This window comes from Alkalibacterium psychrotolerans, from assembly GCF_054784355.1.
This window is the reverse complement of record NZ_BAAGPH010000045.1, coordinates 1-57,671: the sequence shown is the minus strand read 5'-3', so window position 1 is coordinate 57,671 and position 57,671 is coordinate 1. Positions and strand designations below refer to the sequence as shown.

The 57,671-nt window shown below is 42.1% G+C and carries 49 protein-coding genes, 1 pseudogene and 1 riboswitch (1 of these 51 running past the window's edge); of the genes and pseudogenes, 35 read left to right on the top strand and 15 right to left on the bottom strand.

From position 1 onward, the window contains the following. Positions 1 to 229: the final stretch of a Mur ligase family protein gene (locus ACYVLS_RS08150; protein WP_460323412.1), read on the top strand. The gene continues 1,355 nt to the left of window position 1, outside the view; the window shows 229 of its 1,584 coding nt (coding positions 1,356–1,584); its start codon lies off the left edge, out of view; it ends in the stop codon at positions 227 to 229. A gap of 78 nt (positions 230 to 307) precedes the next feature. Then, positions 308 to 1,816 carry a DUF1846 domain-containing protein gene (locus tag ACYVLS_RS08145; RefSeq protein WP_460323410.1) on the top strand — a complete coding sequence of 503 codons (1,509 nt, stop codon included), beginning with the start codon at positions 308 to 310 and terminating at the stop codon, positions 1,814 to 1,816. 124 nt (positions 1,817 to 1,940) lie between these two features. Here the strand turns inward: ACYVLS_RS08145 and ACYVLS_RS08140 are convergent, their stop codons facing one another. Both ACYVLS_RS08140 and ACYVLS_RS08135 read right to left on the bottom strand, forming a co-directional pair. Next, positions 1,941 to 2,345, bottom strand: a complete 405-nt coding sequence (locus tag ACYVLS_RS08140; RefSeq protein ID WP_460323408.1) for a ribonuclease HI family protein — start codon at positions 2,343 to 2,345, stop codon at positions 1,941 to 1,943. 95 nt (positions 2,346 to 2,440) lie between these two features. After that, positions 2,441 to 2,656, bottom strand: coding sequence for a cold-shock protein (locus tag ACYVLS_RS08135; protein WP_228586724.1), 216 nt, complete (start codon positions 2,654 to 2,656; stop codon positions 2,441 to 2,443). Positions 2,657 to 2,824: 168 nt separating this feature from the next. Between ACYVLS_RS08135 and ACYVLS_RS08130 the strand changes: the two genes are divergently transcribed. The 3 genes from ACYVLS_RS08130 to ACYVLS_RS08120 all read left to right on the top strand — a co-directional run bounded on the left by ACYVLS_RS08130 (position 2,825) and on the right by ACYVLS_RS08120 (position 6,222). Then, a complete protein-coding gene (locus ACYVLS_RS08130; RefSeq protein WP_460323406.1) occupies positions 2,825 to 4,708 on the top strand; it encodes an ABC-F family ATP-binding cassette domain-containing protein in 1,884 nt (627 codons plus the stop codon). Between the two features lie 12 nt (positions 4,709 to 4,720). Then, positions 4,721 to 5,665, top strand: coding sequence for a thymidylate synthase (locus tag ACYVLS_RS08125; protein WP_460323404.1), 945 nt, complete (start codon positions 4,721 to 4,723; stop codon positions 5,663 to 5,665). Positions 5,666 to 5,730: 65 nt separating this feature from the next. Continuing rightward, a complete protein-coding gene (locus ACYVLS_RS08120; protein WP_460323402.1) occupies positions 5,731 to 6,222 on the top strand; it encodes a dihydrofolate reductase in 492 nt (163 codons plus the stop codon). Positions 6,223 to 6,354: 132 nt separating this feature from the next. Here ACYVLS_RS08120 and trhA read toward each other — a convergent pair whose 3' ends face one another. Further along, positions 6,355 to 7,011 carry a PAQR family membrane homeostasis protein TrhA gene (gene trhA / locus ACYVLS_RS08115; protein ID WP_460323400.1) on the bottom strand — a complete coding sequence of 219 codons (657 nt, stop codon included), beginning with the start codon at positions 7,009 to 7,011 and terminating at the stop codon, positions 6,355 to 6,357. Between the two features lie 169 nt (positions 7,012 to 7,180). Between trhA and ACYVLS_RS08110 the strand changes: the two genes are divergently transcribed. From ACYVLS_RS08110 to ACYVLS_RS08045, 14 genes are all read left to right on the top strand, one after another. Next, positions 7,181 to 7,804 (top strand): YpmS family protein, encoded by a 624-nt coding sequence (locus tag ACYVLS_RS08110; protein ID WP_460323398.1) that lies wholly within the window; start codon positions 7,181 to 7,183, stop codon positions 7,802 to 7,804. Positions 7,805 to 7,852: 48 nt separating this feature from the next. Then, entirely contained in the window at positions 7,853 to 8,374 is a 522-nt protein-coding gene (gene msrA / locus ACYVLS_RS08105; protein ID WP_460323396.1) for a peptide-methionine (S)-S-oxide reductase MsrA, read from the top strand. Then, positions 8,371 to 8,592, top strand: a complete 222-nt coding sequence (locus tag ACYVLS_RS08100) for a YozE family protein (RefSeq protein WP_460323394.1) — start codon at positions 8,371 to 8,373, stop codon at positions 8,590 to 8,592. The genes msrA and ACYVLS_RS08100 overlap by 4 nt, the downstream gene beginning before the upstream one ends. 21 nt (positions 8,593 to 8,613) lie before the next feature. Beyond that, positions 8,614 to 9,333, top strand: a complete 720-nt coding sequence (gene deoD, locus ACYVLS_RS08095) for a purine-nucleoside phosphorylase (protein ID WP_460323392.1) — start codon at positions 8,614 to 8,616, stop codon at positions 9,331 to 9,333. A gap of 33 nt (positions 9,334 to 9,366) precedes the next feature. Continuing rightward, complete coding sequence (locus ACYVLS_RS08090; RefSeq protein ID WP_460323390.1) at positions 9,367 to 10,869, top strand: S41 family peptidase; 1,503 nt, start codon at positions 9,367 to 9,369, stop codon at positions 10,867 to 10,869. Between the two features lie 129 nt (positions 10,870 to 10,998). Next, positions 10,999 to 11,616 (top strand): signal peptidase I, encoded by a 618-nt coding sequence (gene lepB / locus ACYVLS_RS08085; RefSeq protein WP_460323389.1) that lies wholly within the window; start codon positions 10,999 to 11,001, stop codon positions 11,614 to 11,616. Between the two features lie 31 nt (positions 11,617 to 11,647). Continuing rightward, positions 11,648 to 12,514, top strand: a complete 867-nt coding sequence (ylqF, locus tag ACYVLS_RS08080; protein ID WP_460323387.1) for a ribosome biogenesis GTPase YlqF — start codon at positions 11,648 to 11,650, stop codon at positions 12,512 to 12,514. Continuing rightward, the gene (locus tag ACYVLS_RS08075) at positions 12,471 to 13,265 is read left to right on the top strand and encodes a ribonuclease HII (RefSeq protein ID WP_460323385.1); all 795 of its coding nucleotides are present in this window, start codon (positions 12,471 to 12,473) and stop codon (positions 13,263 to 13,265) included. The genes ylqF and ACYVLS_RS08075 overlap by 44 nt, the downstream gene beginning before the upstream one ends. Positions 13,266 to 13,349: 84 nt before the next feature. Next, positions 13,350 to 14,213 (top strand): DNA-processing protein DprA, encoded by an 864-nt coding sequence (gene dprA, locus ACYVLS_RS08070; RefSeq protein WP_460323383.1) that lies wholly within the window; start codon positions 13,350 to 13,352, stop codon positions 14,211 to 14,213. A gap of 152 nt (positions 14,214 to 14,365) precedes the next feature. Continuing rightward, entirely contained in the window at positions 14,366 to 16,435 is a 2,070-nt protein-coding gene (topA, locus tag ACYVLS_RS08065; RefSeq protein WP_460323381.1) for a type I DNA topoisomerase, read from the top strand. A 214-nt stretch (positions 16,436 to 16,649) separates the two neighbouring features. Continuing rightward, positions 16,650 to 17,531 (top strand): tyrosine recombinase XerC, encoded by an 882-nt coding sequence (gene xerC / locus ACYVLS_RS08060; protein WP_460323426.1) that lies wholly within the window; start codon positions 16,650 to 16,652, stop codon positions 17,529 to 17,531. Between the two features lie 136 nt (positions 17,532 to 17,667). Next, complete coding sequence (hslV, locus tag ACYVLS_RS08055) at positions 17,668 to 18,207, top strand: ATP-dependent protease subunit HslV (protein ID WP_228586739.1); 540 nt, start codon at positions 17,668 to 17,670, stop codon at positions 18,205 to 18,207. 12 nt (positions 18,208 to 18,219) lie between these two features. Then, positions 18,220 to 19,647: an ATP-dependent protease ATPase subunit HslU gene (gene hslU, locus ACYVLS_RS08050; RefSeq protein ID WP_460323379.1), complete on the top strand. Its 1,428-nt coding sequence runs from the start codon at positions 18,220 to 18,222 to the stop codon at positions 19,645 to 19,647. 29 nt (positions 19,648 to 19,676) lie between these two features. After that, entirely contained in the window at positions 19,677 to 20,669 is a 993-nt protein-coding gene (locus ACYVLS_RS08045; protein WP_460323377.1) for a sensor domain-containing diguanylate cyclase, read from the top strand. A 93-nt stretch (positions 20,670 to 20,762) separates the two neighbouring features. Here the strand turns inward: ACYVLS_RS08045 and plsY are convergent, their stop codons facing one another. Beyond that, positions 20,763 to 21,365 (bottom strand): glycerol-3-phosphate 1-O-acyltransferase PlsY, encoded by a 603-nt coding sequence (plsY, locus tag ACYVLS_RS08040; RefSeq protein WP_460323375.1) that lies wholly within the window; start codon positions 21,363 to 21,365, stop codon positions 20,763 to 20,765. 209 nt (positions 21,366 to 21,574) lie between these two features. Between plsY and ACYVLS_RS08035 the strand changes: the two genes are divergently transcribed. The 5 genes from ACYVLS_RS08035 (at position 21,575) to parC (ending at position 30,449) form a co-directional block, all read left to right on the top strand. Then, positions 21,575 to 22,636, top strand: a complete 1,062-nt coding sequence (locus ACYVLS_RS08035; RefSeq protein WP_460323373.1) for an ABC transporter ATP-binding protein — start codon at positions 21,575 to 21,577, stop codon at positions 22,634 to 22,636. 115 nt (positions 22,637 to 22,751) lie between these two features. Next, positions 22,752 to 23,798 carry an extracellular solute-binding protein gene (locus ACYVLS_RS08030; RefSeq protein ID WP_460323371.1) on the top strand — a complete coding sequence of 349 codons (1,047 nt, stop codon included), beginning with the start codon at positions 22,752 to 22,754 and terminating at the stop codon, positions 23,796 to 23,798. Between the two features lie 39 nt (positions 23,799 to 23,837). Continuing rightward, positions 23,838 to 25,481 carry an ABC transporter permease gene (locus ACYVLS_RS08025; protein WP_460323369.1) on the top strand — a complete coding sequence of 548 codons (1,644 nt, stop codon included), beginning with the start codon at positions 23,838 to 23,840 and terminating at the stop codon, positions 25,479 to 25,481. Positions 25,482 to 25,971: 490 nt separating this feature from the next. Continuing rightward, positions 25,972 to 27,945, top strand: a complete 1,974-nt coding sequence (gene parE, locus ACYVLS_RS08020) for a DNA topoisomerase IV subunit B (protein ID WP_460323367.1) — start codon at positions 25,972 to 25,974, stop codon at positions 27,943 to 27,945. A gap of 23 nt (positions 27,946 to 27,968) precedes the next feature. Continuing rightward, positions 27,969 to 30,449 (top strand): DNA topoisomerase IV subunit A, encoded by a 2,481-nt coding sequence (gene parC, locus ACYVLS_RS08015; protein ID WP_460323365.1) that lies wholly within the window; start codon positions 27,969 to 27,971, stop codon positions 30,447 to 30,449. A 75-nt stretch (positions 30,450 to 30,524) separates the two neighbouring features. On the opposite strand, the gene ACYVLS_RS08010 is transcribed toward parC, so the two are convergent. The 3 genes and pseudogenes from ACYVLS_RS08010 to adhE form a co-directional block, all read right to left on the bottom strand. Then, the gene (locus tag ACYVLS_RS08010) at positions 30,525 to 31,193 is read right to left on the bottom strand and encodes a potassium channel family protein (protein WP_460323363.1); all 669 of its coding nucleotides are present in this window, start codon (positions 31,191 to 31,193) and stop codon (positions 30,525 to 30,527) included. Between the two features lie 95 nt (positions 31,194 to 31,288). Next, a pseudogene (locus tag ACYVLS_RS08005) lies at positions 31,289 to 31,501 on the bottom strand (ion channel); the annotation flags it as partial. Positions 31,502 to 31,751: 250 nt separating this feature from the next. Then, entirely contained in the window at positions 31,752 to 34,349 is a 2,598-nt protein-coding gene (gene adhE / locus ACYVLS_RS08000; protein WP_460323361.1) for a bifunctional acetaldehyde-CoA/alcohol dehydrogenase, read from the bottom strand. Positions 34,350 to 34,685: 336 nt separating this feature from the next. On the opposite strand from adhE, the gene pflB reads away from it, so the two are divergent. The 3 genes from pflB to ACYVLS_RS07985 all read left to right on the top strand — a co-directional run bounded on the left by pflB (position 34,686) and on the right by ACYVLS_RS07985 (position 39,125). Continuing rightward, complete coding sequence (gene pflB, locus ACYVLS_RS07995) at positions 34,686 to 36,947, top strand: formate C-acetyltransferase (RefSeq protein ID WP_460323360.1); 2,262 nt, start codon at positions 34,686 to 34,688, stop codon at positions 36,945 to 36,947. 44 nt (positions 36,948 to 36,991) lie between these two features. Then, a complete protein-coding gene (pflA, locus tag ACYVLS_RS07990; protein WP_460323358.1) occupies positions 36,992 to 37,750 on the top strand; it encodes a pyruvate formate-lyase-activating protein in 759 nt (252 codons plus the stop codon). A gap of 448 nt (positions 37,751 to 38,198) precedes the next feature. Then, on the top strand, positions 38,199 to 39,125 hold the full coding sequence (locus ACYVLS_RS07985) for a manganese-dependent inorganic pyrophosphatase (RefSeq protein WP_460323356.1): 927 nt from the start codon (positions 38,199 to 38,201) through the stop codon (positions 39,123 to 39,125). Between the two features lie 65 nt (positions 39,126 to 39,190). On the opposite strand, the gene ACYVLS_RS07980 is transcribed toward ACYVLS_RS07985, so the two are convergent. The 8 genes from ACYVLS_RS07980 to ACYVLS_RS07945 form a co-directional block, all read right to left on the bottom strand. Further along, the gene (locus tag ACYVLS_RS07980; RefSeq protein ID WP_460323354.1) at positions 39,191 to 40,168 is read right to left on the bottom strand and encodes a hypothetical protein; all 978 of its coding nucleotides are present in this window, start codon (positions 40,166 to 40,168) and stop codon (positions 39,191 to 39,193) included. Between the two features lie 330 nt (positions 40,169 to 40,498). Further along, a complete protein-coding gene (locus tag ACYVLS_RS07975; protein WP_460323352.1) occupies positions 40,499 to 41,551 on the bottom strand; it encodes an alanine racemase in 1,053 nt (350 codons plus the stop codon). After that, positions 41,548 to 42,708, bottom strand: coding sequence for a M20 metallopeptidase family protein (locus ACYVLS_RS07970; protein ID WP_460323350.1), 1,161 nt, complete (start codon positions 42,706 to 42,708; stop codon positions 41,548 to 41,550). Before ACYVLS_RS07970 ends, ACYVLS_RS07975 begins: the two co-directional genes overlap by 4 nt. A 33-nt stretch (positions 42,709 to 42,741) precedes the next feature. Further along, positions 42,742 to 43,458: a 2,3,4,5-tetrahydropyridine-2,6-dicarboxylate N-acetyltransferase gene (dapD, locus tag ACYVLS_RS07965; RefSeq protein ID WP_460323348.1), complete on the bottom strand. Its 717-nt coding sequence runs from the start codon at positions 43,456 to 43,458 to the stop codon at positions 42,742 to 42,744. Between the two features lie 2 nt (positions 43,459 to 43,460). Then, positions 43,461 to 44,192 carry a 4-hydroxy-tetrahydrodipicolinate reductase gene (gene dapB, locus ACYVLS_RS07960; protein ID WP_460323346.1) on the bottom strand — a complete coding sequence of 244 codons (732 nt, stop codon included), beginning with the start codon at positions 44,190 to 44,192 and terminating at the stop codon, positions 43,461 to 43,463. A gap of 1 nt (position 44,193) precedes the next feature. After that, positions 44,194 to 45,075 carry a 4-hydroxy-tetrahydrodipicolinate synthase gene (dapA, locus tag ACYVLS_RS07955; RefSeq protein ID WP_460323344.1) on the bottom strand — a complete coding sequence of 294 codons (882 nt, stop codon included), beginning with the start codon at positions 45,073 to 45,075 and terminating at the stop codon, positions 44,194 to 44,196. A gap of 1 nt (position 45,076) precedes the next feature. Next, on the bottom strand, positions 45,077 to 46,069 hold the full coding sequence (locus ACYVLS_RS07950) for an aspartate-semialdehyde dehydrogenase (RefSeq protein ID WP_460323342.1): 993 nt from the start codon (positions 46,067 to 46,069) through the stop codon (positions 45,077 to 45,079). Between the two features lie 36 nt (positions 46,070 to 46,105). Then, entirely contained in the window at positions 46,106 to 47,308 is a 1,203-nt protein-coding gene (locus tag ACYVLS_RS07945) for an aspartate kinase (RefSeq protein ID WP_460323340.1), read from the bottom strand. A gap of 104 nt (positions 47,309 to 47,412) precedes the next feature. Further along, a riboswitch (Lysine riboswitch) is annotated at positions 47,413 to 47,591 on the bottom strand. A gap of 357 nt (positions 47,592 to 47,948) precedes the next feature. Between ACYVLS_RS07945 and arcA the strand changes: the two genes are divergently transcribed. From arcA to ACYVLS_RS07905, 8 genes are all read left to right on the top strand, one after another. After that, positions 47,949 to 49,235 carry an arginine deiminase gene (gene arcA, locus ACYVLS_RS07940; RefSeq protein ID WP_460323338.1) on the top strand — a complete coding sequence of 429 codons (1,287 nt, stop codon included), beginning with the start codon at positions 47,949 to 47,951 and terminating at the stop codon, positions 49,233 to 49,235. Positions 49,236 to 49,292: 57 nt separating this feature from the next. Further along, complete coding sequence (gene argF / locus ACYVLS_RS07935) at positions 49,293 to 50,306, top strand: ornithine carbamoyltransferase (protein ID WP_460323337.1); 1,014 nt, start codon at positions 49,293 to 49,295, stop codon at positions 50,304 to 50,306. Between the two features lie 67 nt (positions 50,307 to 50,373). After that, the gene (gene arcC, locus ACYVLS_RS07930) at positions 50,374 to 51,321 is read left to right on the top strand and encodes a carbamate kinase (protein ID WP_460323424.1); all 948 of its coding nucleotides are present in this window, start codon (positions 50,374 to 50,376) and stop codon (positions 51,319 to 51,321) included. A gap of 26 nt (positions 51,322 to 51,347) precedes the next feature. Continuing rightward, positions 51,348 to 52,853 (top strand): YfcC family protein, encoded by a 1,506-nt coding sequence (locus ACYVLS_RS07925; RefSeq protein WP_460323336.1) that lies wholly within the window; start codon positions 51,348 to 51,350, stop codon positions 52,851 to 52,853. A gap of 159 nt (positions 52,854 to 53,012) precedes the next feature. Then, the gene (locus ACYVLS_RS07920) at positions 53,013 to 53,762 is read left to right on the top strand and encodes a DeoR/GlpR family DNA-binding transcription regulator (protein WP_460323335.1); all 750 of its coding nucleotides are present in this window, start codon (positions 53,013 to 53,015) and stop codon (positions 53,760 to 53,762) included. Next, complete coding sequence (gene pfkB / locus ACYVLS_RS07915) at positions 53,759 to 54,682, top strand: 1-phosphofructokinase (RefSeq protein WP_460323334.1); 924 nt, start codon at positions 53,759 to 53,761, stop codon at positions 54,680 to 54,682. Before ACYVLS_RS07920 ends, pfkB begins: the two co-directional genes overlap by 4 nt. After that, on the top strand, positions 54,683 to 56,584 hold the full coding sequence (locus ACYVLS_RS07910) for a PTS fructose transporter subunit IIABC (RefSeq protein WP_460323333.1): 1,902 nt from the start codon (positions 54,683 to 54,685) through the stop codon (positions 56,582 to 56,584). Positions 56,585 to 56,865: 281 nt separating this feature from the next. After that, positions 56,866 to 57,594, top strand: coding sequence for a 1-phosphofructokinase (locus tag ACYVLS_RS07905; protein ID WP_460323332.1), 729 nt, complete (start codon positions 56,866 to 56,868; stop codon positions 57,592 to 57,594). Positions 57,595 to 57,671: the final 77 nt, after the last annotated feature.

Here is a 57,671-nt window from a genome sequence, read left to right as displayed (position 1 = left end):
GGAATACCATGATGATCTTGAGCAAGCCCTTTCTTCGAGTCTCAATCAGATTGAACAAGGTGATCTTATGCTTATTACTGGAGCTAGAGGAATGGATTATGGCGCAAAAACCTTACTTGAACTCTTGAAGAAAAACAAGCCGGAAAGTAGCCAGAAAATCATTCAGGAAGTGCTGAACAAGAAAATGGTTGGCATGGATGAACTGCAGTTAAACGACTCATCTGCTTAAAATTTTATAATAGTAACAGCTAATCAACAGATTAATGCTATAATTAATCTGTTGATTTTTAGTTTTTAGGAGGACATTATGAAAAAAGTTGGATTTGATACAGATAAATACCTTAAAGAACAGTCTGCCTATATTTTGGAGAGGGTGGAGAACAGCGAGAAGCTTTACCTCGAATTTGGGGGAAAGCTGATAGGAGATAAGCACGCCAAACGTGTACTGCCGGGTTTTGATGAAGATGCTAAGATGAAACTTCTGGCTTCACTGAAAGACCAGTCAGAAATCATCATTTGTGTCTTTGCAGGTGATATTGAACGTAACAAGGTTAGAGGAGACTACGGCATCACCTATGACCGAGATGTTCTTAGATTGATTGATGAGTACCGGGCATACGGCATACCTGTTAACAGTGTGCTCATAACCCGTTACCATGAACAACCTAATGTAAAAATATTTATGTCAAAACTGGAACGCAGCGGAATTGTCGTACACACTCACAAGGAAATAGAAGGCTATCCGACTAACGTAGAAGCGATTGTAGGGGATAATGGATTTGCTTCCAATGCCTTTATTCAAACGACGAAACCGCTGGTAGTAGTAACAGCCCCAGGCGCAGGCAGCGGCAAACTGGCGACTTGTCTGAACCAGTTGTATCACGAATACGCTAACGGAAACGAAGCGTCATACGCAAAGTTTGAGACCTTTCCAGTGTGGAACATGCCACTTAAGCATCCAGTTAATAGTGCCTACGAGGCGGCCACAGTTGATTTGAAAGATGTTAATATGCTGGACAACTACCATTTTGAAGCATACGGTGAAGTGGCCGTCAATTACAATCGTGATATGGAAATGTTTCCGGTCATCAGACGAATTATTGAAAAAATTACCGGGAAAGCGTCTGTTTACCAGTCGCCAACCGATATGGGCGTTAATCGTCTGAAGTCCGGTATCGTAGATGATGAACTCGTCTGCGAGGCGTCAAAACAAGAGATTATTCGTCGAGCTTTTGCCATTGAAAATGATTATATTAAAGGAACCGCAGATGATGAAACCTTGCGTCATATGCAGCTGATTCTGGAAGAAAATGGGCTTAAGAAAGAACACAGAACAACAGTCACTGTGGCTAGAGAGTATGCTGAAAAAGTCCAGACTAGACTCAACAGTACAAATCAGCAGGCTGTAATGGCGATTGAACTCCCGAATGGAAAAATCATCACTGGCAGAACAACATCTCTTATGGATGCGTCTGCTGCGGCGATTGTCAATAGTCTAAAATCACTGGCGAATATATCGGATGAAATTGATTTACTGGCACCTATGATTCTGGAAACGATCAAGCAGCTGAAAACGAATGAACTCAAAAGTAAAGTCCCTACTTTATCTGCGAACGAACTGCTAATAGCACTGGCCATTAGTGCCGTTACAAATCCAACCGCTTCACTGGCTTACAAACAGATTGAACATTTAAAAGAAGCACAGGCGCACTCAACTGTGATGCTCAACAATGAAAATGCTCAGACTATTCGAATGCTGGGTATCGATATTACTAATGACCCGATTTATCCGACAGATAATCTCTTTTATAATTAATAGTTAAAACGCACCGCTGTTTCCCATCATCGTTATGTTGTAGGGAGAGGGGTGCGTTTTTAAAAAAACAGGAAATAGAACCGAGAATCGTTTTCTCTCGTCTGTTTCCATTATTAGAGACAGGCTATTTTTTCATTTGACTAGCGATGGCCTGTTTGGCAAGATTATCTGCTCCTTTATTACTCTTTTCCGGAATCCAAGTGACCTCGTAGAGGTTGAGCTTACCCAGTAAGAATTGTATGTCTTTGAAAACAGGCTGGTAGTCCGAATTTTTTATGTATTGTTTCTTGAGTGACTGAGCGACCAGCTGACTATCTGTGTGAAAAATGGTCCATTCGTTTAACCGGTCATTGTCGACGACCCATTTTACAGCCTGGTAAAAAGCCTGAAGTTCAGCAAGGTGATTATCTAATGTATCAGTCAGTGGAAAGTTCAGCTGCTCATGTAAACCGTCGCCCACTATAAGCAGTCCTATGCCTGCCAGTTTCTCTTTTTGTGAAACAGCTCCATCACTATATATTTTAAGCATGCTAATTCTCCTTATATCAATAGTAAATCTGAGACTGTTAAAATAGAAAAAAGACCAGACTTTATGTCATCTGATCTTTATCTATGTAATTTATCTTATTCATCATCTTCATCTTTAACAACGACATTAGTAGCTTGAGGACCACGTGACCCTTCAACGATATCAAACTCTACTTTCTGGCCTTCATTTAATGCTTTGTACCCTTCCATATCAATACCGGTAAAGTGTACGAAAACATCATCTTCATCATTATATTGAATAAAGCCATAACCTTTCTGGTTATTGAACCATTTAACAGTGCCTATAGTCATCGTTTTCCCCCTAAGATATCTTAAGTATAGTCGCCTATTGAGTTTAGTATAAAGTATTCGCTTTCTCGAGTCAATCCATCTTGATGTTCAAGAAGGTTTCTTCACGGTAGTGAAACCTCATTAAAACTATGCTAGAATTAAAAAGAACAAAAGGTGAGGAGATAACATATGAAAGAATGGAAAATTGAAGATTTAAGGCATTCTTACGGCATAAAGACATTATTCAAAGGCATTAATTTTTCCATTAAAGAGAATCAGCGTATTGGTCTGATAGGCGTTAATGGAACTGGCAAAACGAGTCTGCTGAGAATAGTTGCCGGTAATTTAAAGCCGGACGAAGGAACCATTTCCCGTCCCGGAGATTATGCTATAGGTTATTTGAGTCAGAAAAATGAATTAGATGAAACAAAGACAGTATTTGAAACAGTATTTGACGGGGACTCTCCAATGGTCAAAGCGGCCAGATATTACGAGGAAGTCTTAAACCGTCTGTCTGACAATCCTATGGATGAAACCATACAAAATGAATTTACCCAAGCCGAGAAACGGATGAATCAGGAAGATGCCTGGAATGTTTCAGCCCGATCTAAAGCAGTATTGACTCGTCTGGGACTTGCAGACAGTGGTCAGAAAGTTATGAACTTATCAGGTGGACAGAAAAAAAGAGCCGCATTGGCTCAAGTCCTCATACAGGAACCGGACCTTCTGATTTTAGATGAGCCGACAAACCATCTGGATTTTCAAATGATAAAGTGGCTGGAAGATTATCTGGCGGGATACAGAGGGGCCTTACTAATGGTAACCCACGACCGTTACTTCCTAGATAGAGTATCTAACGAAATAGTAGAACTGGAAAATGGTCTTTTACACTCTTATCCCGGAAACTATCAAAAGTACCTTGAACTGAAAGCAGAAAGAGAAGAGACAGAACAGAGACTGCAGCACAAGCAGAAACAGATGTACAAACAGGAACTGGACTGGATGCGGGCAGGGGTCAAGGCACGTGGAACGAAGCAGGAAGCGCGGAAAGAACGCTTCTCACAACTGGAAAGTAAAGTGAAAAGTCAGGAAACGAAGTCTGACCTCGAACTGAATTTATCTGGATCCAGATTAGGAAAAAAAGTCATGGAGCTGGAAGCTGCTTCAAAAAATATAGAAGACATTGTCATCCTTGACCAATTTAATCTGCTGATTCAGCAGACTGATAGAATAGGTGTAACGGGCGTAAATGGTGCTGGGAAAACAACCTTCTTAAATATTTTGGCTAATGAAGAACCACTGGACAATGGTGTTTTAACTATTGGCGAAACAGTGAAAATCGGCTTTTACAAGCAGATTAACGAGGAATTTGATGAAGACAAGCGAGTAATTACTTACTTGAGAGAAATTGCCGAAGAAGTGAAACTGGCTGATGGTTCCTCGGTGAGTGTTTCCCAGCTTTTGGAACGCTTTTTGTTTAACCGTTCAATGCATGGTTCCCCCATCAACAAGCTGTCGGGCGGTGAAAAGAGAAGACTGTACTTGCTGAAGATACTGATGCAGCAGCCGAACGTTCTTATTCTCGACGAACCGACAAATGACTTGGATGTACAGACCTTAACTATTTTAGAAGACTATATCGCTTCTTTCTCTGGCGCGGTCATAGCTGTTTCTCATGACCGGTATTTCCTTGATAAGGTGGCAGACAAGCTGCTTATATTTAAAGGGGAGGGACAAATTGAAGAAAGTTATTCTTCCTTATCTGATTATCTTCAGCAAAGTGAAGAAATGAAGCCGGAGAAGACGTTAGAAAAGAAAGTTAAAGAACAGCCGAAAAAAGACAAAGAAGTCAAAGAAAAAACAGCCCTTTCTTATATGGAGAAAAAAGAATGGGAAACAATAGAAAAAGATATTGAAACACTTGAGAATAAACTGCAAGAGATAGAAGTGGACATGGAAAAAAATGTGTCTGATCATGTAAAACTAGCGGAATTAACCAGAGAACAATCTAATTTGAATGAGAAACTGGAAGAGAAATATGCGAGATGGGAATATCTGGCACAATATAGTTAAGGGGTGCAAAAAATGGAACAAGAATATCTAGATTTAGCCAAACGAATTATAAATGAAGGAACAAAAAGAGAGGACAGAACCGGTACAGGAACCAAATCTGTCTTTGGACATCAAATGCGTTTTGACTTACAAAAAGGATTTCCATTACTAACAACGAAACGAGTCTTCTTTAAATTAATCAAAAGTGAATTGCTATGGTTCTTAAAAGGAGATACCAACATTCGATTTCTACTCGAGAACAATAACCATATTTGGGACGAGTGGGCATTTGAACGTTATATCAAGAGCGAAGACTACAAGGGGCCGGATATGACAAATTTTGGTCTGCGTGTTCAGGAAGATAAAGACTTTAAAAAACTGTATGAAGCTGAAATGAATGTTTTTAGAGAAAAAGTATTATCTGATGATGATTTTTCAGAAAAATATGGTTCTTTAGGAAACGTATATGGGGCACAGTGGCGTGCTTGGGAGACAAAAGAGGGTGGCTTCATCGATCAGATTCAGAATGTGATAGACTCTATTAAAACAAATCCTTATTCAAGACGACACATCGTTTCTGCCTGGAATCCAGAAGAAGTGCCAACTATGGCTCTTCCACCTTGTCATACTCTGTTTCAATTCTATGTAGATGGAAATAAATTAAGTTGCCAGCTTTATCAGAGAAGTGCCGATGTGTTTTTAGGTGTACCTTTCAATATAGCCAGTTATGCATTATTGACGCATTTAATAGCACAAGAAACAGGACTGGAAGTGGGAGAATTTGTTCATACTCTCGGAGATGCTCATCTCTACCTCAATCACATGGACCAGATCAATGAGCAATTAACCCGAGATATTCGAGACTTTCCTCAATTGGAATTAAACCCGGAAAAAAGTATATTTGATTTTGAAATGGACGATATTAAGATCAAAAACTATAACCCACACAAGTCAATAAAAGCACCAATTGCGGTATAAAACTAACTAATTTGCATAATACAAATATGTAGTTGTTCAGAGCAACTAACAAGGAGAAGATTGATTTGATAACCTTTGTTTGGGCTGAAGATGAAAATGGAGTAATCGGGAAAGATGGCCAGCTTCCTTGGTCACTTCCCGCTGATATGGCATTTTTCAAGAAAGTTACATTAACAGGAAATGTTGCTATGGGCAGGAAAACACTTGAAAGCATTCCAAACCCTCCTTTGAAAAACAGAAAGAATTTTGTAATGACTCGAAATGAATCATATGAATCTCCTGGAGTTGTAGTCTGTCACAGTAAGGAAGAGTTGATGGAAGCGGCTAAAGACGAGGACAAACCCTTACACGTTATTGGTGGAGTTTCTTTGTTTGAAGAATTCTTAGATGAGGTTGATATGCTTTACCGCACTGTCATTCACGATACGTTTGAAGGTGATACGGTTATCCCTGAGATAGATTACGAGAAATTTGAACTGGTTGAAGAGGTAGAAGGAACAGTGGATGAGCAAAACAGACACCCACATACCTTCCTGATTTATAAGAGAAAAAAATAAGGATAACAGACTATTTTTCCGATAAACGAAAACCGCCCAGCTGTCTTGAATAGTAAGACAGCTGGGCGGTTTATATTTTTTTAGTTGCTTAAATATTCTGTATATCTAAATCAGCCTATAGCTTGGTCCTGTTTAGGTATACAGGTATATGGAGAAAAACATGCAGACTGTTCCAGTGAGAACGAACAAATGCCATACGACATGCATGAATCTTACGTGCTTTAATCTGTAAAATAAGGCACCTACAGTGAAGGATAGCCCACCGGCAATCAGCCAAATAAAGCCGCGAGTGCCTAGTCCCTGATAAAGGTAATGGATGAAGAATAAGGAGATCCATCCCATAGCGATGTACAGCCAGACGGATAATCCTTGGAACTTTTTGAACCAGACTGTTTTATAGATGACTCCAAACAGGGCAATAGTCCAAATCAGCAAAGTCAAAATGATGCCAAGCCGACCACCAATTGTAATTAAAGTGTAGGGCGTATAGGTACCAGCTATCAAAAGAAAAATACTACAATGATCAATGACCCGGAAAACCCGCCTTGCTTTTGTAAAAGTCAGACTATGATACAATGTACTGGAAAGATAGAGAAGAATTAATGTTACACCATATACCGTATACGAGGTAACTTCCAACAATCCTCCATAATCAAGTCCCTTCTGCACTAAATATATCAAGGCAACAATACTTAATATGACTCCAATTCCATGTGTCACTGCATTTAATACTTCATTAATAATTAAGTATTTTCTGGTAAACAGCGAGTCGTTATTCGAATTTCCCATGTGGACCTCCTTTGTCTCTCACATTCTGTACGACCATATAAAAATTTGGTATACTACTTTAGAAAGACTCATTCTTTTAACTTTCGTATAGTATAACATAGAATGAGTGAAGCGTTAAATCGAATAAACAGATTGAAGACCTTAAATATTGTAGAAAGGAGCATGATAATTGTCTGAAACTAGAGGAAACCGATCAAGAAAATCCAGCGGATGGATGTGGGCCTTTTTCATTATCTTCGCATTAAATATAACTTTTGTCATCTGGCTGGTCATTAACCTTCAGGGTACCACGTCAGATAGTAATCAATCGACAACTGGTGAACCTGTCAGTGTTGACAATCCCGTAACGTTTGAACTGCTGACAAACAGAAGTCAGATGAATCAGGTGGTAAATTTATATCTTGAAGAAGAAATGGAAGAGGAAGATCCAGAGTTCCACTTTGAGCTAACTGACCAGGCTGAACTGCACGGCGTCCTTCAAGTGCTTGGATTCGATGTTGATTTCACATTGCTCACAGATCCTTACGTCATGGAAGACGGCAATTTACAACTTCGTGCGCAGTCTATTCAATTGGGGTCATTTGAGCTGCCAATCAGCATGGCGATGAATGTGATTAGTCAGCAGATTGACTTGCCTGAATGGGTACGAGTGGACAGTGAACAGCAGATTATATTAGTAGCACTCAATGAATTCCAGCTTGAAAACGGTACGACTTTCGAAATGCAGCATATTGATCTGGAAGCAGATGATATTCGCATTGGTATTGTTTTGCCTGAAGAAGCCATTAGATGATATACTTTTAATTCAGTAAAAATGTTACTTTAGAAAGGGTTCTGATTTATGGAGAAAGCATTATTTGCCGGAGGCTGTTTCTGGTGTATGGTTCAGCCATTCGAAGAAACGGATGGCATAAAAAAGGTGGTTTCCGGTTATACTGGAGGCTGGATGGAGAACCCGACATATGAAGAAGTGAAAAAACAGAAAACGGGCCATACCGAAGCAGTCTATATCGAGTACGACGAGAGTAAGCTGTCTTTTGAAAAGCTATTGTCAATCTACTGGCAGCAGACAGACCCAACGGATGCAATGGGCCAGTTTATGGATAGAGGAGATAGCTACCGACCGGTCATCTTTTACTATAACGAAGAACAGAAACAGACTGCCTTGGAATCAAAGAAAAGGCTTGAGCTGAGTGGAAAGTATACCGATCCGGTTGTCACTACTATAGAGAAAGCCTCCGAGTTTTATCCTGCTGAAGAAGAGCATCAGCAGTTTTACAAGAAAAACCCGCGGCTGTACGCCAAAGAAAAAGAAGAAAGAAAAACGTGGGCAGAGCAAAACAAGCAGGTGATTGATGAATGAGGCGTTCTTTCTATCATTACGTTAAAACACTCAGAGATCCGTACAAAAAAGATGAAGTGACCCTCTTCGCCAATGCGGTGGATATGGACGGGTCCTTTCCTAAACACTCAGAGAGTTACGATGAAATTTCGCGCTATCTTGAAATAGACGCAGATTACATTGACTCCATGAGTGTATTTGATGAAGTGTTTCAGGATTATCTTAATGACAATAAATAAAAATTAAAAGGAGAGACAATAATGAGTACACATATCGAAGCAAAAAAAGGTGAAATTGCCAAAACAGTTCTAATGCCAGGAGATCCCCTGCGCGCGAAGTATATTGCAGAAACCTTCTTAGAGGATGTTAAGCAGTACAACACAGTCAGAAATGCATTCGGCTATACCGGAACATACAAAGGACAGGAAATTTCTGTACAAGGTACTGGAATGGGTATTCCCTCTGTCATGATTTATGGAGAAGAACTGATTCAGGAATACGGCGTTGAAAACCTTATTCGTGTAGGGTCAGCCGGTGCATTGAAAAACGAAATCAAGATACGTGATGTGGTACTGGCTCAGGCAGCTACAACGGATTCTAGCCTTCACCGTCATATTTTCAACAATCAGGTTGATTTTGCGCCTATAGCTGACTTTGATTTGCTGCGACACGCTTATGACATAGGAATGGATAAAGGCATGAGCATTCGAGTAGGAAACGTGTTAAGTGCAGACCGCTTTTACAATCAGGAACTGGACAAGCAAAAGCTAGCTGATTATGGCGTGCTGGCTGTCGAAATGGAAGCAGCTGGTCTGTATTCATTAGCGGCTAAACACAACAAACAGGCATTGGCACTTCTGACAATTAGTGATCACCTCTTGACTGGTGAAGAAACGACTGCAGAAGAGAGACAGACAACATTCAATGATATGATGATTATTGCCCTGGAAGCTGCCTTGAGAATGGAAGCCCAGGCATAAGATGACTGTTTCAAGATAGAAAAGAGGAATGGCATGCAGCACGAACCGGATAAACAAAATGAAAAAAAGAAAGTGAGTCTGTCCTTTTACGTAGCCTCACTACTGGCCGTTTTAATTATCGGCATAGGCGGCACAGCTCTGTCCATGACGGTAATGGATCAGACTGACAGCAATGACTTACCGATGACTGAACTGACTGACGAGACAGAAAATGGTGAGGGTAACGGTGATGAATCACAGTTTTCCAGTTTTCAGCCCCTTGAAGAAATGTACACGATACTGATGACACGTTACCTTGAAGAAATTGACTCAGAAATACTCATTGAAGGAGCACTTGAAGGCATGGCCGCTTCAATTGATGATCCCTATACGGAGTTTTTAGACAAAGCTGAGTCTACTTCAATGGATGAAGATATTCAAGGGTCGTTTGAAGGTATTGGTGCTGAAGTGATGAAAGAAGGAGAATACGTCAGAATCGTTTCACCCATTGCCGGTTCTCCTGCAGAAGAAGCTGGGCTGATGCCAAATGACTTGATTGCCGAAGTTGACGGGGAATCGGTTGCTGATTTAAATATTAATGAAGCTGTTGCTTTAATCAGAGGGCCCCAGGGAACTGAAGTGGACCTGCTTATCCTGAGAGGGGATACTGAGTTTACAGTAACCATTACTCGTGATTCAATTCCGGTTGAATCGGTCCGCTTTGAGCTGGATGACGAACATCCTACAATTGGCTATGTTCACATAACTAATTTCAACCTGCCGACTTATGAGGAATTTGTCGATGCAATTACTGAGCTTCAGGATCAGGGTGCTGAGCAATTTATCTTTGATGTACGTGGGAATCCCGGAGGACTATTAAACTCTGCACTGGAAATTTCCAATATTTTTGTTGAAGACGGCGAGCCTTTGATGCAGTCTCAAGGAAGAGACGAAGAACCCTTTATCTATTATGCCGATTCAGAAGAATATGGTGATTTTAAGTTTATGGACTCAAGTGTCCTTTTGATTGATGGGGGAAGTGCCAGTGCATCTGAAATTTTAGCTGGTGCGATGAATCAGTCTGCGGGCATTACGCTCGTTGGAACATCTACTTTTGGTAAAGGAACCATACAGAATATTCAGGAGTTATCCAGAAATGGTGAATTGAAGTTCACTGCTGGCCGCTGGCTGACCGCTGACGGAGACTGGGTTAATGAAGAAGGGATTCAGCCGGATATTGAGGTAGAAATGCCTGAGTATCAGAACTTCCTGATAATTAATCCGGAAGAAAGCTATGAAGAAGGCGATGTATCAGAAGCCGTCCAGAATATCAATGGCATTTTAGACGCATTAGGTTATGACATCGGAGAAGTTGATAATTCATTCGATGAAGAGACTCAGTCAGCTGTTGAAGCATTCCAGGAGGAAAATGATTTAACTTCTGACGGAATCGTGTCAGGGGAAACCGCACGTGCATTGGTTGATGCACTGAGAGAGTTGCTAGAAGAAAATGATACGCAGTATAATAGAGCAGTAGACTACCTACTGAATAATTAAAGTGTAGTGGAGGAGAAAGGAATGTTTAGAGGGTAAAACCTGTTTCCTTTCTCTTTCGTTACTTTTATATAAATTTAAAGACTATATTATATATTACATAGTGAACATTAAAAGAGAGCAGGGATGGCTGTGAGCGATTCTCAATATACACCACGCAGAGAAGTTTATGGAAAGAAAAAGCAGAAAAAAACCGAAAATAAAAAGACATTTGCACAGGAACTGGTTAGTACCCTTTTATACATTATTGTCATAACTGGAATTTTTGTCGCAATTCGTACCTTTCTGTTTGCACCAGTAAGTGTTGAGGGCGATTCAATGAATCCGACTTTAGAACATGAAGACCGTCTGCTCCTCAATAAGATTGCATCTATTGAACGCTTTGATATCGTTGTGTTTCCGGCTCCTGAAGAACCGGACAAGCAGTTTATTAAACGAGTCATAGGCTTACCTGGCGATGAAATAACTTATCAGGATCAGGTCCTCTACATTGATGGAGAGCCTGTAATGGAAGCCTATGTTGATTTGACACAGGAAAGTGAAGAAATTACTGAATATTATAACGGTGATTTCACCCTGGCATCTCTTCAAGGCGTTGAGACCGTTCCTGAAAATATGTTATTTGTGTTAGGAGATAACCGGGCCAATTCCAAAGACAGTCGGTCTTTTGGTTTCATTCCAGAAGACTCAGTCATTGGCGAAACCAGTTTTCGTATTTGGCCAATTGACCGTATTGGTATAGTAGAATGATGATTTAAAAAGAAGAAAGAGGACTGATAGTGTGACGATACAATGGTATCCAGGCCACATGGCAAAGGCCAAAAGACAATTTAAGGAAAAACTGAATCTGGTTGACGTCGTTTATGAACTAGTAGATGCTAGAATACCTTATTCGAGTAAGAATCCGGATATTGAAGAAATGATTGGCAATAAACCACACATTGTGGTGCTGATGAAAAATGATTTGGCAGATCCAAAACAGACAAAAGAGTGGATTGCCTATTATAAGTCAAAAGACATTCCTGCTATTTCAATTAATGCAAAGCTGGGGCAGGGGCTCAAAGAAGTGCTGAAACTCACCAAAGAGGTTCTCGAACCATTGAATCAGAAACGCCGGGACAAAGGCATGAAACCAAGAGCTGTCCGTGCCGTCTGTGTAGGTATACCCAACGTAGGTAAATCGACGTTGATTAACCGCTTTGCAGGTAAGAATATTGCGCAGACCGGGAATAAACCAGGTGTGACAAAAGCGCAGCAATGGATTAAGTACGGCAAGGAATTGGAACTTCTTGATACACCTGGAATATTATGGCCGAAGTTTGAAGACCAGGAAGTTGGGAAGCGATTGGCTGTTACAGGTGCTATTAAAGACACTTTACTGCACATTGACGATATTACGCTTTATGCAATGGAGTATTTGGTAGAAGAGTATCCAGGGGCACTGGCGAAACGGTATAATTTAGCAATTGAAGACGAAACGAATCAGACTTTACCCGAGTTGATGATGCAGATTTCTCACAAACGCGGCTTTCGAGATGATTATGACCGTGCAGCTGAAATGATTTTACATGAAATAAGAAATGGACAGTTAGGACGATTAACTTTTGAAAAACCAGGACACAGCAATTCAGAAGACACAGACGATTAAAGACATAAAATCACTCTTAAACAGTGAAGACACCCTTTCTAAAGCAGTTTTGGATCAGCTCAGTCAAGATGAGCGGAAGGGTGTTCAGGCTGCCCTGAAAAGTTGGCACAATCGCCAGAAGAAACGGCAACTTCAGGAAGAAAAATTCCAGCAGATGATGCAGTATGAGAATCAGGCCCGAACGGCCGGCTATGAGTACATTGCCGGCATCGATGAAGTCGGCAGAGGTCCCTTGGCAGGTCCTGTAGTGACAGCTGCCGTCATTTTGCCGGAAGGTATTCAGCTACAGGGGATTAATGATTCCAAGCAGCTGAATGAGCAGGAAAAAGATTACTGGTTTGACCGGATTCATAATGAAGCCTTATCCGTCAGTACCTCTGTTTTATCCGCTGAAGTCATTGACAAAGTGAATATATATGAAGCCACCCGCCTGTCAATGAAAGAAGCAGTAGAGAATTTGAGTGTAAAACCGGATGTGCTCTTAATTGATGCCATGCAGATAGACAGCTCTCTTCCTCAGAAAAAAATTATCAAAGGAGACGCAAAAAGCATTTCGATTGCTGCAGCATCGATTATTGCGAAGGTGACCCGTGACCGCTTAATGACCCAGTATGATGAAGTGTATCCAGGATACGGTTTTGCACAAAATGCCGGCTACGGAACGAAACAGCATCTTGAAGGACTGGATAAGCACGGTCCGTCACCTATTCACAGACGTTCTTTTAAGCCAGTCAGCAATTTTTTTAACTAATTCCAAACTTTTTTCGTGAGTTTTACTTTATTTCAGCAATGATATAAAGTAGAACTTATTTTTTTTGGAGGAAGGACTAAACTGATGGACAATACTGAAGAAAAATTATTTAAAATTGCTCACTGTCCCTTTTTAAGTTACAAGGAGAAGTGGGCGCTGGCTACCGAATGGGTAAATGAACTGGCTGAACTGACTCAGGCAGACGGATCTATAAGACGATTAAGCGAGAAGAAGAAGGCTTCTTTTTTGCGTTATGAAAGTAAACTCCCTATAATGCAACTAAATGAAGCCTGCCATGCAAAAGGCATTCGTTATCATTCTATATTGTCACCTGCCTATCCAGAACAGTTGAAGCACATCTATGCACCACCCCTTTTTTTATTCCTGAAAGGTAACGAAGATAATATGACTTTACCGATGGTAGGCGTTGTAGGCGCCCGCGAGTGCTCATCCTATTCTAAACAAGTGCTGTCCGCTATACTGCCGGTATTAATAGAAGAAAGAGTCTGTATTGTCAGCGGTCTTGCTAAAGGAGTAGACGGACTGGCTCATCGGAATACCATAAATTTGAGCGGCAGAACCATAGGCGTTACTGGAACAGGACTGGACTATTATTATCCGTCACAAAACAAAGAGCTTCAGTTAGAGATGGAAAAAACGCAATTGCTCTTATCGGAATACCCGCCGGGAACACCACCTAGGCGTCATCAATTTCCGGAACGGAACCGAATCATTGCCGGCCTGTCAAAAAGCATAGTAGTAATTGAAGCAAAGCAGCGAAGCGGTAGCCTGATAACCGCACGAATAGCACTGGAAGAAGGACGTGATGTCTTTGCTGTACCAGGTCCGATTACGAATCCATTATCGGCTGGATGCAACGAATTACTAAAGGATGGGGCGCTGGTCTGTACGGACGGAAACAGTATCCTGAACGAATGGGTTCTCTAGACAGAGACGAATATTTTTAAAAATGAAAGTTGACAAAGCCAATTCATATGGCATATGATGGTAAACGATTCTTACATTCGTGAGTTTTAACGTATAAATTAATAAGTATTTAAGTAAATAAGTACGGTAGTATTGAGGGAGGAGCCTGTGACTTGGCATATAAATATCTTGTGATTGTCGAATCACCTGCCAAAGCAAAAACAATTGAAAAGTACCTGGGAAGAAATTATAAAGTTGTTGCCAGTCTCGGCCATATTCGTGACTTGCCAAAGAGTCGTATGGGTATAGATTTTGAAAATGACTATGAGCCGGATTACATTACGATTCGAGGAAAAGGCCCGGTTATCAAAGATTTAAAGAAACACGCTAAAAAAGCTGAGAAAATTTTTCTCGCAGCCGACCCGGATAGAGAAGGGGAAGCCATTGCCTGGCATTTAAGTTTTCTGCTGGGGCTGGATAAAGATGACAAAAATCGTGTAGTCTTTAATGAGATTACTAAAGATGCCGTCAAGAACGCATTAAAAAATCCAAGACAATTGAACGAAGATTTAATTGACTCACAGCAGGCAAGACGTGTGCTGGACCGTATAGTTGGTTATCAGATTAGTCCGTTACTATGGAAGAAAGTGAAAAGAGGCTTAAGTGCCGGTCGTGTCCAGTCAGTAGCTCTGAAAATGATCTGCGACCGCGAAGAAGAAATTAGAAATTTCGAGCCTGAAGAATACTGGTCACTGGAAGCGAACTTTGCCAAAAAGAAAAAGAAATTTAAAGCTAATTTTTATGGATTGAATGGCAAAAAATCTGCTTTACCCAATAATGACTCTGTTCAGAATGTCCTCAAGCAACTGGATCAGTCGGCTAACTTTGATGTAAAGAAAGTTATCAAGAAAGAACGCAAGCGTAACCCGCAGGCTTCCTTTACAACAAGTAGTCTTCAGCAGGAAGCGGCAGGAAAACTGAATTACCGTACGCGTAAAACAATGATGGTTGCTCAGCAGCTTTACGAGGGGATTTCACTTGGAAAAGGTGGAGCAGTCGGCTTAATCACGTATATGCGTACCGATTCCACGCGTCTGTCTGAAACAGCTAAAACAGAAGCCAATCAAGTTATAGTCGACAATTATGGCAAGGAATATGTTGCAACGAGCCCGAAAAAGCAGAAGAACAAGTCTTCCGCTCAGGATGCTCACGAAGCAATCCGACCAACCAGTGCATTCCGTAAACCTGAAGACATCAAGCAGTACTTGAGCAAGGATCAGTACAAGCTCTATAGTCTTATCTGGTCCCGTTTTATTGCGAGTCAGATGAAACCGGCTATTTATGATACCGTACGTGTAGACATTGAGCAGAATGATGTCATGTTCCGTGCAAATGGCTCTCAGATTAAATTTAAAGGGTACCAGATGGTGTATGCAGAGTCCAAGAAAGAAAAGGACAACATGCTGCCTGATTTGGAAGAAGGAGATGCAGTCAAACTTGACTCTCTGGAACCGAATCAGCATTTCACTCAGCCTCCAGCCCGTTACAGCGAAGCAACATTGATTAAATCGCTTGAAGAAAACGGAGTAGGTCGTCCATCAACCTATGCGCCAACACTGGAAACTATCCAGCGACGCTACTACGTTACCTTGAAAAATAAACGCTTTGAGCCTACAGAACTGGGAGATATCGTTAACGAAATCATTGGAGAGTTCTTTCCCAATATTGTTGACATCAATTTTACAGCCGATCTGGAAAAAGATCTGGATTCTGTTGAAGAAGGCAAGCGCGAATGGATTGAAATCATCGACCAGTTTTATAAGCCGTTTAAAGTGGAAGTCGATAAGGCTGAAAAAGAACTGGAAGAAGTGGAGATTGAAGACGAACCGGCAGGATTTGACTGTGAGAAGTGTGGGTCGGCCATGGTTATTAAAATGGGCCGATACGGCAAGTTCTATGCGTGCTCAAACTTCCCGGATTGCCGCAATACCAAACCGATTGTCAAGAAGATAGGCGTTACCTGCCCGCTATGTAAAAAAGGCGAGGTAGTTGAGCGTAAATCCAAGAAGAACCGAATCTTCTACGGTTGTGAACATTATCCTGAATGTGAATTTACATCATGGGATAAACCAATTGGACGCGACTGTCCTAAGTGCGAACATTACCTTGTTGAAAAGAAAACCAAGAAGCAGTCACAGGTCAAATGTTCAAATTGTGATTACGAAGAAGAACCGCAGAAATAAGTCTTGAAGCGACTGTTAATATGTCATCGAAAGCCTGTATCTCTCTTTGAGGGATGCAGGCTTTTTTCACAACGTGATAAGAGGGAACAGATTAAGCTGATTAGCTTTGCTCAGTAATGAATAAAGTGTGTAAATAAATGATTTAGAATAGGCTAGAGCGAGCCGCTATGGTAAAATAGAGGGTAAGGATGTGAAAAGAGTGACAGATAAGTGGATGACTTTATTCGAAGATTATTTGACTAATGAACGACACTACTCACCGTTAACTAACCAGGCATACACCGAAGACATAAAAAATTTCCAGGAGTTCCTGAAAGAAACAGGAGACATGGACTTTCTAACCGTCTCTCTTTCGGATGCACGCATCTATTTGAGCTATCTGACAGATAAAGAATACGCTCGGGCATCGATATCACGAAAAATTTCCAGTTTACGTGCCTTTTATCAGTTTCTGTTAAACAACGATATCATTTCCGATAACCCTTTTTCTTATCTCCACATTAAGAAAAAAGGGCGACGACTGCCGAGTTTCTTTTATGAAAAAGAAATGACGGCACTATTTGAAGCGGCTGAAGGGACCAGTCCTCTGGATTACCGTAATCAGGCCTTACTTGAACTGCTTTACGGTACCGGTATTCGTGTGAGTGAATGCCAGGGAATCAGGCTGGAAGATGTAGACTTTACTATGGGGATGCTGTTTGTTAAAGGAAAAGGCAATAGAGAGCGCTATATTCCTTTTGGCCACTATGCCAGTGAAGCGATTAAAGCCTACCTTTCACAGGGCCGGGAAGTATTGATGAGTAAATACCACAAAGAGCATTCGTTTTTGTTTATCAATCATCACGGCGATCAGATTACCCAGAACGGCATCCAGTATGTCCTGAGTGAACTGATTAAGAAGAGCAGTCTGACTAACAATATTTCCCCGCACATGCTGCGGCACACATTTGCCACGCATCTTCTGAATAACGGGGCAGATATACGAACGGTGCAAGAACTGCTGGGGCACAAGAGCCTCTCTTCTACGCAGGTTTACACACATGTAACGACGGAACACCTTCAGAAAAATTATAATGCCTTTCATCCAAGAGCCTGAACTATTTTCAGGAAAGAACCCATTTTTTGAAACGAGAGGAAAACAGTAGTATAGTGGATAGGGGTACTATGGCCAAGTGAGTTCGGTATAGGTAACCCTGATAATTCAACACTGAATCAAATGGAGGATTTTTAAAATGACAGAATTTCATGCAACCACAATTTTAGCTATTCATCATAAAGGTGAATGCGCCATGGCCGGAGATGGCCAGGTTACTATGGGTGAGCAAGTCGTAATGAAAAGCAAAGCCCGTAAAGTCAGAAAAATATATAACAATGAAGTACTCGTTGGCTTTGCCGGCAGTGTTGCTGATGCCTTTACACTAGAAGAAAAATTCGAAGGCTACTTGAACCAGTACAATGGTCACCTGATGCGTGCGGCCGTTGAACTCGCACAGGAGTGGCGTACAGATAAAATGATGAAAAATCTGGAAGCCCTGCTGATTGTGATGAATAAAGAGCAGATGCTCTTGATTTCCGGAAATGGAGAAGTCATTCAGCCGGATGACGGCATACTCGGAATAGGATCAGGCGGAAACTTTGCCCTTTCAGCTGCGAGAGCGCTGAAGAAACACGGCGAAAACCTGACGGCAGAACAGATTGCCAAAGACAGTCTGACTGTTGCAGCCGACATTTGTGTCTACACGAACCATAATATTATTAGTGAAAAACTGTAAGGAGAATGATTAATGAGAGTGAGAAATGATTTAACACCAAGAGAAATCGTCAGCCGTCTGGATAATTATATTGTCGGACAGACTGAAGCGAAAAAAGCCGTAGCGGTAGCCTTGAGAAACAGATACCGTCGACTGAAACTGGATACTGAAATGCAAAAGGAAATTACGCCGAAAAATATCCTGATGATCGGGGCGACCGGTATCGGTAAAACTGAAATTGCCCGCCGCCTGGCTGCCATTGTTGATGCCCCTTTCTTGAAAGTGGAAGCAACTAAATTCACAGAAGTCGGCTACATTGGTCGTGACGTTGAATCAATGGTAAGAGATTTAACGGAAGCATCTGTTCAGCTCGTTAAAGATGAGTACCGCAAAAATGTCAGAGGCCGTGCAGAAAAAAGAGCCATTGAACGCGTGGCCAAAGCCCTGGCACCTGGTATTAAAAAAGAAAAAAGCACATACGATAACAACCCTCTGGCAGGCATGTTTAAAGGAATGGGCATGGATCCGAATCAGTTTGCTCAGGCAAATGAAGAGGAAGAAGAGGAAACTGTTACTTCAGAAATTTCATCCAAGCGTGATGAACTGAAAGATCAGATCGCTAAAGGGATGCTGGACAGCAGAGAAGTTGAAATCAAAGTAGTTGAGAAGAAACAGACACCAAACAACCCAATGAGTGCGCCAATGGAATCCATGGGCATCGATTTATCTGAAACCCTTGGTGCTTTAACTCCATCTAAAAAGGTCAAGCGTAAGGTTACAGTCAAAGAAGCGGTTGAAATCTTTACTGAAGAAGAAGCAGATAAACTGATTAATCAGGAAGACATCAATGCGGATGCGGTTAACTTGACTGAAAATGCCGGTATTATCTTTATTGATGAGATTGACAAGATTACATCTAAAGGCCAGCAGAACAGCGGTCAGGTTTCTAGAGAAGGTGTTCAAAGAGATATTCTTCCAATCGTTGAAGGGTCAAGTGTTAAGACGAAATACGGAACCGTTCATACCGACCATATCCTGTTTATTGGTTCAGGAGCCTTCCACTTGTCCAAGCCAAGTGATCTGATTCCGGAACTGCAGGGACGATTCCCTATTCGCGTTGAACTGAATGATCTGACAAACGAAGACTTTGTCAAGATTCTGACAGAACCAGAAAATGCTTTAATTAAACAATACCGTGCTTTACTGGGCACTGAAAATATTGATGTCGTCTTCACTATGGAAGCTATCGAGAAAATTGCTGAGATTGCTTTTGACGTCAATGAATCAACCGACAATATCGGGGCTCGACGACTGCACACCATTCTCGAACGACTGCTGGAGGATCTTCTGTTTGAATCACCGGATATGAGCATGGGCGAAGTGAAGATTACGCAGAAATATGTCGAAGACAAGATTGGTCATATTGTAGAAAACAAAGACCTGACGCGTTACATTTTATAAAAAAATTATGAGATCAATGAGGTGTCCAGATGCAAAATCAGACGAATACAGATTTATCCAGACAAGAATTAATGGAAAAAATCGAAGCCCAGGAATTACTGATTAATGAACTCCTGGCTGAAAAAGAGGCCGAGGTCAAACTCGATTATCCATGGAAAGGCAATCTGGGACACTGGTACTGGAATATTCAATCAAACGATGTCGTCTTCAACCCTTTAAAGGTAACGGCCTTGGGCTACTCGAAAGATGAAATTCCTGAAAAAGTACCGTACGAATTTTTCACTGATAAATTGCATCCGGATGATTACGTTACTGCAATGGACAAGATGATGCAGCACCTCAAAGGTGAAACACCTGTATATGAAATTGAATACCGAATAAAAGCAAAAGATGACAAATGGAAATGGTTTTATGACAGGGGTAAAGTAACACAAAGAAAAGCAGACGGCACGCCGCTATTTGCTTCGGGCATTGTGTTTGATGTGACGAGTCAAAAAGAAAAAGAAGAAAATCTGGAAGAACTGACGTCCAGTCTGATTGAAATAGTTGAAAAAGACGAGCTGACCGAAATCAGAAATCGGCGATCTATTTTCAAGGAACTGAAAGCGAAAATGATGAAAAGCTCAATTGAGAAAGATCAGCTGATCATTGCCATGCTCGACATAGACGATTTCAAAAAGATTAATGACACGAAAGGTCATGTATTTGGCGATTACGTTCTGAAAGAAGTGGCGAAATCGCTGAATCAGGTACTAGCTGGTAAAGGCTGTGTCGGCCGGTATGGTGGAGAAGAATTTTTAGTTGTTCTGCCCAACAAAAATCGGGAAGAGGCTGAACGTATTCTGAACCGCTGCCGGGAAGCAATAATTGCCAATGAGTTTCTGGTGAATGAATCGGTTACAATCAGTGGTGGCTTTACACTCTTTGATCAGCACGACTCGCATGAAGAGTTTATTACCGAAGCAGATAATAACCTTTATCAAGCTAAACGGTCAGGTAAGAATAAAATTGTCGGACCTTAACAGTAAAATCACCAAAAAAAAATAGGATTATCTCAAAAAGTTGAGATAATCCTATTTTTCTGCTTTTAACCCAGTAAAACAGGTTAAATAAAATTAGTCTTTTTTGGAACTTCTTCTCCCAAAAGGCACTCTGTTTTCTTCACCTTTTCTGATACGCTCAATATTTGAACGATGACGTACAATCACAATAATCATTGCTACCCAGACGATGACTGCAAAAATTATATCACCGATAAAGAGCGAGACGACAGCAGCGACTAGCACTGTAACAATGCTCGCTAAGCTGACCATACTCGACCATAGTAGAACCGCTATCCAAATGGCGAGCAAAAAAGGGGCTAGTATCGGCTGAGCACCTAAAGCGATACCGGCACTCGTGGCTACCGCTTTTCCGCCTTTAAAGCGGGCAAATATTGGAAACACATGACCTATTACGGCAAATATTCCGACAACCATCGGGTGTATCGTTAATCCCAGCCAGACCGGCAACAAAGCAGCAACCGTTCCTTTTGCAATATCCAGTATCAGTACGATGGTCCCTGCATTTTTACCAAGCACTCTATACGTATTTGTAGTACCTGAATTACCACTTCCATGTTCTCTTATATCTGTCTGAAAAAATAATTGACCAACCCAGACCCCTGAAGGTATGGATCCTAATAAATACGCCACAACTATCACAACGATTTCAACCAACTGAATTCCTCCTTGCTTATCTTGACGCTAGGTATTATTTTAACACGTTTTTTTCTCCATCGGTATCTTTTTTACAGGTTACTAGACGAGAGAAGGCCATAAAACCGACAAAATATGTGATGTTATCACTAAGCGAATTGTGATATACTGCATTTAATTGATAATCATTCTCAATAATTCCGGACAGAATTGAGAAAAGGAGAATCTGTATGTCATTTATATCTATATCCAATTTAACTAAACAATTTTCAGATGCCGCTCTGCCCGCAGTGAATGATATTAGCTTCAGTATAGGAAAAGGGGAAATAGTATCCCTTTTAGGACCGAGTGGTTGTGGTAAAACGACAGCATTGCGAATGATTGCGGGCTTTGAAAACCCCACTAAAGGACTGATTAAAGTAGGCAGCCAGCTTGTTGTATCAGATTCTGCAGTTGTCCCTCCTGAGAAAAGAGGGATAGGCATGGTCTTTCAGGAACACGCTTTGTTCCCGCATATGAGTGTAGCCAAGAACATCATGTATGGTCTGAAAAATTTGCGAAAAAGTGAGAAACTGAAAAAAGTGAAAGAAATGCTTGAACTGGTTGAACTGACTGATTTCGCAGAGTCTGTACCAGCCAACTTATCAGGCGGTCAGCAGCAGAGAGTCGCGATTGCTCGAGCGTTGGCACCTTCTCCTCATGTTATTTTACTTGATGAACCGTTCAGTAGTATCGATGCTGGGCTGAGAGAGAAAATGAGACAGGATATTTCAACAATTTTGAAAAAAGCTGATGCCACAGCCAAAATTGTTACACATGATCAAAAAGACGCATTCGCAGTGGCAGATAAAGTCGTAGTCATGAATAAGGGTATGATTCAGCAGATTTCAACGCCTAAAGAACTCTACCGTTGTCCTGTTAACTGTTTTGTTGCTCAGTTTGTCGGAAAGACCAACCTAATTCAAGGGACAATTGGTATGCGGGGAGAGCAAGTTTTAACCGCTTTAGGCAATTTACCCGTTATAAGCGGAGTATATGATCCTAATTCAAAAGTCATGCTGTCTATCAGACCGGAATCGATTGAAATCAATGCTGAAGGAGACTACAGCGGCATGGTTGACCGGATAGTATACGGTGGTGACACTCAGGAAATACATTTAACCGTTCAGGGAATAGAGGGTCACACCAGAACCCCAATTATTATTACAGCACCAATCAATCATGATATTCTTGTTGGTCAGCCGATTCGATTTTCTATCGAGCAGGAAGCCATCACCATTATCGACCATTAAATTTTTACCACTCATTGTGAAAGTTCCAACAAAAAAAGATTGACTCATTTGAATGATTAAGGTAATCTTGAGTTATCGATAATGATAATCATTCTCAATGAGAAGAGGGAACTTTATGATAAAGAAAAAATGGGCAAGTATAGCGGGACTATCATCTTTAATTTTGTTGGCCGGTTGCGCTAATACGAATTCTGAATCGGGAGCATCAGAGGATGAACTGGTTGTGTATTCTTCACGTAACGAACAGTTTGTAGCTGATTTGCTGGATAAATTTGAAACAGACACTGGAATCTCAGTGAGTGCTTTACACGGCGTTGAACCCCTACAGCTGATGGAAGAAAGAAACAATGTTCAAGCGGACGTCTTTATTTCAAATGATATCGGTGCGCTGGAATACTTAAATAGTGAAGAGCTGCTTAAAGCGACTAATCCTGACAATGTAGACAGCATTGAAGAACAGTACCGAGCAGAAAATAACGAATGGATTGCATTATCTTCTCGTGCGAGAGGCTTTATTTACAATAAAGATATGATAGACGAAGAAGACGTACCTACTCGTATGGAAGATTTAATGGATGATACTTATAGTAATGTCGAAAATGGATTCGCTATTACGCGTGGAGGAAACGGCGGAATGATTTCTAATGTCTCTGCCTTAAGACACGAGTGGGGCGATGAGCGTACGACAGAATGGGTTGAAGCCATTCAAGAAAATGCAGCGGGTATCTTTGAAGGACATGGCGACATCAGACGGGCGGTTGGAGAAGGCATTCATTCATTCGGTCTAGTCAATAATTACTACTACCACCAGCAGCTTCTTGAACCTGAAAACAATAACGTCGGTTTCGTTTATCCGGACCAAGGAGAAGGCGAAATGGGCGCCATCGTCAATGCGGCAGGTGTCGGTTTATTAAACGACAGCCCGAATGAAGAGGCGGCTGAAACTTTCTTAAATTGGTTACTGGAAGAAGAAAATCAGCTGACCTTTGTGGGAGAATCCCTTGAAGTACCAATCAACACTGAATTAGATCCGCCGTTTGAGGAGGCAGTTAACTTATCAGAATTAACTGTACAGGATATGCCGCTTCGTGAACTGGGTAATTATTTCGAAGACACCCGTTCGTTGATTGAAGAGGCAGGGCTTGATTTAAACCTGAGATAATGCATTGAAATAAATAGAGTTGGGGATAGGAGGCAAATTGTGAGACTGTTTGAAATGAATAAGCAGAAAAAAACGACTGGTATAGGCGCGTGGAAAAAGCAGTCCCGCAGAATCTGGAATGGCAATATCCCCAGCCCGTCGCTGCTTACGGCAGCAGTACTGATTGCCATTATAATGACCGTACCGTTAGTCTATGTTATTTATCAGTCCTTTCTGGCAGGCGCTGACAGCTGGATGAGACTGATCAGTAATCGGATTCCTCAACTGCTCTGGAACACACTGTCTCTTTCCTTGACCGTGACCGTATTGTCTTCCTTTATCGGAGTCTTACTGGCCTGGATTGTGAACCGGACCGATTTACCGGCCCGAAAACTATGGAAAGGTCTGCTGGCGCTGCCGGTGGTGATTCCACCATATATAGGAGCAGTGACCTACATTATTGTTCTTGGCCCAAGAGGCTGGGTATTTCAAATGATAAACAGGGCAGCTTCTCAAGTCAGAGAACTGCCTTTCACTGTTTACTCCTTTGCCGGTGTTGTACTGGTCATGACTCTCTTTACGTATCCCTATGTTTTTCTGATTACCGGCTCAGCTATGCGTAAAACCAGTTCAGCATATGAAGAAGCCAGTCGATCGCTGGGACATAACGGCTTCACTACTTTTTTCAAAGTCATCCTGCCGCTCTTGGTGCCTTCGATTGGTGCCAGCAGCATTCTTGTTTTTCTATACGTACTGAGTGATTTTGGAGCCGTATCCATGCTGAGGTACGTCACTTTCACTTCAGCTATCTACTATCAGAGAGCTGGCTTTGACATTCCGTCTGCTGCTGTACTGAGTCTCGTATTGATTGCTATTACATTACTCGTATTATTAATTGAAAAGTTAGTGAAACGCAAAAAAGTGTATCATCAAAGCAAGGGAATGGTCAAAGAGCCGAAGACAATCAGATTGAACCGATTTAAACTGCCGGCTTTGCTATTTGTTCTCCTTATTTTTTCCGTATCGGTCCTCTTGCCGGTCAGTGTGCTGCTTTACTGGACGCTATTAGGGTTGGAATCAGGTGAGAACCTTTATAACGCTGCTTTCTTTGGTTATACCCTTAATAGTTTCAGGGTAGCGGGTTTTGCAGCACTGATTAGTATTCTGCTGTCAGTACCGGTGATTTACCTGTACGCGAGACACCGCTCAGTCGTCAGCAGTACGATATACAAATTAACCTATACCGGCTATGCTTTACCGGGAGTCATCATTGCTTTGGGACTGGTTTTTTTATTCAACAACCATATACCTGTTCTCTATAGTACGGTAACACTGGTGGTACTGGCTCAAGTTATCCGCTTTATGCCGCAGGTACTGCAGGCGGGCGAAGCGGCAATCAGTCTGGTTTCGCCGCGTATGGAGGAATCGGCTCGAAGTCTGGGCCAGTCAACCTGGAAAGTTCTGTTGACGATTACGCTGCCCTCGATGCTTCCAGGCCTTCTCGCGGGTGGCGCTCTTGTCTTTGTAAGCGCGCTGAAGGAATTACCAGCCACTCTGATGCTGAGACCTCCGGGTTTTGATACGTTGGCTGTAAGGGTCTATTATCAGGCTTCAGAGGCCTTGTACATCCAGGCAGCTCCAGGAGCGCTTTTGATTATAGTCATTTCCTTGTTACCCCTTCATTATTTACTGAAAAATTACTGATGATTTAAGCAAAATAATTAGCTGCGGGTTATGCTCATGCATAGCCTGCATTTTTTTTATTTAAAAGATTTTCTTTATGAAATGAAACAATCTGGCTCGCCAGATTGTCCGTTATAGAAGGGATGCTGAAGTTCATAGGACTAAATCAGCTGTAAACTTCACCAACTAAAGAAAAGGTGAAGTTTATTGATTAGTAAAGTAGCTAAACTTTACCGTAACGGCATAATTTTGAGTTCAATGGTTTCTATAATGGCTAAACTTCACCATTCTTCCTAAAAGACAAGTGATGTGCGCTGCGTTCATTCTTATATACTGTCATTATCAATCTACTCTCTGACGGTACGGTTCCTGAATTGTTTACCTGACTTTATATTGATTAATTCAGTCTAACGTTTTTAGACCGCTGTTTTTATGGTATTATATTAATGCTTGCGTTTTCCTTTGAGGAAAGGCAAATTAATTTATGATTCACTATCGAGGAGTATACAAAATGGCAATGAATAAATACGATGATAACGCAATTCAGGTATTAGAAGGACTTGACGCTGTCCGCAAACGCCCGGGCATGTATATCGGATCTACCGATTCAAGAGGGCTGCACCATCTTGTTTATGAAATCGTCGACAATGCAGTTGATGAAGTATTAGCAGGGTACGGTTCTGAAATTGAAGTCATAATTCACAAAGATAACAGCATCACTGTAAAGGATAATGGAAGAGGGATGCCTACTGGAATGCACAAGACTGGGGTGTCGACCATTCAGGTTATTTTTACAGTCCTGCATGCCGGTGGTAAGTTTGGTCAGGACGGCGGATACAAAACATCCGGCGGTCTCCATGGTGTGGGGGCTTCGGTCGTGAATGCCCTGTCAGAGTGGCTCACCGTGACTGTCAAAAGGGACGGCTATGAATATGTCCAGAAGTTTAAGAATGGCGGCAAGCCAGATGGCAAGCTGTCAAAGAAAAAAATAGCCAAAAAGGAAGCCGGAACCGTTGTTCACTTTAAGCCGGATGCCAGCATTTTCTCTACAATCGAGTACTCTTTCAGTCTGCTGAGTGAGCGCCTGAAAGAATCGGCATTCTTGCTTAAAGGCGTGACCATAACAGTTGAAGATGAACGGAAAGATGCGAAAGAATCCTTCTATTATGAAGAGGGAATCAAAGAATTCGTTCATTATCTGAATGAAGAAAAGGATACACTGACGCCTATTGCCTACTTTGAAGGAGAATACAAGGGGATTGAAGTCGAGTGTGCCTTTCAGTACAACGACGGTTATTCAGAGAATGTACTAAGCTTTGTCAACAATGTGCGAACCAAAGACGGCGGCACACACGAAATTGGTACAAAGTCTGCCTTGACGAAAACATTCAATGAGTATGCCCGTCGTGTCGGCTTGCTAAAAGAAAAAGATAAAAATTTAGAAGGTTCTGATGTTAGAGAAGGAATCGCCATTATTTTATCTGTCCGTATACCCGAGAATCTGCTTCAGTTTGAAGGGCAGACAAAGAGTAAGCTGGGGACTAACGAAGCACGAACCGCCTGTGACAACATTATCTCTGAACAGTTTAATTTCTATCTGGCTGAAAATGGTGAAATGAGCCAGCAGATTGTCCGAAAAGCGATTAAAGCGAGAGAGGCGAGAGAAGCTGCCCGTAAAGCGAAGGAAGACTCACGCAACGGGAAAAAGCGTAAACGTAAAGAAACCTTATTATCCGGAAAACTGACTCCTGCACAGAGTAGAAATGCCAGCAAGAATGAACTGTATCTCGTAGAGGGAGATTCCGCTGGTGGTTCTGCCAAGCAGGGAAGAGACCGGAAGTTCCAGGCTATTCTCCCGCTGAGAGGTAAGGTTATTAACACAGAAAAAGCCAACATGCAGGATATTTTAAAAAACGAAGAGATCAGTACGATGATATACACAATCGGAGCAGGTGTGGGACCCGAGTTTGACTTGAAAGACTGCAATTACGATAAAATTGTCATCATGACAGATGCGGATACCGATGGCGCTCATATTCAAGTACTGCTGTTGACCTTCTTCTACCGCTATATGCGTCCGCTGATTGAAGCGGGTAAAATTTATCTGGCGCTCCCGCCCTTATATAAATTATCAAAAGGAAAAGGTAAAAAAGAAGAAATTGCCTATGCCTGGACAGATGAAGAGTTGGAAAAACTGCTGAAGACCTTTGGCAAAACTTATATGATTCAAAGATACAAAGGTTTAGGTGAGATGAATGCCGACCAGCTGTGGGAAACAACAATGGATCCGGATACTCGAACGCTTATCCGTGTGACAATTGATGACTTGGCCCAGGCTGAACGTCGTGTCTCTGTTTTGATGGGTAATAAAGTGGACCCCAGACGAAAATGGATTGAGGAAAACGTTGAGTTCTCGTTAGAAGAAGAAGGCAGTATTCTTGAGACAAACGAAATGATGGATGAACCTGAAAGTCCAATTCAATAACGGGAAAGGTTTGACGAGTTAACATGACAAATGAAAATCGAGCAGAAATACAAGAACTGACATTAGAAGAAGTAATGGGGGACCGTTTTGGTCGCTATTCGAAATATATTATTCAAGAACGTGCTCTCCCCGATATCCGTGACGGCTTAAAACCGGTTCAGCGTCGAATTTTATATGCGATGTTTTCGGAAGGCAACGTCTTTGATAAAGGATTCAGAAAATCGGCAAAAACAGTCGGTAACGTTATCGGGAATTTCCACCCGCATGGGGACAGCAGTGTATATGAAGCCATGGTTCGTATGAGCCAGGACTGGAAAATGAAGGCACCGCTGATTGACATGCACGGAAACAACGGAAGTATGGATGGGGATCCGCCAGCCGCGATGCGTTATACAGAAGCGCGCCTCTCAAAAGTGGCCTCAGAACTCCTGCAGGATATTGATAAGGAAACGGTTGAACTGGTGCTTAACTTTGATGACACCACAAACGAGCCGACTGTACTGCCTGCCCGTTTCCCAAATTTACTGGTCAATGGGGCGACAGGAATTTCGGCTGGTTACGCGACAGACATCCCTCCGCATAATCTGCAGGAAGTCATTGATGCGGCTGTTTATTTAGTATCCCACCCGAATGCATCGGTCGATAAACTGATGGATTTTGTAAAAGGTCCTGATTTTCCAACCGGAGGCATTATCCAGGGAGTAAAAGGCTTAAAAGAAGCTTATACTAGCGGTAAAGGAAAAATAGTCGTTCGCAGCAAAACTGAAATTGAGAAAATGCGTGGCGGTAAAGAACAAATCGTTATCACTGAAGTTCCATATGAAGTTAATAAAGCAACGCTTGTGCGTAAAATGGATGAAATTCGTTTAAATAAAAAAATTGACGGTATTGCAGACGTTCGTGACGAATCAGATCGGACGGGCCTGCGAATCGTCGTGGAACTGAAAAAAGATACACCTGCAAATGGAATATTGACCTATCTGTTGAAAAATACAGATTTGCAGATATCTTATAATCTCAACATGATTGCCATTAATGAGCGACGACCGCAACAGGTTGGTTTGAGAGAAATACTGTCTGCTTATTTGAAACACAAGAGAGAAGTCATTGAAAAGCGGACACAGTTTTTGCTGAGCAAAGACAGAAAACGCGCTCATATTGTCGAAGGGTTAATAAAAGCTATTTCTATCCTGGACAAAGTGATTAAGACAATTAGAAGCAGTGAAAATAAATCGAATGCGAAAGACAACTTGGTTAAAGCGTATGATTTTTCTGCGATGCAGGCTGAAGCAATTGTCAGTCTTCAGTTGTACCGTCTGACAAATACTGATATTACTCAGCTTCAGAAAGAAGCAGACGAGTTGAGCCAGCGCATAGAAGGGTATTTAACCATCTTAAATGATGAAAAAGCTCTCGATTCAGTAGTTAAAAAAGAATTGAGAGAAGTCAAAAAAGTTTATGCGAAAGAACGTCAGACAATTATTGAAGAGAAAATTGAAGAGCTGAAGGTTGAAAAAGAAGTACTGGTGACTGAAGAAGAGGTTATTGTGTCCGTCACTAAGCAAGGCTATCTGAAACGAACCAGCCTAAGGTCATATGGGGCTTCAAACCCAGAAGAACTGGGGTTGAGAGAAGGGGACTATTCCCAGTTTACTGAGAAGATGACGACCCTTGAACATATTGTTATCTTTACATCTAAAGGAAACGTGATTAACCGTCCCGTACATGAACTGCCTGATATCAAGTGGAAAGACTTCGGTCAGCACATTTCTCAAAGCATCAGTCTGGCTTCGGATGAAACAGTGGTAGCTGTCTTTGGACTGAAAGAATTCACTGAGAAAGAACGTTTTGTCTTTATTACGAAAGAAGGTTACATCAAACAGACTCTGGCAAGTGAATACGAACCGAAGCGAACCTACCGTTCCCGCTCGGCTACAGCAATTAAACTGAAAGCCGATACGGATGAGTGTCTGGCCGTGTACCGCATTGAAGACGACACGTCCTTGGATGTTTTCCTAGTGACACAATTCGGATTCGGCCTGAGATACAATCTGTCTGAAGTTTCTCTCGTTGGAGCAGGAGCAAGCGGGGTCAAATCGATTAACCTGAAAAAAGGGGACACAGTAGTGAACGGTGTCCTGTTCAATCCGCAAGATGGCAACAAGAGCGTCGTGCTCGTTACCCATAGAGGAGCGGTCAAAAAGATGAATGTGAGGGAATTTGATCTTATTTCAAGAGCCAAGAGAGGGCTGCTTGTGCTGAGAGAACTGAAAAACAAGCCTCACCGTGTTGCATTAATGATTGGTGTAAACGATGGTCAGGATGAATGGACTATTGTAACTGATAAAAATACGTCTCAAACAATCACTCCTAAAGATTATTCGTTCAGCGACCGTTACAGTAATGGCTCATTTATTCTGGATGAGGATTCTGACGGTACACCAGTTGATGCGTTCAAGTCTAATGTAGTTTTAATTGAAGAAAGTCCAAAAGAAAAAGAATAGTATAAATAACAAGAAAAGAAGGATGCCATGTTCTGAAATGGCATCCTTCTTTATGTAATATGAGCCTCAGCCTACCTATGCTTCGGCCAGTTTTTTCAGTTTATTCAAATCCTTGTCTTCTCCCAAAACAATTAAGGTCTGACCGGGTTCCAGGATGTAATCCTTGGTCGGATTGAAAACAATATTTTCATTTTCCACTTCTTTAATGGCAATAATAATCAAATCGGTCTGTTCCGGTATGTTCGCATCCATGAGAGATTTATGACTCAAGTCGGAATTCTGCTTAATAATTACTTCATTCAAATTATAATCAATCTTTCCTGAATGGGTAATGGTATCTAAAAAGGCTATAACGTTAGGTTTCAACAACATAGAAGCCATACGGTAGCCGCCAATCTCATTCGGAGAAACCGTTTTGTCCGCACCGGCACGTATCAGTTTTTCATGGGAGTCATGTGTGATTGCGCGTGCCACAATATGCAGTTGTGGGTTAAGCTGCCGTGCTGAGAGGACAGCATAGAGATTATTCGCATCATTGTTTAAAGAAGCCACAAGGGCCTTGGCTCTTGAAATACCTGCTTTTTCGAGCACTTCATCTGATGTGGCATCGCCTTGAAAGGCGATAATGTCGCTGTATTCTTTAACAGCGTCCAGTTTTTCTTTTTCAAATTCAATGACAACAAAATCAGCATTTTCTTTATGTAAAGACTGAATGATATGTTGTCCTGTTTCACCGCTCCACATACAATAATGTGATTGTTTAATTTATCAAGCTTATCCATCATTTTCTGTTCCCTCCGTGCTTCTTTTAATTCGCCCCCAAATACGTAGGCAACTAGCTGAGAACCAGTATAACCTACAGTCCCTAGACTGAAAAAAATAAGGACAATCGTAAATATTTGTGCAGGTACAGTCATTGGAGCGACTTCCTGGAAACCAACAGTCGACATGGTAATGACTGTCATATACATAGCGTTCATGAAGGTTATATCAAGCATATAAGAGTAGCCTATAGTCCCTATTATAATTATAGTAACTAACAGATATAACACGTTAATCGTTCGTCTGCGCTGTTTCAATTGATCAGCTCCTGATAGGACAGTATCCTAGAATATAGTAGCTTTATTTTATCATTAATTAATTTAAAGTGATAGCGCTACGTATAGGAAGCTAAACTATTCAGCTTCAGCATGTACAATTACAGATAAAAAAGTAGAAGAGCGGGGAGTAGAGCCTCACTAATAAGTATGAAGGCAAAAAAAGAGACTGACATAAATGTCAGCCTCTTTTTTGTAGATGTAATTAGCCTTTAAAAGCTGCTCGGTATACTTCTGCAAGTTCTTTAACTAATGGCATTTTAGGATTGGCAGTTGTACATTGGTCTCCAAATGCACGGTCAGACATGTCATCTAGAACTGCTTCAAACTCTTTTTTGCTGACGCCGTTTTCTTTAATACTCATTGGAATATTAAGTTTCTTAGCTAAATCGTAGATAGCTTTAATCAAGCTCTCAACACCTTCTTCAGTGGTGCTTGCCGGTAAATCAAGGGCTTTAGCAATTTCTGCATAGCGCTCGTCGGCAATAAAGTGTTCGTATTTAGGGAAGGCTACAAACTTAGTTGGTTTTTTAGCATTATAGCGAATAACATGCGGCATCAAAATCGCATTGGCTCTACCGTGTGCAATGTGGAACTGAGCACCCAGTTTGTGAGCTAAGCTGTGGTTAATACCCAGGAAGGCATTCGCAAAGGCCATACCGGCAATAGTTGATGCGTTATGCATTTTTTCTCTTGCAGTTTCATCCGCACCGTTTTCGTAAGCAGTAGGCAAGTGCTCGAATACTAATTGGATGGCTTTGATTGCCAAACCGTCTGTATAGTCATTGGCCATGTTTGAAACATATGCTTCAATAGCGTGTGTCAATACATCCATACCAGTATCAGCTGTAACAACTTTAGGAACAGTCATGACAAACTGCGGATCGATAATCGCTACGTCTGGAGTCAACTCGTAATCAGCCAGTGGGTATTTAATGTTGTTTTCTGTATCTGTAATAACTGAGAAAGAAGTGACTTCAGATCCTGTACCAGATGTTGTCGGAATGGCAACGAATTGGCTCTTTCCACCAAGTTTTGGATACTTGTAGACACGTTTGCGGATATCCATGAACTTTTGTTTGATTCCGTTGAAATCAGTTTCTGGGTGTTCATAGAACAGCCACATACCTTTAGCGGCATCCATTGGAGAACCGCCACCTAGAGCAATGATGACATCAGGCTGGAAAGCTTCCATGGCTTTGGCACCTTTCATCACGGTTTCTTTTGAAGGATCTGCTTCAACGTCTGAGAAGATCTCACAGTGAACGTAGTCTGTACGGTTACGCAGGTGATACAGAACACGGTCAACATATCCCAGTTCCACCATCATAGGGTCAGTAACGATGAACGCTTTCTTGATATCCGGCATTTTAGCCAGGTATTGTACAGAGTTACGTTCGAAGTAGACTTTTGGTGGAATCTTGAACCACTGCATATTGTTTGTTCGTTTGGCGCGTTTTTTAACGTTTACTAAGTGCATTGTGCTGACGTTTGTAGACACTGAGTTCCCTCCAAATGATCCACATCCTAGAGTTAGAGATGGGAGATAAGCATTATAAATATCACCAATCGCACCTTGAGAAGATGGGGCATTAACGATTAGACGACCGGCTTTAAGACGTCTGTCGAATTCACTGATGACATTGTCATCGTTTGAATGAATAACTGCTGAGTGACCTAATCCCCCATAAGCAAGCATTTCTTCTGCACGTTTAATTCCTTCTTCAGAATCCTTGACTTTAAAGGCAGCCAATACAGGACTTAATTTTTCTCTTGAAAGCGGGTATTCTCTACCAACACCTGGGTATTCAGCGACTAGGATTTTAGTTTCTTCCGGTACTGAAACGTTAGCCATCTTAGCGATTTGATAAGCTGAGCGACCAACAATATCGGAGTTTAGCTGGTTTGTTTCTGAAACCATTAACTTTTCAACTAGAATTCTTTCGTCTTTAGTCAAGAAGTGACAACCGTTGTCGATCATTTCTTTTTTAACATCTTCGTAAATTTCTTTATCGGCAATAACAGCTTGTTCAGAAGCACAAATCATACCGTTGTCGAAAGTTTTTGAAAGAATCAGGTCATTGGCAGCACGTTTTACGTTAGCTGTTTTTTCAATGTAACAAGGAACGTTACCAGCACCAACACCCAAGGCAGGTTTACCAGAACTGTAAGCTGACTTAACCATTCCAGGACCGCCAGTAGCCAGGATAGTTGCTACACCATCGTGAGTCATTAATGTTCGTGTTGCTTCAATAGAAGGTTTTTCAATCCACTGAATACAATTTTCAGGTGCTCCGGCTTTAACAGCTGCTTCATAAACGGCTCTTGCTGCTGCAGAACTTGATTCTTGAGCAGAAGGGTGGAAAGCAAAGATAATCGGGTTACCCGTTTTAATAGAGATAAGTGACTTGAAAATTGTAGTAGACGTCGGGTTAGTCACTGGAGTTACGCCGGCAATGACGCCGATTGGTTCAGCAATCTCAACCATTCCTTCGTGTTCATTTTCATTGATGACACCGATAGTCTTGTCGTGCTTAATGCTGTGATAGATGTACTCAGAAGCAAAGATGTTTTTTACAATCTTGTCTTCGTATACTCCACGACCAGTTTCAGTTACAGCTAACTTAGCTAAATGCATATGCTGATCAAGCGCACCTAGAGCCATTTCTTTAACAATCGTGTCAATTTGTTCCTGGTTGAGTTCATACATTCCATTCAAAGCTTCTTGTGCATTACTGACCAATACATCAATGTCTTCTTGTACTGTTCTTTCAGTTGCTTTCTTGTCAAGTACTTTTACCATAATAGGTTCCTCCTATAAATATGTGAAGTGTTGAGCAAATAGCTTTAAAAAAATATCGTCACAGCTTTTTACAGGCTGTACGGTCATAAAGCCGTCTACTTAGCGCTTCGATTAGTTTTCTTTTTCTTTACAAACACATAGTACCATAGTGAATTCGCTTGCAAAAAACGATAATTGTGTCTATTTTGTGACGATATGTGATATTGTGAGCAATAGAGAATAAACCTTTACAGAACGGGCCTTTGTCACTAAATGTTCACTTATTCACTTGTATAAAGTGAGTTAATGTGATATATTGAACATGAAGTAATCGTGAAAAACAAAGGAGAGTTAATAATGGAAAAACAGCGCACAGAAGAATGGACACTTGAATCAGTTTGGGAAGGGTTTAAAGGGAAAGACTGGAAAGAATCACTTGATGTCCGACACTTTATCCAAAGTAATTATAATCCATATGATGGCAACGAATCATTCCTTGCAGGGCCGACAGAAAATACTCAGGCACTTTGGGCTCAGGTTATGGATTTGAATAAGGAAGAAAGAGAAGCCGGTGGCGTACTCGACATGGATACACAAGTCGTTTCTACCATTACATCACATGGCCCAGCTTTCTTGGATGAGGACAAAGAAAAGATTGTAGGTTTCCAGACTGACAAACCATTCAAGCGTTCGCTTCAGCCGTTCGGTGGTATCCGCATGAGCGAAGTAGCAGCTGAGTCATATGGCTATGAAGTGGATCCTTATCTATCACAAGTATTTAGAGATTTTAGAAAAACGCATAATGACGGTGTATTCAATGCCTATACTCCGGAAATGAGAGATGCGCGTCGTACAGGAATTATTACCGGTTTACCGGATGCTTACGGTCGTGGCCGTATTATCGGTGACTATCGTCGTGTAGCATTATATGGGGTTGACCGCCTAATTGAAGAAAAAGAAAACGACAAAGCGTTATCGGATACAGCAATGATGACGGAAGCAACTATTCGTCACCGTGAAGAGCTAAGCGATCAGATTAAGGCCTTGCACCAGTTGAAAGAATTAGGAAATATATACGGCGTTGACATTTCAAGACCAGCTAAAACGGCGACAGAAGCCTTCCAGTGGCTATATCTTGGTTACCTCGCTGCGATTAAAGAACAGAACGGTGCTGCTATGTCTCTTGGCCGTACATCAACCTTCCTTGACATTTATATTGAAAGAGACTTGAAAGCTGGCACAATTACTGAAGAAGAAGCTCAGGAATTAGTGGATCACTTCGTTATGAAACTGAGACTGGTTAAGTTTGCCCGTACACCGGAATACAACGAATTATTCTCAGGAGACCCAACATGGGTAACAGAAGTAATCGGTGGTGTCGGTATTGACGGCAGACACATGGTTACAAAAAACAGCTACCGCTTCCTGAATACACTATCAAACTTGGGACCTGCACCTGAACCGAACTTGACTGTTCTTTGGTCAACAAAGTTACCATCTGCATTCAAAAACTACTGCTCAAAAGTATCTATTGAAAGTAGTGCAGTCCAATACGAAAATGATGACATCATGCGCGAAGAGTGGGGCGACGACTACGGTATTGCCTGCTGTGTGTCCGCGATGCCAATCGGTAAGCAAATGCAGTTCTTCGGAGCTCGTGCCAACTTGGCTAAAGCATTACTTTATGCTGTTAACGGTGGCGTAGACGAAATGTCCAAGAAACAGGTTGGACCTAAGTTCCGTCCTATTACGTCAGATGTTCTTGATTACGATGAAGTAATGGAAAAATATGATGATATTCTGGACTGGTTGTCTGGCATGTACATCAATACACTGAATATTATTCACTACATGCACGACAAGTACAGCTATGAGAGTGTTGAAATGGCGCTGCATGATTCAGAAGTTGCTCGTACAATGGCTACTGGTATTGCTGGCTTCTCAGTAACAGTGGACTCACTTTCAGCCATTAAATACGCAAAAGTTAAGGCAATCCGTGATGAAACAGGTTTGGTTGTTGACTATGAAATCGAAGGCGACTATCCAAAATACGGTAACAATGATGACCGCGCTGACGACATTGCTATCGACTTGCTTAAGAAGTTCATGGGTAAAGTCAGAAAACACCCAACTTACAGAAATGCAATGCATACGACATCTATCCTGACTATCACTTCAAACGTGGTATACGGTAAGAAGACAGGTAATACTCCAGATGGTCGTCGTGCAGGTGTACCGTTTGCTCCAGGAGCGAATCCATTACACGGAAGAGATACAAATGGTGCTCTGGCAAGCTTGAACTCCGTTGCAAAACTACCGTACAAAGAATCACTTGACGGTATTTCCAACACCTTCTCAATCGTACCGAAAGCTTTAGGAAAAGAAGAAGACACACAAAAACGCAACCTGTCAGCAATGCTGGACGGTTATGTCAGAAAAGGCGGACACCACTTGAACGTTAACGCCTTGAACCGTGAGACACTGGAAGATGCCATGAAGCATCCAGAAGAGTATCCACAGCTGACTATCCGCGTTTCCGGATACGCCGTTAACTTCATCAAACTGACGAAAGAACAGCAGATGGATGTCTTAAGTAGAACATTCCACGACAGCATGTAAGTAACTAGACTTTAGATTTTCAAATACCACTAGGGGGAACAGTAATGACAGAATCAACAGTAGGATACGTACACTCAACAGAAAGTTTTGGATCAGTAGATGGTCCGGGTATCCGCTTCATCGTCTTTATGCAGGGGTGCCGTATGCGCTGTGAGTTCTGTCATAACCCCGATACATGGAGTGTGGGGGGCGGAACCCCGTACACACCAGAAGAACTGCTTGAAAAAGCGTTGGATTATAGAGACTACTGGGGTGAAGAAGGCGGCATCACAGTCAGTGGTGGTGAACCACTACTGCAAATCGATTTTCTGATTGAATTCTTTAAACTGGCCAAAGCGGAAGGTGTGCATCTGTCTCTTGATACCTGCGGACAGCCGTTCACTTATGACCAGCCGTTCTTCAGCCGTTTCGAGGAACTGATGAGCTATACCGACTTAGTGTTAATGGATATCAAACACATTGACAATGACATCCACAAAAAGTACACCATGCATCCAAATACCAGTATTTTGGACATGGCAAACTACCTGTCTGAGATTAATACGCCTATGTGGCTGAGACATGTTCTAGTGCCGGAGCGATCCGACTATGATGAACACTTGCAGAAGTTGAGCGACTTTATCAGTGAGCTGAAAAGTGTCGAAAAAGTTGAAGTTCTTCCTTACCATAAACTGGGTGTTTACAAGTATAAAGAACTGGGCATCCCCTATAAGCTGGAGGATATCGATCCGCCAACAGCTGAACGGGTTGAAAATGCTAATCGGATATTGAAAACCCATCTGTACCAAAATCAGACAGTCTAAGTTAGTAAGACCTTTACCTTTGGAGTAATATAAAGGTAAAGGTCTTTTTACTTGGAAGGGATGGTTGGCGTCTTCAGCAGTTAATCGTACTTCGCAGATTAATAAGGGAATGAACGATGATTATCAGCTAGTTAATCATCGTTCAACGGCAATATTATAATTAAAGTATGATTATCGTAACTTAATCATACTTCGGAATTTATAAGAGCGCTGAAGTATGATTAAAGGGTAGTTAATCGTACTTCAGCAACACAAAAATAAACGAAGTACGATTAACAGCACTCAGGTATTCTTCTCAATTTCAATCTATTTGATAATACATTTAAGAAATATTTTCTAATTGGACTTACATTAAGTCTTGTGTAAATCAAATCATCACAGTGATTGAATTTTAAGAGAAATTCCTATATTCTAGTAGTAATGACAGTAATTACAAAGGAGAATGACAGTGAGTAAAATACTAATTTTTGGTCATCAAAGCCCAGATACAGATGCCATCACATCGGCTATCAGTTTCTCATACCTGCAAAATGAACTAGGTAAAACAACCGAGCCGGTAGCCCTCGGAGAAGCGACTGACGAGACTCAGTTTGCGCTGGATTATTTTAATGCGGATAACCCAAGAGTCGTTACAGCCATTGCTGACGAAGCGGATGAAGTGATGCTGGTTGACCATAACGAAGCACAGCAGAGCGTCTCTGACATAGATCAAGTGGAGGTTCTGGCTGTAGTTGATCATCACCGTATTGCTAACTTCCAGACTTCAAACCCATTATATTACCGTGCGGAACCTGTTGGATGCACAAATACAATCATTTTAAAGTTATTTAAAGAGAACAATGTTGGGATTCCTAAAAATATAGCCGGGCTGATGCTGTCAGCTATTATTTCAGACACTCTTCTGCTGAAGTCGCCTACCTGCACGAAGGAAGACGAAGATGCAGCGCGCGAACTGGCTGATATTGCAGGGGTTGACCTCGAATCATATGGGAAAGACCTGCTGAAAGCGGGAACCAACACAAGCGACAAATCAGCTGATCAGATTCTGAATGCCGACGCGAAAAATTTCCCTATGGGTGAGTATAACGTCCGCATTGGGCAAGTGAATGTCGTGGATGTTCAGGAAGTTCTGGATAGAAAAGATGAACTACTGTCAGAAATGGATAAGCAGAGTGAAGCGAACAGCTATGATTTATTCCTTCTCGTCATCACAAACGTTCTGGAAAGCGACTCCGTAGCTCTTGTACACGGAAACGACCGCCAGAAAGTAGCGGAAGCATTCGATAAAGATATTGTTGAAGATACGTTGCTTCTGGAAGGTGTCGTCTCACGTAAGAAACAGGTAGTACCTGTACTAACTAAAGCGTTAAGCTAATTTCTTCAAAATGAAAGACCTCTGACTATGTAAAATGTCAGAGGTCTTTTTAATGCCGTAGGATTTTAGTTTTCTATTGTCAGCGTGCTTTTTTGAGTACCGTTAATTTTCCTTTTGACCGTCCGCAAGAAATCCATCATGCCTATACCGCTGACAGTCGTCAAGAAGGCGATTGACCCCAGCTTTCCTCCAGATCCATCAAAGAGTGAGAAAGCTGCGATAAACAACACGCCGGTCAACACACTAAGGAAAAACATTTCGCCATATGTTTTCACACGATTGTATGAGACCATTCCAGTAAAGGTGGCACAGAAAGCTGCGACCACCACGACGTTTGTAGGGTCAGGATAAACGACCGCAAATACAAGCCCAACGAGGGCCGAGGCTGATACAGCATCCATATCGACAGTTCGCTGTAACATATAAGTGGCCATGCCTGCTAAAATTGCAAAAAGGAAAACCATCAGATAACGATTGCCCGGCAAGGGGTCGATTGTCCGTAAAGGTGTCTGAAAGATATGCGAAGCCAGAAATGTTCCGATAAAGGCCGTAAAGCCGAGTTTGCCACCGAAACCGACAAACATATGAACGGACAAGACGAACACTAACCCTGAAATCAGACTGGCGACCAGTAAATAAAGAGGATTATTAAAAATTTGACTGCAAGCCATTCCGATGAAGGAACCACAATAAATTGCTGCAGCATAAGATTTAAAGGTCCAAGCCCCGATCAACCCTACAGCTGCTGAAGCCAGCACACCTCCAAGACCAATTGAATGGTTAAGGTAGAAGGTTATAAATGCTCCGATTACGAGTGCCAGAATAGTTAATCCATTATGTTTATCTAAAGAATAAACATTCTTTTTGATTTTACATTTTAGGCAGCCCCATTCTTTTTTCAGCTGGAGAACGAGAAAGACTCCGGACAAAATCACAGCTATTAGAATGAAGCTATTCAAATTTTCTAAGTTTCCGGTAACGAAGGATTGGGATAAATAGAGGGCAACAAGTGAAAAGAGAAGAAAACTCACTGTTGTAATCACCAGACTCACTCCTTAAGTTTTATTTTTCACAATATAAGAGTTTGAAATAATTGCTTTGTTTTTGTAAGCGTTTCATTTGGCACACTCATTGTATCACACATCTTTTTTATTTTACACCATTTTTCACAATCTAACGTTTTTATTAGACTGTTTTTAGAATTTTGCCATTCTTTCGTCAAAATACTCAGTTTTAAGCTTATTTGCATACAAAAAATGCATTCCCAGATTCCTTCCAGTTTGAGGAAGGGTAGGAATGCATTTTTTAGCTGTTTATTATTCTGATTAAAAGGTTAACAATTATCTGTTTAAAGCAGTTAAGCTGAGAACTTTTTAAGTGATATCTACTTGCGTAAAGGTTTCTCGGTTAAAAGCGGCCATTTGCTGAGAAAATGACCCAATACCTTTTTCTGTAAACTCATCGAAGCGGAGCTGGTCGTTATATAAACTGACCGTATCTCCGATTGAGACAGACTGATCGACTTCCACGAGTAGATGACTCATCATCATGACACGAATAGGATAGTGCTGGTCATTTATTATGACAGGGAACTGTTTACGGGCCAGAATAAGACCATTGCCGTACCCGATATCGCATACAGCCAGTCGTGTATCCTTTTCAGCTGTAAAGGCGGCTGAATAACCGGCAGACTGACCGGCTTTGATGTCGGTCAGTTCAATTACGTTGGCAGTGACTTCAACCGTTTGTCTGGCTAAATCCGAATCGAGATTACCTACGTAAGGTCGGGTTCCATATAAAACAACGCCGCCCCTGATATGGGTATGCTTGTCCATTAGGCCGTTAGTCATATAAGAAGCACTGTTTTGAGCATGAATGTAAGTCAAGCCGGAGAGATAAGGTTCCAGATCATCTAATACTTTCAGCCAGTTAGTGATTTCTTTTTCATGGCGGTTGGTCTCAAAGTCGTCAGCATAAGCGAAATGTGTCCATAGACCATTGACTTCAATAGAAGGGTCATCCAGAACAGCAGCCATGCGAGACGAATCGGTAAAGCCGAGACGGTTTAAATCATTTCTGAAGACGAGCTGAACCTGCAGCCCTTTGAGTTCCTCCTTGTACTGTTCATAAAAAGAGTAAGAGGGCAAGGAAAGCGTAATCTGGTGCTCTTTCAATTCTTCAAATGCCGTGTTTGGATCCAACAGAAGAACCATAATGTCTGAATCATAGGACCTCAATTGCTTTGCTTCTTTTAAGTTGGTCGTTGCAAAAGAACGAATGCCCGCTTTATGGAAAGCAGTATAGGTCTCGTAAAGGCCAAAATTATAGGCATCGTTTTTTACAATGGCAATGGTATCGACTTTTTCCTGTATAGATAAAGCCTGTTCAGTCAGTCGACGGTGATTTCTGATGAATGTAGCTGTCATGAACAAGCTCCTAACGTTTCAAGAATAGACTGGTAATACTTAACGCCTCTGACCAGATTGCGCTCGTCAAAATTGAACAAGGCGGTATGGAGTCCGTGGATATGCCCTTTTTCCTCATTTCTGACCCCAAGGAAAGAAAAGTTTGTCTTCGCTAAAGATGAATAAAAGGAAAAATCTTCACCGAATAAATAGGGTTCTTTGAGGATGTCTACGGACAAATCAGCTTTATCTGCACTTTTCTCTACACTATCCAAAAGACTTACATCATTATAAACAGCGGGGTACCCCTTTGCGACAATCAGTTCCGATGTCGTTCCGTACAGGGTGTCTGCTGAATAAATGATGTCCGTCAGCTTATCCTTTATCTTTTCCAGATCTTCCGGTACATAGGTACGAATAGTTCCTTCAATATAACCGTTCGATGCCACAGTATTTATTGCTTCACCGGCTGACAGTTTTCCAATGTGCAGGATGTTATGATGCAGACCATCAAGAAAATACTGCTGGACTTGTGCCAGTTGAGTGGCGATGTGATTCACTGCGCCTAAGGCACTATGCCCCTGGTCTTTCTGGGCGACGTGTGCAGAGAGACCTTTCACTTTAATGCGGTATTCCGTTGCGCTCGCCATGAGAAAACCTGGTCGTGTTGCCAATTGTCCTTCAGGCACATCCGGTCCCAAATGTAGACCATAAATATGTGTAACATTATATTCTTCAAAAGGGAAACTTTTGATGACAGCATCAGCACCGGCGTTGGATTCTTCTGAAGGCTGAAAAATCAGCATGACATTCTTCTTGAGCTGGTTCTGATCAAATAAATCCTTTACCAGAGACGCAAAAGTCAGCAGAATAGACGTGTGACCATCGTGACCGCAAGCGTGCATCCTGCCTTCGTGTTTAGAAGAAAAGGGAAGACCGGTTTCTTCCTCAATTGGCAAAGCATCAATATCCGCTCTGAATCCAATAGTTTCTGAACCAGGATCAGACCCTTCAAAGACTACAATCGTAGCGGTATCCAAAGGAGTAAAGTAGTCTATTCCCAGTTTATCGAGCTCGCTGCGAATATAATCAGCTGTTTTGAATTCTTCGAAAGACAGCTCAGGTATTTGATGCAGGGTTTGTCTATGCGTCGTCAAGCGTTCAAGTAAATCAGTCATGTGTACCTCCAGAAGTTTAGTTAGTCATTAATTTTAATCGTTTAATTGTCTTAATGCGGAAATGATTGCCACTTTTTCGGACTCGACTTCGCTTGTCTGTTTAATTTTGCGGGCAGGAACGCCGGCAACAACTGTATTTTCCGGTACATCTTCTGTGACAATGGCACCGGCAGCCACAACAGAGCCTTTTTTGACGGTCACACCTTCAAGTACAACGGCATTTGCTCCAATCAGAACATTGTCTTCAATCACTACTGGTTTAGCGCTGGCCGGTTCAATGACACCGGACAATACCGCACCGGCACCAACGTGGACATTTTTTCCGGTTATGGCACGGCCACCGAGGATGGCGCCCATGTCAATCATTGTTCCTTCGCCTACGACAGCACCGATATTAATAACGGCACCCATCATAATGACGGCATTTTTTTCGATGACGGCATGTTCACGGATAAAGGATCCCGGTTCAATACGGGCGTTGACACGCGTAGCATCCAGCAAGGGAATCGCTGAGTTGCGTCTGTCCTGCTCGATAACCAGATCAGTCAGGTCATTGCTGTTGGCATCGTAAAAGGGCTGCCAGTCATTTAAATCGGCAAAGATAGTGTAGCTGCCTTCAGCTCCAAATACTTTAAATGTGCTGGGGAAGTCGTCCTTTTTCAGGTTGGTGTTCACATAGATTTTTAGAGGGGTCGTTTTGTTCGATTCGCTAATATATTGAATAATTTCTTCTGCTTTAAAGTTTTTCATCATTACACTCCTAAGTTAGAATACGTATAAAATCCGTTATTTTTTGTTATCAGTTTTTCAGCAGCATTCAGCGCTCCATTGGCAAAAATGTCTTTTGACTGAGCTGTGTGCTTGATGGATATGACTTCATCGAGGCCGGCGAACAGCACTTCATGTTCTCCAACGATGGTGCCGCCGCGGATAGTGGACACACCAATTTCTTTTTTCTCACGTTTCTGGTCAGTCTTGCTGCGGTCGTACACTTCCTCGGCATCCGAACGTCCGTTAGCCTTAATAGCGTCCAGCAGTTTGATTAATGTCCCGCTCGGCGCATCAATTTTCTGATTGTGGTGCTTTTCAATCATCTCAATATCATAATTGTCCATCAGTGGTGCAATATGTTCCAGAAGTTCTGTGACGATGTGCACGCCGTAACTCATATTGGCACTGAAGAAGACGGAAGTCTGTGTCGCTTTATCTTCCATGAGTTCAAGCAGCGTGTCTTTTTCACCCGTTGTCGCGATAACCATTGGATGGTTATAATCTGAACGTAAGAGAGACTTGGTCAATTCAGGGTGGGAAAAGTCAATGACACAATCCGCTTCGGGAAGGTTTGAACTGAAGGAAGAATAGACCGGATAAGGACAGCCGTCTTTATCAGGAGTCACAACGCCTTCGATAGAATGGCCTTTTTCTTCTGCCAGGGCAGCGACACGTTTGTTCATTGCGCCATAGCCTACGAGCAATATCCTCATATTATCCTTCCTTTCTAATGGAATCAAGCAAGTCGGTCAGTTGGGAAACCTCTTCTTTTTCAAGAGAGACGAGAGGCAGTCTCAAACTGTAGTTACCGTAGCCTAAATGGCTTACGAGTGCCTTGATAGGAATCGGATTAACATCCATGCCTAGTGCGTCAACTAGAGGAAACAGCTTACGGTGAATGCCAAGAGCAACTGACGGTTCAGACAGGGCATGAGTGTACATCTGCTGGTATGCTTCAGGCAGAGCATTAGCCAGGACTGAAATGATTCCGTGTCCGCCTTGGGCAAAGTATGGCAGGGCGAGGTCGTCGTTCCCGCTGTAGAAGGAGAAACTGTCATCGACGACAGCCTGCAGGCGACTGAAATGTGCCAAGTCACCGGTAGCGTCTTTCAGCGCAACAATATTTGGATGCTGAGCCAGTTCCTTCAATGTGGCCGGTTCAATTGACATACCGGTTCGAGAAGGCACGTCATATAGCATAACTGGAAGGGATACAGCATCGGCAATTGCATTAAAGTGGGCCAGCAGACCTTTTTGGCTTGTCTTATTGTAGTAAGGGGTAATCACAAGTAGACCATCAACTCCCAACGCTTCTGCTTCTTTTGATGCAGCGATGGTCTGAGCAGTATTATTCGATCCAGTTCCGGCAATCACTGAGATATCTCCATCAGCGACTTCAACAGCGATTTTCAGCAGTTTTGCTTTCTCTTCAGACGTTAAAGTGGAAGATTCGCCGGTTGTTCCATTGACGACAAATGACTGAATCTGATTGTTTTTCAAAAAAGTTAAATGCTTACGAAAAGCGTTATAGTCTACCTCTTCGTTTTTGAATGGTGTCGTTACTGCAGCGGCAGCTCCGGTAAATAATCGGGTCATATTAGTTGACATCCTTTCCTTCAAGTAGTTGGTTAAGAATTTGGACAGCGTTCCAGGCCGCGCCTTTTAAGATGTTGTCACTCACTGACCAGAGGTGGTAACTGTTTGGCAGGCTCGGGTCGCGACGAATGCGTCCGACGTACACGCCTTTTTTATGAGCGGCTTCGATTGGCGTTGGATATACTTCATGTTCAGGGTCATCCTGGACAATGATATTTGGGAAGCTTCCTAGCAGCTCTCTCAGTTCTTCTACTGATGGGCTCTCCTTTAACGTGAAATTGACCGCAACAGCATGAGCATGAGGCACGGGGACTCTTACACATGTGGCAGTGACAGCCAGATCAGGCTGATTCAGGATTTTCTGAGTCTCATGAATCATTTTCTGTTCTTCTTTAGTGTAGCCGTCTTCCATAAAGACATCAATTTGCGGGATGACATTATGGTAAATTGGCTTATTGTAATTTTGAGGCGCTTCGCCTTTTTCACCTCTGTCCAGATCTTCGATTCCTTTCCAGCCGGAACCGGAGACAGACTGATAGGTTGTATAAGCGACGCGGGTCAATCCATACTTTTCAGCAAGCGGCTTCAAGGGGACAACCGACTGAATAGTTGAACAGTTCGGATTCGCTATGATGCGACGTTTAAGCGACGGCTTGTTCACTTCGGGTACAATCAAGTCGATTGCCGGATCCATGCGCCAGGCGCTTGAATTATCAATGACAACCGCTCCTGTTTCTTCAAATAAAGGCGCGAACTGCTGACTGATGCCGCCGCCAGCGGACATGAGTACGTAATCAAACTGACTGTTTCTGACTTTATCCTCGGTCAGTTCTTCTACTATATAGCTGTTACCTTTAAGCGTAATTTCCTTTCCAGCTGAACGAGCTGAAGAGAAGAGGGTAAGGGAGTCAAACGGAATCGCTTCTTCATCAAGAAGCTGTAGCATCGTTTGTCCGACTAAACCTGTGGACCCGACTAGTGCAATGGAGGTCATGTAAAAATTCCTTTCTGTATGAGTAGTTTCCTGCATTTATAAATCAAAGGTCTGACAGAGCAGACGTGTAGCATCTTCACCGTTTTCTGCATCGATGACATAGGAGACACTGATTTCAGATGTGGTGACCTGGTAAAAGGGGATGGACGCATCAAGCAGTGTTTTGAAAATTTTTGACGCAATACCGGTCATGTCTCTCATTCCGGCACCTATGACAGAAACTTTGCAGTAGGTGCTTTCAATTTTGACATACAAATCCGGGTAGTCTGCTTTCAGGGAAGCAAAAAGCCCGTTTAAATCTCTTTCGTCAGACTCCTTGAAGGTGAAAGACAGCTGCAGACCGTCCTGATTCTGAATGTGAGAAATCATATCAATATTAATCTCTGCTTCTTCCAGTTTAACAAATAACTGCTTTAAAAACCCCTGACTTTCATGTGGAAATGTAATGGTGACGTGAGCCATTTCCTTATCTAAAGCGACCCCAGTCACAGCTTTGCGTTCGAGTATCTGATCATTTGGCACAATCCATGTTCCTCTCTCTGTTGATAATGTTTTAGCTAAATAGATAGGGATGCTGTTATTGTTTGCCAGCTCCACACTTCTTGTCTCGAGTACACCGGCACCCAGGGCAGCCATCTCCATCATTTCTTCAAAAGATACCGTGTTCCATCGTTTGGCTTCAGGGAAGATGCGCGGATCGGTGGAGAAGACACCTGTGACATCGGTGTAGATTTCACAGGGACAATCCAGAGCTGATGCGATAGCCACGGCTGTCGTATCCGAACCGCCGCGACCAAGAGTGGTCAGTTCGCCTTCTTTATTGAATCCCTGGAAGCCGGCCACAATAACGATATCATGCTCTTCGAACAAATTATTAAAGACCTCGGTTTTAATGGAAGATATTTTACTCTTCATGTGTTTGCCGATGGTCTCGATACCGGCCTGATAACCTGTCAGCGGTTTGGCTCTGACATCCAAATCATTAAGGGCCATGGACAAAAATGAGATTGTCTGCTGCTCGCCAGTCGTTAATAGCATAGCCAAGTCCTTATCATTAGGACGCTTTGTCAACTCATTGACGGATTGAAGGAGGTTATCGGTAGTTTTCCCCATGGCAGATACAACAACTACTAACTGTTCGTCCTGTTCAATCCTAGTTTTAAGATGTTCAGCAATATTCTTAATTTTCAGAAAATCAGCAACGCTTGATCCTCCAAATTTCAATACACTTCTTTTCATAGCGACTCCTTTTTAACTATCTGAGTTTTAAAGACGGGCTGCTCTTGTTTTTAGATAAACAAAAAACAAGCCGGGAATGCCGACTTGTTCCAAAAAGTATAGTCACAAGTGGAAGCACTCCGTTAAGCAAAAAGCCATACGGCAGTCTGTATATTGTTCACATACAGCCCAACGCGCCAGTCTCTGTAAAGTCTAACGTGTTTCGGCAAATTTCCCTTTCCCTATCAGACTTACAGGTCTTCAACTAATAGGTACTGATGATTTTTGCGCCTCATCCATAAAATAGTTATGTAATTTTCTATATAATCTTAACAACAATTTAATCATAAGTAAAGGCAAGTTCTCATTTTTTTTAAATCAGATAACCAGGCTTCTATTAACACCTTTTTTACATGAATGGAATCAGCCTCTAAATTAAATACAGTAAATGAATGTTTTTGGTATACATAAGAATAAAAGCAGCAATAAACAACCATCTAGTCTGCTCGGTGCAGGCAGGGTAAAGTATCAACAAATATTTATACACGTTTTATAATGTTATGCTGTATTTAACTCATTTACCCCTTATCGAGTGCATAAATTTCCAATAGGTTTGTGAAAGTGTTATCATGGAGGTGAAAAATACAAAGGAGGAAATATGATGAAATCAAAACGGAGTGAGGCTGCTAATGAGCCGAGAAGAGCTGCTGAAAAACCTGTTCATGTATTCTCGGAAATAGGTGAACTTAAAACAGTATTGCTGAAAAGGCCAGGGAAGGAAGTAGAGAATTTAACGCCTGCCAGTATGGAGCGCCTGCTTTTTGATGAAATCCCACATCTGCCGGTAATTCAGAAAGAACACGATCAGTTTGCAGATGTATTGAGAGAAAATGGTGTGGAAGTTGTTTACTTGGAAAAACTTACCGCAGAAGCAATTGATGCCGCAGATATCAAAGAGGAATTTGTAGATAGAATGCTGAAGGAATCAGAGATGCAATCAGAAACCGTTGCGGCTGCCCTGAAAGCTTACCTGCTGTCTAAAGAAACTCTGGATATGGTTGAAACGATTATGGCCGGAGTTAGAAAAACCGCAATCGAGGTGGAATCCAGACATCTGGCTGATATCGTTGATACAGAAGACTACCCCTTTTACATGGATCCGATGCCGAACCTCTATTTTACACGCGACCCGGCAGCTGCTATGGGAAATGGTGTGACCATCAATACCATGACGTTTAAAGCCAGACGTCGCGAGACTCTCTTTACGGAAACTATATTCCGCTATCATCCACGCTTCAAAGGTGAGGGGATTGAGATGTGGCGTGACCGCAAGTCAGATACCTTCATGGAAGGCGGCGATGAGCTGGTTTTAACAGATAAAGTACTGGCCATTGGTATTTCTCAGCGTACTCAACCAAAAGCCATCGAGGAACTGGCGCATTCTCTCTTCAAAAAGAACAGCTCTTTTGATACTATCCTGGCTATTAAAATTCCTGATGTGCGCGAAATGATGCACCTGGATACCGTATTTACCATGATAGACAGAAACGCATTCACAATTCACCCGGGTATTTTAAGACTGGACGGGTCAATCGACACCTATGTTCTGGAACGGAAGCAGGACTCAGACAGTTTCAGCATCACCCACGAAACTGATTTGCAGAAAGTACTGAAGAAGGCTCTCAATGTTGATTCGCTGAACCTTATTCAATGTGGCGGCGGAGACGTTATTGCGGCACCTAGAGAACAATGGAGTGACGGATCGAATACCCTGGCTATTGCTCCGGGAGTCGTCATTACCTATGACCGTAACTATGTTTCGAATCAGCTGATGCGGGACAATGGCATAAAAGTTATCGAAGTCCCTTCAAGTGAACTCTCAAGAGGAAGAGGCGGTCCACGGTGTATGAGTATGCCGTTAGTCCGTAAAGATGTAGAACAGCATTAGGTTATTTAAAAAGTAGGATGGATGGACACTAATCATTTACCTTAAGGAGGACAAACCATGCACAATGTTTTTCAAGGACGAAGCCTGCTGGCGGAAAAAGACTTTACTAAAGAGGAACTGATGTATTTTATCGACTTCTCTATTCATTTAAAGGAGCTGAAAGCAAAAGGCATCCCTCACCGTTATCTGGAAGGCAAGAATATTGCCCTCATATTCGAGAAAGCATCTACGCGTACCCGTGCGGCTTTTACAGTAGCAGCGAATGACTTAGGAGCTTTTCCTGAGTATCTGGGCAAAAACGATATTCAGATTGGCAATAAAGAATCTGTAGAAGATACAGCAAAAGTATTGGGGCGCATGTTCGATGGGATTGAATTCAGAGGGTTCTTGCAGAAAAACGTCGAGCTGCTCGCAGAACATTCAGGTGTACCGGTATGGAACGGACTGACCGATCAGTGGCATCCAACTCAAATGATAGCTGATTACATGACACTGAAAGAAAATTTTGGAAAACTGGAAGGACTGACGCTAGTTTATACCGGAGACGGTCGCAATAATGTAGCAAACAGTTTGCTCGTCACAGGAGCGATACTGGGAGTCAACGTCCACATCGTCACCCCGAAATCCCTTTTCCCGGATGACGACCTGGTCGAAATGGCGAAAGAGTACGGCAAAACATCGGGCAGTAGCATACTGATTACTGATGATGTGAGTGAAGGTGTGAAGGATGCGGATGCGTTATACGCAGATGTGTGGGTGTCCATGGGCGAAGAAGATAAATTTGAAGAGCGAATCAACTTATTGACGCCTTATCAGGTCAATATGGATATGATTCGCGCCACTGGAAAAGACGATACGATTCTGCTGCACTGTCTGCCTGCTTTCCACGATACAGAAACAGAGTACGGCAAAATGGTGGAGAGTAAATTTGGTGTGTCCGAAATGGAAATAACAGATGAAGCATTCCGAAGCAGCCACGCCAGACACTTTGATCAGGCTGAGAACCGCATGCATTCGATTAAAGCCATTATGGCCGCTACTTTAGGCAATTTATTTATACCAAAAGTCTAAGGCAAGCCAGCCATGAGGTATCAGAATAATAGTTTGATTGACATTATTCAGAAAGCGAGTGATGGGATTGTCTAATCGTAAAATTGTCATTGCGCTCGGAGGAAATGCTATTTTAACCACGGACGCTTCAGCAGAAGCTCAGAAACAGGCATTGGAACGCACAGCAGAATACATTGTTCAATTTGTGGAAAATGGAGACGACATCATCGTGACACATGGGAACGGTCCTCAAGTAGGGAATCTGCTGCTTCAGCAGTCAGCGGCAGATACACCGAAAAATCCAGCTATGCGGTTGGATACCTGTGTGGCTATGACACAAGGCAGTATCGGCTACTGGCTCCAACTGGCACTATCCAAAGCAATCCACAAACGCGGCTTAACGAAAGAAGTTGTTTCCCTCGTTACACTAGTGGAAGTCTCAGAAAGTGACCCAGCTTTCAGACACCCGACAAAACCTATTGGGCCATTTTTAAGCAAAGAAGAGGCGGAAGCGGAGATGCAAAACACTGACGCTACATTTATAGAAGATGCAGGTAGAGGCTGGCGTAAAGTCGTTCCGTCCCCAAGGCCCGTAAAGGTTAAAGAAGTCAATGTAGTTGATATGCTCGTTAACCAGGGTGTCATTCCTATCACAGTGGGAGGCGGCGGTGTCGCTTTAATAAAAGACGAGCATAGCCAATTCAAAGGTGTTGAAGCGGTGATTGACAAAGATTTCGCTTCTCAAACCCTCGCAGCCAGTCTGAAAGCGGACCTACTCGTCATTCTGACAGGCGTAGAAAACGTCCTGATTAATTATCAGAAGCCCGATGAGAAAAAGCTTGAAGAAGTGTCGGTTGAAGACATGAAACAATATATCCACGAGAAGCAGTTTTTACCAGGCAGTATGCTGCCTAAAGTTGAAGCAGCTGTGAGCTTTGTCGAGGCCAATCCAGCTGGCAAGGCAGTCATTACATCATTGGAAAACATCCAGGCTGTTATAAACGAAAAAGGAGGGACGATTATCACGAGTAGTTAAGCCTATCTAATTAAGGAGGAGTGAAGATGAGCAGTAATATTAAGAAAAAATTGCAGTCCATGCCTACCTCATTTACCATTTTATTTATTATTATTGTATTTATGTCCATCCTTACCTGGTTCGTTCCCGCTGGAAGTTATGAAGTGGACGAAGCAGGGAATATAATCGCAGGATCATTCTCCTATGCCGAACAGCATCCGCAAGGGATTTGGGACATTTTCATGGCCCCAGTAAAAGGGATGCTGGGAACAGAAGGGACGCCAGGAGCTATTGAAGTGTCGTTATTCATTTTAGTAGTCGGTGGCTTCCTTGGCGTCGTTAATAAAACAGGAGCGCTTGATACAGGTATTGCTCAAATTGTAAACGCTAACAGAGGCAGAGAGAAGTTTCTGATTCCTCTATTGATGTTTATTTTTGCTTTAGGCGGCTCCACTTACGGAATGGCGGAAGAAACCATTGCTTTTTATCCTTTGATTATCCCTGTGATGGTCGCAGTAGGCTTTGATGTACTCGTTGCCGTGGGTATTATACTTCTTGGTGCAGGAGTCGGGGTTTTAGGGTCTACTGTTAATCCTTTTGCTACAGGTGTCGCTTCACAGGCAGTTGGTATCAGTCCAGGTGAAGGCATTGGGTTAAGACTCGCCTTTTTTGCGATATCGTATGTCATTGCTACTTTGTATGTATACCGTTATGCTGTGAAAGTTCAAAAGAATCCGGAAAAATCACTCGTTTATAAAGATTACGAAAAGAACAAAGAAAAATTCAAGCTGAAAGAGACAAACGAGAAACTGACAGGCAGACAGAAAATTGTCCTGCTACTCTTTGCGCTTGCCTTCGTTATCATGGTGCTGGGCTTAGTCCCATGGACGCTGCTGAATGAAGACTGGACATTCTTTGAAACGATTAACGAGACACTCATGGGACTCCCAGTTATTGGAACACTTCTCGGCCAGCAGATGATTCCACTGGGCGACTGGTATTTCATGGAAATCACCATGCTGTTCTTTATGATGGCCGTCATTATCGGTCTAGTATACCGGCTGCCTGAAAAGGAAATTGTATCTGGCTTTGTAGAGGGAGCCAAGGATTTGTTGAGTGTTGCCTTGATTGTAGCAGTAGCCAGAGGGATTCAGGTCATTATGAATGAAGGGATGATTACAGCTACAATTTTGAATTTCGGTGAGCGGATGTTGGACGGGCTCTCACCTGTTCTATTCTCAATATTCACTTATGTATTCTATATTCCCATGTCATTCTTAATCCCTTCAACTTCAGGACTGGCGGCAGCCACAATGGGCATAATGGGCCCACTTGGAAGCTTTGTTGGTGTGGCTCAGCATATAGTAGTCACAGCCTTCCAGTCAGCCAGTGGTATTGTCAACCTGGTCAACCCGACATTCGGTGTGGTCATGGGGGCCCTGGCAATCGCTGGGGTTGAGCTGTCCACCTGGTGGCGGTTCACCGCAAAACTTCTAGGCATACTCTTCGTTGTATCCTGCATACTCATGGCGATAGGTGCAGTAATTTATTAAATGAAGTGAAAATTACAGGATTAGGCCGGCGCATAAATAACTATGTGCCGGTCATTTTTATTAGGCAGGAAACAAATGAAAGAAAATGACTGTTTTCGAAAGAAAATGATTGATTGTTTTTATCTATCGTGATAAAATTCATGTGAAGAGGTGAAGAAAGTGCTTACAGAAGATAGGTATAGTTATATTTTGAATCAGCTTGAGCAAAAAGATACGGTGACCATACAGAACTTGGTAGCGGAGCTAAACCATTCAGAATCGACTATCCGACGTGATTTGACTGCTTTGGAAGAACAAAACAAGCTCGTACGCATTCATGGTGGTGCGAGAAAGAAACGCAAGGCAATGACCGAAGCATCAATGGAAGATAAAACAGTCAAAAACACTCATGAAAAAGAACGGATTGGCCAGTATGCGGCTGCTTTAGTGGATGATTATGATGTGATTTATTTAGATGCTGGATCAACGACCTTTGCAATGATTCCGTTATTGGCAGATAAAAATATAACTGTGGTGACCAATGGCGTACCCCACGCCGAGCTTTTGACAGATAATAAAGTCGATACCATTTTATTAGGTGGAAAAATTAAACAAAAAACGAAGGCCATTATTGGAACTGTTGCAGAAAAGCAGTTAGACAGCTTGCATTTCTCAAAAGCTTTTATGGGAATGAACGGAGTGGATCCCTACTATGGTTTAACTACTCCCGATATTGAAGAAGCATCCGTCAAACAAAAAGCAATTGAACACTCAAACGAGACGTATATTTTAGCAGATCAGTCTAAGCTGGGAGAAGTCAGCTTTGTTAAAGTTGCCGATGTTGATGACTGTACGATTATAACAAATGATTCAACCCCCTTATCAAAAAAAATAGCAGAATTAACGAAAGTTATAGAGGTGAGCAAATGATTTATACAGTAACACTTAATCCGTCAATCGATTATGTCATCTACCCAACCGATGAAGTGAAACTGGGAGAATTAAACCGATTTGATAAAAACGACAAATTCCCTGGTGGTAAAGGCATAAATGTTTCACGCATTTTAAAAGAACTGGACAAAAAATCGGTAGCGTTAGGCTTTCTCGGTGGTTTTACAGGTGAATTCATAAACAGTAAGCTTGCAGCTAACGCAATCGAGACACAATTTGTAAAGGTAGAGGACGACACACGTATTAATGTGAAAATAAAAGGCACATCAGAAACAGAAATCAATGGGGCTGGTCCTCACGTCGATGCAGATAAACAGGAAGCGTTAATTAAACAGATGGACAACTTAAATGCTGATGATGTAGTCATTCTCTCAGGAAGCAAACCTGCTAGTCTGCCAGCTGATTTTTACCAGACACTCATTAAGCACATTGCAGAAAGGAAGGCCTCCTTTGTTATAGATACAACAGGTAAGGAATTGATGGATTCGCTAGACAAGCATCCTCTGCTGGCAAAACCCAATATTCATGAACTGGAGGCACTCTATTCAGCTGAAATTAAAAGCAAAGATGACCTCATTAATTACGGAAAAGACTTACGAGAACAAGGTGCAGAAAACGTCATCATCTCTATGGGTAAAGACGGAGCTGTGCTGTTTACAGATGCGGGTATCTATCATGGAAAAGCAGAACCTGGAAAACTAATCAATTCAGTCGGTGCAGGAGATTCAATGGTTGCAGGCTTTGTAGGACTGTATCAGGATACAAAAGATTCCGTTGAAGCATTTAAATACAGCCTGGCGTGTGGATCGGCCACTGCTTTTAATGAAGACCTGGCCACAAAAGAAGACATAACTAACGTATTGAACACGATAACAATTGAAAAATGGGAGGAAATGTAAATGCAAATCAATGATGTGTTGAGAAAAGACTTAATGATCATGGACTTACAAGCAACAACTAAAGAAGGCGTCATAGATGAGATGATCAATCGTTTAGCTCAAAAAGAAGTTATTTCAGACAAGCGGACATTTAAAGAAGGGATTATGAACCGAGAAAGCCAGACATCAACTGGACTGGGAAATGGCATTGCCATGCCTCACTCTAAAAACAAAGCGGTCAAAGAAGCAGCCGTTCTTTTCGCAAAATCATCTAGAGGAGTAGACTACGATGCATTAGATGGTGAACCGGTTGAATTATTCTTCATGATTGCCGCACCAGAAGGCGGAAACAATGTTCATTTGGAGGTCCTGGCATCTCTTTCAAGAAAGTTAGTAGATGAAGAAGTCGTTACTCAATTGAAACAAGTCAATACACCTGAAGAGGTACAAGCCTTGTTTGCAGAGAATAAAGAAGAGGTTACTGTTAGAGAAGAAGCAAGTGAATCAGACTCTAAAGATAAACCTTTCGTAGTAGCGGTTACTGCCTGCCCGACGGGAATTGCACACACCTATATGGCAGAAGATGCGTTGAAGAAGAAAGCCGCTGAGATGGGTGTCGAGATTCGTGTGGAAACAAATGGAACGGATGGAGCCAAAAACAAATTGACGAAAGACGAAATCAGTCGTGCAGCTGGAGTCATCGTCGCAGCTGATAAAAAAGTAGATATGGCACGGTTTAATGGAAAACCTGTACTTCAAAGACCTGTGTCAGAAGGAATCAATAAACCCAAAGAATTGATTTCACGTGCGGCAGCCGGCGATGCACCGCTCTTCAGTTCAGATGGGGCGAATACTTCTGATGAAGCCAGTGATGGCGATAACGCGAGTATTGGTCAGACAATTTATAAAGATGTTATGAACGGAATTTCCCACATGCTGCCGTTTGTTGTAGGTGGAGGAATTTTATTGGCTATTTCATTCATGTTTGAAGCACAGTTAGGTTCAGACCACATTCTGTTTACGTCATTAAATACAATCGGTGGTTCAGCATTTGAGTTTCTGATTCCTATATTGGCCGGCTATATCGCATTCAGTATCGCCGATCGTCCGGGACTTTTACCTGGTATGGCTGGAGGATTGCTTGCGGTGGAAAGTGATGCAGGTTTCCTTGGTGGTTTAGTTGCCGGTTTTGTAGCAGGATATGTCATGCTCTGGATTAAAAAATTAATGAGAAATGTTCCTAAAACCTTTGAAGGACTCAAATCAATCCTGCTCTATCCCGTTGCTGGACTTTTAGTTGTCGGCTTGCTGATGTTCTTCTTAATCGGCCCATTCTTCGCAGTCATCAATAATGCGATGCTAGGGTTCCTGGAAAACTTGGGTACTGGAAATGCAGTGTTATTAGGGGCAGTACTCGGCGGTATGATGGCTGTTGATATGGGTGGACCTGTAAATAAGGCGGCCTATGCGTTTTCAATTGGTGTATTCGGTGATACAGGTAACGGCAGTTTAATGGCAGCAGTAATGGTAGGCGGAATGATTCCTCCATTAGCTATTGCGATTTCAACTCTGATATTTAAATCAAAATACACAGATCTTGAAAAGAGTTCTGGACTGTCAAACTTTGTACTAGGTGCTTCCTTCATCACAGAAGGAGCTATTCCGTTTGCTGCAGCTGACCCGGTGAGAGTCATCGGCTCTTCCATACTAGGTGCCAGTATCGGTGGTGGATTGACTCAATTATGGAATGTAGCTATACCGGCTCCACACGGCGGACTCTTTGTAGTAGGAATTGGAGATAATCCAATGCTGTTTGTCGCAGCTTTACTGATTGGTTCGTTTATTACAGCGACGATTCTCGGATTCTGGAAGCCTAAAGTCGAGTCATCTGATATGAAGATTCAAACTTCAGAAACAGTTTAAAAAAGAAATAGAATACTCTTTAGCTCATTACTTGGAGAAGTGATGAGCTTTTTGGTGTAGAAAACTATAGTCAAGTAGCTATAGTTTTCTATAGAGAGTAGGTAAGAGACAGGTACGTAATTAGCTGTGTATTGGAAAAATTGTGAATTTGTTGACAAATGTGTAAATAGCGGTTTAAAACGATTGGCTTTTAGCTTGCCGCGTGATAGTGTTTAGAAGAAGAGACTACTTGTAAAGGCTGAGTAGAAAGTTTAAAAATCGAAAACTGAAGAGGTGGACTAATGATTTACACACTAACACTCAACCCGTCAATAGACTATGTGATTTATCCGAAAAATGATTTGACACTAGGGGAACTGAATCGCTTTGAAAAAAACTTTAAATATGCGGGAGGAAAAGGCATTAATGTTTCCAGGATTTTAAAAGAACTTGGGACAAACTCAGTAGCTACGGGCTATATTGGCGGCTTTACTGGAGATTTTATTGTGAATCAACTGAACAAAGAAGGTATCAGCAATCAGTTCATTAAAATAGATGAGGACAGCCGGATTAATGTAAAAATAAAAGGAGAGACAGAAACCGAAATAAACGGTGCGGGCCCATATATTAGCGATGAAAAACAGAGTGAGCTGGTGGAGCAGTTCGAGCAGTTAAAGGCAGATGATACGGTCATCTTATCAGGAAGTAAAGCTCTAGGACTGCCCATCGATTTTTATCAGAAACTCATTTTACTGATTCAAGAACAGAACGCTTCCTTTGTAATAGATACAACTGGAGACGAACTGCTGAACGCATTGAGCGCCCGTCCGTTGTTAATCAAACCCAATCAGCAAGAGCTGGAGCATCTTAACTCAACTGATTTAACCGATGATCATGATTATGTGCGATGCGGAAAAGATTTGCTCTCTAAAGGTGCTGAGCATGTTATCATTTCAAGAGGAAAAGATGGAGCATTCCTAGTAACTCAAGTTTCGCACCCTAATAAATGCTTCACAATCCTATCGGATTAACCCTCACCAAAGAAATTACGCAGCAATTTGTTCTTGGTTTGACTGATTTCCAATCAAAATTTCTTTGAATGCCGCCG

Coding starts and splice junctions, on each gene's coding strand:
- ACYVLS_RS08145 (WP_460323410.1), top strand. CDS start 308: ATGAAAAAAGTTGGATTTGATACAGATAAATACCTTAAAGAACAGTCT.
- ACYVLS_RS08140 (WP_460323408.1), bottom strand. CDS start 2,345: ATGCTTAAAATATATAGTGATGGAGCTGTTTCACAAAAAGAGAAACTG.
- ACYVLS_RS08135 (WP_228586724.1), bottom strand. CDS start 2,656: ATGACTATAGGCACTGTTAAATGGTTCAATAACCAGAAAGGTTATGGC.
- ACYVLS_RS08130 (WP_460323406.1), top strand. CDS start 2,825: ATGAAAGAATGGAAAATTGAAGATTTAAGGCATTCTTACGGCATAAAG.
- ACYVLS_RS08125 (WP_460323404.1), top strand. CDS start 4,721: ATGGAACAAGAATATCTAGATTTAGCCAAACGAATTATAAATGAAGGA.
- trhA (WP_460323400.1), bottom strand. CDS start 7,011: ATGGGAAATTCGAATAACGACTCGCTGTTTACCAGAAAATACTTAATT.
- msrA (WP_460323396.1), top strand. CDS start 7,853: ATGGAGAAAGCATTATTTGCCGGAGGCTGTTTCTGGTGTATGGTTCAG.
- ACYVLS_RS08100 (WP_460323394.1), top strand. CDS start 8,371: ATGAGGCGTTCTTTCTATCATTACGTTAAAACACTCAGAGATCCGTAC.
- deoD (WP_460323392.1), top strand. CDS start 8,614: ATGAGTACACATATCGAAGCAAAAAAAGGTGAAATTGCCAAAACAGTT.
- ACYVLS_RS08090 (WP_460323390.1), top strand. CDS start 9,367: ATGCAGCACGAACCGGATAAACAAAATGAAAAAAAGAAAGTGAGTCTG.
- dprA (WP_460323383.1), top strand. CDS start 13,350: ATGGACAATACTGAAGAAAAATTATTTAAAATTGCTCACTGTCCCTTT.
- xerC (WP_460323426.1), top strand. CDS start 16,650: ATGACTTTATTCGAAGATTATTTGACTAATGAACGACACTACTCACCG.
- hslV (WP_228586739.1), top strand. CDS start 17,668: ATGACAGAATTTCATGCAACCACAATTTTAGCTATTCATCATAAAGGT.
- hslU (WP_460323379.1), top strand. CDS start 18,220: ATGAGAGTGAGAAATGATTTAACACCAAGAGAAATCGTCAGCCGTCTG.
- ACYVLS_RS08045 (WP_460323377.1), top strand. CDS start 19,677: ATGCAAAATCAGACGAATACAGATTTATCCAGACAAGAATTAATGGAA.
- ACYVLS_RS08035 (WP_460323373.1), top strand. CDS start 21,575: ATGTCATTTATATCTATATCCAATTTAACTAAACAATTTTCAGATGCC.
- ACYVLS_RS08030 (WP_460323371.1), top strand. CDS start 22,752: ATGATAAAGAAAAAATGGGCAAGTATAGCGGGACTATCATCTTTAATT.
- parE (WP_460323367.1), top strand. CDS start 25,972: ATGGCAATGAATAAATACGATGATAACGCAATTCAGGTATTAGAAGGA.
- parC (WP_460323365.1), top strand. CDS start 27,969: ATGACAAATGAAAATCGAGCAGAAATACAAGAACTGACATTAGAAGAA.
- ACYVLS_RS08010 (WP_460323363.1), bottom strand. CDS start 31,193: ATGTGGAGCGGTGAAACAGGACAACATATCATTCAGTCTTTACATAAA.
- adhE (WP_460323361.1), bottom strand. CDS start 34,349: ATGGTAAAAGTACTTGACAAGAAAGCAACTGAAAGAACAGTACAAGAA.
- pflB (WP_460323360.1), top strand. CDS start 34,686: ATGGAAAAACAGCGCACAGAAGAATGGACACTTGAATCAGTTTGGGAA.
- pflA (WP_460323358.1), top strand. CDS start 36,992: ATGACAGAATCAACAGTAGGATACGTACACTCAACAGAAAGTTTTGGA.
- ACYVLS_RS07975 (WP_460323352.1), bottom strand. CDS start 41,551: ATGACAGCTACATTCATCAGAAATCACCGTCGACTGACTGAACAGGCT.
- ACYVLS_RS07970 (WP_460323350.1), bottom strand. CDS start 42,708: ATGACTGATTTACTTGAACGCTTGACGACGCATAGACAAACCCTGCAT.
- dapD (WP_460323348.1), bottom strand. CDS start 43,458: ATGAAAAACTTTAAAGCAGAAGAAATTATTCAATATATTAGCGAATCG.
- dapB (WP_460323346.1), bottom strand. CDS start 44,192: ATGAGGATATTGCTCGTAGGCTATGGCGCAATGAACAAACGTGTCGCT.
- dapA (WP_460323344.1), bottom strand. CDS start 45,075: ATGACCCGATTATTTACCGGAGCTGCCGCTGCAGTAACGACACCATTC.
- ACYVLS_RS07950 (WP_460323342.1), bottom strand. CDS start 46,069: ATGACCTCCATTGCACTAGTCGGGTCCACAGGTTTAGTCGGACAAACG.
- ACYVLS_RS07945 (WP_460323340.1), bottom strand. CDS start 47,308: ATGAAAAGAAGTGTATTGAAATTTGGAGGATCAAGCGTTGCTGATTTT.
- arcA (WP_460323338.1), top strand. CDS start 47,949: ATGAAATCAAAACGGAGTGAGGCTGCTAATGAGCCGAGAAGAGCTGCT.
- argF (WP_460323337.1), top strand. CDS start 49,293: ATGCACAATGTTTTTCAAGGACGAAGCCTGCTGGCGGAAAAAGACTTT.
- ACYVLS_RS07925 (WP_460323336.1), top strand. CDS start 51,348: ATGAGCAGTAATATTAAGAAAAAATTGCAGTCCATGCCTACCTCATTT.
- pfkB (WP_460323334.1), top strand. CDS start 53,759: ATGATTTATACAGTAACACTTAATCCGTCAATCGATTATGTCATCTAC.
- ACYVLS_RS07910 (WP_460323333.1), top strand. CDS start 54,683: ATGCAAATCAATGATGTGTTGAGAAAAGACTTAATGATCATGGACTTA.
- ACYVLS_RS07905 (WP_460323332.1), top strand. CDS start 56,866: ATGATTTACACACTAACACTCAACCCGTCAATAGACTATGTGATTTAT.